The sequence below is a fragment of the Oribacterium sp. oral taxon 108 str. F0425 genome, from assembly GCF_000214455.1.
In the GTDB taxonomy this organism is placed as follows: Bacteria; Bacillota; Clostridia; order Lachnospirales; family Lachnospiraceae; genus Oribacterium; species Oribacterium asaccharolyticum.
In genome coordinates, this window is the sequence record NZ_AFIH01000001.1 from 105,001 (window position 1) to 161,845 (window position 56,845).

Below are 56,845 nucleotides of genomic sequence, written 5' to 3' on the forward strand. Positions count from 1 at the left end.
GGCAAAATGACCCCGTAACTTCGGGAGAAGGGGTGCCCAGGCAACTGGGCCGCAGAGAAAAGGCTCAAGCAACTGTTTAGCAAAAACACAGGTCTATGCGAAACCGTAAGGTAAAGTATATGGGCTGACGCCTGCCCGGTGCTGGAAGGTTAAGAGGAGAGGTTAGAGCAATCGAAGCTTTGAATTGAAGCCCCAGTAAACGGCGGCCGTAACTATAACGGTCCTAAGGTAGCGAAATTCCTTGTCGGGTAAGTTCCGACCCGCACGAAAGGCGTAATGATTTGAGCGCTGTCTCAACAATGCACCCGGTGAAATTGAAGTGCCAGTGAAGATGCTGGTTACCCGCGCCAGGACGGAAAGACCCCATGGAGCTTTACTCCAGCTTGATACTGGGATTCGGTAATGTATGCACAGGATAGGTGGGAGACTGAGAAGATAGTACTTCGGTATTATCAGAGTCGCTGTTGGGATACCACCCTTATGTTATTGGATTTCTAACCTTAGGCCGTAAGCCGGTCAAGGGACAATGTCAGGTGGGGAGTTTGACTGGGGCGGTCGCCTCCGAAAGTGTATCGGAGGCGCTCAAAGGTTCCCTCAGGATGGTTGGAAACCATCCAAAGAGTGTAAAGGCATAAGGGAGCCTGACTGCGAGGCTGACGGGCCAAGCAGAGTAGAAATACGGACTTAGTGATCCGGTGGTATGAAAGTGGGATTGCCATCGCTCAACGGATAAAAGCTACCCTGGGGATAACAGGCTGATCTCCCCCAAGAGTTCACATCGACGGGGAGGTTTGGCACCTCGATGTCGGCTCATCGCATCCTGGGGCTGAAGTCGGTCCCAAGGGTTGGGCTGTTCGCCCATTAAAGCGGTACGCGAGCTGGGTTCAGAACGTCGTGAGACAGTTCGGTCCCTATCCGGCGCGGGCGTAGGATATTTGAGAGGATCTGTCCTTAGTACGAGAGGACCGGGATGGACTGACCTCTGCTGAACCTGTTGGGAATCAATCCCATCGCAGGGTAGGCAAGTTGGGAATGGATAAACGCTGAAGGCATCTAAGCGTGAAGCCAACCTCAAGATGAGATATCCCATCGTTAAGAGTAAGACCCCTTGAAGAGAACGAGGTAGATAGGGCTGAGGTGTAAGTGCTGCAAAGCATTCAGCTGACAGCTACTAATAGGTCGAGGGCTTATCCAATGCGTCTGATTGATATGTTTTACTGCTAGAGTTATTTCTTTGATATGTTGTTTTTCTGAGGAAAGGAATTGTTGGAGAATTGTACTCCAGGGATTACTGAGTACACAGTTAACTATATGCTTCTACTAAAGAAGCAGGTACGAGATGGCCCGGTGGCTCAGTTGGTTAGAGCGCCGCCCTGTCACGGCGGAGGTCGACGGTTCGAATCCGTTCCGGGTCGTTAGCCTTTGGGCTTTTATATGGATGGATTCCCGAGTGGCCAAAGGGGGCAGACTGTAAATCTGTTGTCACTGACTTCGGTGGTTCGAATCCACCTCCATCCACTAAGACAGAAATGTCTTTATATGGGGTCTTAGCTCAGCTGGGAGAGCATCTGCCTTACAAGCAGAGGGTCACAGGTTCGAGCCCTGTAGGCCCCATTTCCATATTATCGCGGGATGGAGCAGTCTGGTAGCTCGTCGGGCTCATAACCCGAAGGTCGTTGGTTCAAATCCATCTCCCGCAATTCACTCCGGAGTTCACTCCGGATTTTTTGTGCTTAAAAATAGTAAAAATAAAGTTGTTATGAATAAAGAAGAATGTTGTATATAAAGAAGAAAGCCGCCTATCTTCTTGAAAATAGTCTATTTTCTTTTAGATGAATGCTGTATAATTTACTACGTTATGTTGTTTTTCATAAATTTAGGAGGGAAGAAGCTATGCGTGTAGGAATCTTAACGAGCGGAGGAGACTGTCAGGCTTTAAATGCTACCATGAGAAGCGTGGGAAAGTCTTTATATAATCTATTCGATGACATAGAGATTTATGGCTTCTTAGATGGGTATAAAGGTTTAATTTACGACGAGTATAAAAAGATGGAGAAATCGGATTTTTCAGGAATTCTGACTCAAGGAGGAACGATTCTTGGGACCAGCAGAACTCCTTTTAAGCTGATTCGGGAACCGGATGCAAATGGTTTAGATAAGGTCGAGGCCATGAAGCATACTTATAGAAAACACAGGCTGGATTGCCTGGTTGTTCTTGGAGGGAACGGATCCTTAAAGACGGCGAATCTTCTTAGTGAAGAGGGGTTAAATGTTGTAGGTTGCCCGAAGACCATTGACAATGATCTGTACGGAACGGATATGACATTCGGATTTTATTCCGCAGTTCAGGTTGCGACCAATGCGATTGACGGCATCCACACCACGGCAGCAAGTCACGGAAGAGTTTTTATCGTAGAAATTATGGGTCACAAGGTTGGACTTCTGACCTTATATGCAGGGCTGGCAGGCGGTGCGGATATTATTCTGGTTCCGGAAATTCCCTATACGATAGATGCCGTATGTAAGAAAATAGCAGAGAGACATGCAAGCGGATCCCGTTTTTCCATCATTGCTATCGCGGAAGGCGCTATTTCCAAAGAGGACTCCTGTCTTTCCAAAAAGGAGTTAAAGAAGAAGATTGCCGAGGAGCGGAAAAAGCATCCGTCTGTAGCCTATAAACTTGCAAAAGACATTGAAGAGAGAATCGGAGCTGAGGTTAGAGTTACGGTACCGGGGCACACACAGAGAGGCGGGCAGCCTGTACCGTATGATAGAGTTTTTGCAACAAGAATCGGTGCGGAAGCGGCCAGAATGATTAAGAAAGAGAAATTCGGTTATATGTTGGCCTTAAAGAATACGGAAATTGTGCCGGTTCCATTAGCCGATATTGCAGGAAAACTAAAGATGGTGGATCCGAACTCCGGAATTGTAAAAGAAGCCAGAATGATGGGCATTTCTTTTGGAGATGAAGAATAATCGGTATAGGTAGAGAGTGTCGCTTGTAAAGCGTGTTATACGTCGTTAAGTGAAACGGAGAAAGTAGGGCATCGTTTGGGATACACTGCGCTATATAGAAAATGGAGATCCAAGGACTTTGATGATATTGTCGGACAGGACGCTATCACAAGATCCTTTAAAAATCAGGTTAAAAGCGGAAAGGTAGGGCATGCCTACCTTTTTTGCGGTACCAGAGGAACAGGGAAGACTTCGCTGGCAAAAATTTTAGCGAGGGCTGTAAACTGCGAGAATCCGATAGACGGAAATCCCTGCAATCAATGTAAAAACTGTCGCGCCATTTTGTCCAATACCAGCATTAATGTCTATGAAATGGATGCGGCAAGTAATCGAAACATTGATGATGTTCGTTTGATTCGGGAACAAATTGAGTATCCGCCTGTAGACATGCGCTACAAGGTTTATATCATTGATGAGGTGCATATGTTTACCGAACAGGCAAACAATGCTTTTTTAAAGACTCTTGAAGAACCGCCTGAATACGTTATTTTTATTTTAGCCACTACCGAACCGAATGCACTTCCCATTACCATTTTATCTCGCTGCCAACGCTATGATTTTAAACGAATTGCAGTGGAGACCATTAAGCAGCGTTTAGCCATGATTTGCAAAGAAGAAGGAATCCGGATAGCGGAAGATGCATTGGAGTATATCGCCAGGATGGGTGACGGTTCTATGCGTGATAGCGTAAGCCTACTGGATCAGTGTGCAAGCTATGACTTTCAGGAGGAAATCTCTTATGAGGATGCCTTGAAGGTGCTTGGAGCAGTTGATACTACGGTTTTCTCGGCACTTGTTCGTGCACTCAGAGCTAAAAACATGCAGGCTGTGATGGAAAATATTGCCACAGTCTTAGAACAGGGAAAAGAATTGACACAGTACTGCTCAGATTTATTGCAGTATTTTCGCAATATGATGCTGGCCAAATCCGTACAAAACTTGCAGGGCTTGGTGGATCTCTCAGAAGAAAATAAGCTATTACTTCTGGAAGATGCCAAAGAAATGCCTATGGAGGAAATTTTACGGGGAATAAGACTTTTATCCGAACTTCTACAACAATTTCGTTATGCCAATCAAAAGAGAGTCTTACTGGAAACCTGCCTTATGAAGCTTGCTTTTCCGGAGACGGAAGAAAAAACGGATGCAATTGCACAAAGATTGGAAGAACTGGAAGAAAAGCTTGCCGGAGGCATACCGTTTGCACCCGGCGGAAAGCCGGAAGATGCAAATGTAAACAATCAGAGCCAATTCGGGAGTACGGAAGAGGCGAAAATTGTAAAGGTTCCCAAGGCACAATTTGAAGACTATCAGAAGCTGAAGGAAAAATGGATCTTGGTATGTAATTATTTTTCACAGCCTCTGAAAGGAATTCTTTGTAATGCTGCGATTTTTCCGGGAAAAGATCGGCACTCCATGATTCTTTCTTGCGAAAAAGATGCGGAAAGGAAAATTCTTTCGGAACGAATCAGCATTGTGGAAGGGGAGCTTAGAGAAAGAGAAAATATGGAATATCATTTTCATATCAGTGCAGGAGATAAGAGAGAAAGGATGACGCAATATATATCCGATGAGGAACTGGAAAAGATTTCCATGCCGATAGAAATCACGGAGGAGTAAGAAACTCTTAAATATTTGTACTGTAAGGTAAAAATAAGAAAAGTAATGGATTTATCTTGCGAGTTCATGATAAAATAAAAAAGATTATGTAATGAACAAAAAATGACTTTAGGGGGAACAAATGGCTAAGCATGGCGGATTTGCCGGCGGAATGCCCGGCATGAATATGAACAACTTAATGAAGCAATATCAGAAGATGCAGAAGAAGTTGGAGGAAACCCAGGAGGAGCTTGCAAAGAAAGAATATACGGGACAGGCCGGAGGCGGTGCAGTTCAGATTGTCATAAACGGGGAGAAGAAGGTACTCAGCGTAAAACTGGACAAGGACGCTGTTGACCCGGAGGATGTGGAGACCTTGGAAGAAATGATTGCCCTTGCTGTCAACCAGGCTTTACAAGAGATAGAGAAGGATTCCAGCCAGGAAATGGGTAAACTGACCGGCGGAATGGGATTAGGATTCTAATGGAATATTTTTCCAAAGATATGGACAATTTAGTACAGGAGTTGGGAAGACTTCCCGGAATAGGGCAGAAGTCCGCTCAACGACTTGCTTATCACATTATAAATGGGGACAAGGAACGGGCTTATGCTCTTTCCGAAAGCATCAAAAGAGCCAGAGACAGCATTCGATATTGTAAGAGCTGCTGTACACTGACAGATGAAGAGTATTGCCCCATTTGCGCAAGCTCAGAACGAAATCACGCTCAGATTATGGTAGTGGAAAATCCCAGGGATATGGGAGCCTATGAGAGAGTCGGAAAGTATAACGGCGTGTATCATGTTCTTCACGGTGCAATATCTCCTTTACTCGGAATCGGTCCTGATGATATTCGTCTGAAGGAGCTTATGCAGCGTTTGCAGGGGGATGTGGAGGAATTGATTATCGCTACCAACTCCTCTTTGGAGGGGGAAACAACAGCAAGCTATATTGTAAAGCTGGTTAAACCGATGGGAATTAAACTGACAAGAATTGCTTCAGGAGTTCCGGTTGGCGGCGATATAGAAAATATAGATGAAATAACACTCCTTAGGGCATTGGACGGAAGAGTCAGCTTGTAAAGGGACAAAGGGGAAATATGGATAAGTACGAGTTTAGCATTAAAGCGGAGCAAATTAAGAAAATGGTCGGTCAAGGAGACTATAAGACAGCTATGCAGATAGCCGATACCATTGACTGGAACAGAGTGCGGAATGCAAATTTGCTTTCTTCCATTGCGGAAATTTACGAGAAGAACGGGGAATATGAGGAAGCAAAGGATATCTTACTTCTGGCATTTGAAAGAGCTCCTGTGGGAAAGCGTTTTCTATATAAGCTTTCCGAGTTATCCTTAAGTTCCGGCTCTATTGAGGATGCGGTAGAGTTTTACAAGGAATTTTTGGATGTCAGCCCGGAAGATCCGAGAAAATTTCTTCTACAGTATATGATTTTAAAGGCAAAGGGAGCGATGGCTTCACAGCTGGTACGTCCCTTGGAGCAATTTACCGCGACAGAACTGGAAGAACAGTGGCTTTATGAACTTGCAAAGCTTTACGGGGAAGCAGGACGGGAAGAGGATTGTGTACGGACCTGTGACAAGATGATTCTCCTCTTTGGCATGGGAAAATATGTAGATAAGGCTATGGACTTAAAGCTTCATTATCGCCCGCTTAGAGAAGAAGAAACGGCTGTACCTTCCGGGGAAGAAGTTGTAGAAAATGCAGTCTCTTCCGTAGTGGAGGAGAAGCCGGAAATGAAGAAGGAAGAGCAGGATTCGACTCCTCAGAAGGAGGAAAGTCCGGAGGAATTCTTCGATACGGTGGAAAATGAGCCTCAGGAAGAGCCCTCAGAAGGAGAAGAAAAAGCCGAGAAAGAAGAGACGAAAGAGGAAGAGCCTGTCCAAAGAGAGGTGATTCCTACGGAAAAGCCTGAAACAGCAAGCTCTGCAGAGGAAGTGAAATTCACAAACTATCATATGATTATCGAAGCCAAGACTCTGGATGAGGCTTTCAAGATTGCCGTGGAAGAAATTAAGTATTTCCACAAAGAGTATCATCTGGACTTTAAGGTTGCCAAAATAGATGCAGATAAGCTGAATGAAAAAGGTTTTGCCGTTTTTGCGGATAAGTTAAAAGAACGGGATCTGATTATTGTCGGTGCCGGGAGATTGAAATATTCCGTTTTGGATGAGATTGAGCAACACATTTTACATCCGGAAGATGATTCTTCCGTAATTTTAGTTGATGAAGTCGATCACTTTGACCGTCTTGCGGAAGACAGACCTAAGTTCCTGACTTATTTTGATATTGTTTCCAACCATGAAGAGGAAGAAGAGAATCTCTTGGAGGATGTGGATTTGGACGGAGAGACGGAAGAGCAGTCTTCTGATGCCATGAAAAAAGATATATCTTCAGAGGACGAAGAGAGCTATCCGGTAGAAGCGGATGAAGAAGACGAGTATCTGGATGAGGAGGAGCAGGAGTATGTTCCGCATAAGCCTTCCATCTTTGAACGCCCCGCAAGACCGTATACGGAAGTTTTAGAAGAAGAGGCAAAAAAGGAAGGTAGCGAGGACGAAGAGACCCTGGACGGAGACGAAGAGTTTACGGAGCCGGAAGTAGAAGAAAGAAGACAGGAAGGACCGTCTTCGGCTTCTATGGATATAGAAGAATTTGCACAGTATGCCATCGATTATGCTAAAAGCATTGATTGCAGTATTACGGACAAGGGGATTACCGCACTCTATGAGCGGATTCAACTGATGGAGGAAGACGGCATTATTTTAAATAAAGAAAGTGCCAGAGATTTGATTGAAGAAACGGCGGATCAGGCGGAGAAACCAAGTATCGGAAAGAAAATCGGTTCTCTTTTCCGTCCGAAATACGATAAGGATGACAAACTCATTTTACGAGAAGAACATTTTATGGGGTAAATGATGGGAAGTAGTGAAATAGGGGTAGGAAGTATCCTACTCCTTTCCTTTATTATTTTTGCGGCTTTAGGCTATAGAAAGGGTGCGGTGAAAAAATTTTTTCCGTCCTTTCTCTTTTTCTGTCTCTTATTCTGGCCAAACTGCTTTATCCCTTTGCCATTAGGGCAGTTGTGGAAAATGAGTTGCTTAGGAGTATTTTTTCAGCAATATGGTCCTTCTTACTTCCTGCAAAAGACAAGATGCTTTCCGTTCCGAAGAGCCTTTCCGATTTTCTGCCCTCACAGCCGGAACCTACAAATCCGCCTCTTTTCGGAGGGATGTATGAGGCGGTTGGAAAGTGGCAGGATCAGCTTGCACAGTATATCATCACCTTCATAAACGGGATTCTGTTTTTCCTCCTTTTATATCTTCTTTTTCGTCTGCTCATGAAAGTACTGCAACAGGTCTTGGAATATCTCTTTAAGTTGCCGGGGCTAAATTTCGGAAATCGTATGCTCGGCCTTTGTCTAGGAGCTGTTGAATGGGTATTTTTTATTTGGATTATCTTGATTCTTTTTAGCTTTCTCCCGGAAAGTGCGGTCAGCTTATGGATTTTAGACGGCTTTTCAAGGGAAGGAAGCATTCCTTATTTGATCAAGGAGAACAATTGGATTGCACAGATTTTTCTGGGATAAAGAAGCGGGGCAGGAGCCCCGCTTCTTTATCCTTAACGAGTATTGTTCACGAAATGTGCGAGTATCCCGGTTAATAGGCGGAATAAGCAAGGTGTAAGACGTCTCATTTTTGTAAACTACAGACGTCAAATTTTTGTAAACTATTTTTTCTTGACAGAGTTCCTATAAAACTGTAATCTTAAAACTGTTGTATTTTTTAAATAAAATAAGTATTATACAGAATCAAAATGGAATTTTCTTGAGTCCGGCTTTGGGAAGTAGAGCAGGCAGCAGGAGGGAGAATGGCAGAAGAAATAAGAGAGAGCAGGGAAGAAGAGCTGGAAAGGATTCGACAGCTTGAAGCGTCTCCGGAATACCAAGAGAAGCTCCGGATTCTTCGGGAGAAGATGAAAATTAACATCCGATGGAAGATGTATAAAATTGCATTAGTCTTAGGAACAGTTATGCTTTTTGCCATGTTCAAATTTGTAGGCTTCGTTATTGCAGCTGTTTTGGGATTTATTTACGTCTATCCGGTATATAAGAGGAAGCAAGAACTCTTTCGTGAAAAGAAAGAGAACAACGAAGTCCTTTATGTGGAAAAGTTTTTATCTCCGATTGTAAAAGAGATTTTTCCTATGGGAGAAATGAAGGTCACGCCGGACTTTCTTCTGGATCCGGTAAAGAAGGTTTGCCCCTCTTCCACCAATTATCGAGGAAATACGGAGCTCTCATTGCACGACAGTAGCGAACTCTCCGTAATGAATCTTTATGCCTATCACGTCGTGGAAAGTACAGACAGCAAAGGAAGAACATCGAGAAAAGAAGTGACGGACTTCTACGGACAGGTTTTCCGAATGCAGTTCCCGAAATCTTTTGCAGGACATATCCGGGTTATTCCGACGGAGAGAACAGCCATTTTGAAGAGAGAAGTACAGGATTACCCGGGTAAGCAGAAAAATGAGCTGAAAATCGATACGGAGGACATCAGGCATAACGAACATTACAATATTTTCTGTACTGATGAGTTTATGGCGAGACGCTTTTTAAATCCGACTGTCTTAGACTGGTTTGATAAAAATATATCCGAAAGCCAAACGGCTATCTATATAGAAGATAGCACCATGTATATCTCCCGCTATACGGGATATCAGCTTTTCCCTGTTCCCGGAACGGTAGAAGCGATAGATCAGCTTTCCCTGGTGGAAGAGTATAAGAAACTTCGCGCGGAGATTGACTTGATAGAAAGCTTTACAGAGATATTTAAAGCATAATAAACTTTTGCTGCATGAGAAAAAACGGAAGAATTTAGTTTGAGAAAAAGAGTAAAGCTCATTTTCATAAAAGAAGAGAAAAGGAGGAGAAAATATGATTCTAATTCCGATTATTTTGGTGGTGATTTTTTTGTGGTTTATCGGAGAGAGCAATAAGTTAAACCGCTATGTTGTGCTGATAGAGGAGTCAAAAAAGACTGGCGATATCACTTTGGTGAAGCGGTATGATACGATTTCCGAGATGCTGAAGGTGGCAAAAGCCTATGCGAAGCATGAGGAAAAAGTGTTTACGGAGTTGGTAACGATGCGTACCGGAGGAACTGTGCAGGACACAAACCGCGTAATCGCAAATCAGAATGATGTTTTGTCGCAGATTCATGCCGTAGCGGAGAATTATCCGGATCTCCTTTCTTCGCAGCAGTTCCTGAATCTGCAGAAAGAGATTGCTTCGGAAAATGAGGATCTTGCAGCGGCTAAGCGTATTGTGAACAGCAATATCCGTGTCTTTAACCAGGCCGTCGTTTCCTTCCCGACGTCTATCGTTGCCGGAATAAAAGGAATGAGGAAGTTTGACTTCTTAGAGGAAGAGCTTCAGGGAAAGAGAGATCTAAATGATCTGAATTACGATATTTAAAAGAAGAGAGTTTGCGGGGATTGTTCTCTGCAATTAAGATACTCAGAATAATTATTTTGACAAAACAAACTGTTTTATTCCGGCCGAATTGTTTCGGCCGGTTTTTCTTATTCTTTTTTGGAATAGCAGGTATTTGCTATTGTAGCTTCACAGAGATTAGTGCTATAGTTTAGCGGTGCAAATGAGGTAAGATATGCTACGAATCAGCGTATTTTTTTCAAGAGAAAAATGGAGGCAAATTTATGTCTTATGTCAGTGAAGTATATCAGGAGCTGGAAAAGAAGCATCCCTATGAGGCAGAGTTTCTGGAGGCTGCAAAGAGAATCTTGGAGTCTCTTTCTCCCATTGTAGAAGCAAACGAAGAGGTATATCGTAAAAATGCTCTGCTGGAGCGTTTTGTGGAGCCGGAGAGGATTATCAGTTTCCGTGTGCCATGGACAGATGATCAGGGAAAAAATCATGTGAATATCGGCTATCGTGTGCAGTTTAATTCCGCAATCGGTCCTTATAAAGGAGGACTCCGTTTTCATCCGACGGTAAACCAGGCCATTTTAAAGTTCCTGGGCATGGAGCAGATTTTAAAGAACTCTCTGACCGGTCTTCCTATTGGCGGAGGTAAGGGCGGCGCCGATTTTGATCCGAAGGGCAAGTCGGATGCGGAAGTCATGCGTTTCTGCCAGAGTTTTATGACAGAACTCTATAAGTATATCGGAGCGGACGAAGACGTGCCTGCCGGAGATATCGGTGTAGGCGGAAGAGAAGTGGCCTTTATGTACGGTCAGTACAAGAGAATTACCAATCTCTATGAGGGGGTTCTTACCGGAAAGGGAAGAAGCTTTGGCGGATCTCTTGCTCGCCCGGAAGCAACAGGCTACGGCTTAATCTATATTGTGGAGGAGATGCTTAAGGCTGAAGGAAAAGAGCTTAAGGGTAAGGTACTTGCCGTTTCCGGTTCCGGAAATGTTGCGCAGTATGCGATTCAAAAAGCGGAGAGTCTTGGAGCGAAGGTAGTGACCTGCTCCGATTCCAGCGGCTATGTTTATGATCCGGAAGGCATTAAACTGGATGTACTTTTCGATATTAAGCAGGTAAAGAGAGGCAGAATCTCCGAATATGCGGAGCGTGTTCCGGGAGCAAGCTTCCATGCAGGAGAACGTCCTTGGGGTGTAAAATGTGACGTGGCTTTACCCTGTGCTACACAGAATGAGTTAAACGGGGAAGAAGCGAAGACTTTAATTGCGAATGGTTGCTTCTGTGTTGCGGAAGGCGCTAATATGCCTTCGGACGAGCATGCGGTAGATGTTTTCCTGGAGAAGAAAATTCTCTATATGCCGGGAAAGGCGGCGAATGCCGGCGGTGTTGCCGTGTCCGCTTTGGAAATGAGCCAGAACTCTCAGAGACTCTCTTGGAGTTTTGAGGAAGTGGATGAAAAGCTGAAAGGCATCATGCAGAACATCTATAAGAATGTTTCCGGAGCCGCAAAGAAATACGGTTATGAAGGAAACTTTGTAGTAGGAGCCAACGTTGCCGGCTTTGAAAAGGTTGCCGAGGCTATGCTTAGTCAGGGAATGGTATAGAGAGAAAAGGGAAGTTTAAACCTGATAGGGATGAAAAGAAAGCGGAAAACATGGAGCATCGCAGTTCGGATTTTCCATGATTCCGCTTTTCTTTTTTTATAAAAAAGCGACAGACAAGATGTATTCGAGTCCTCAATTATCCATTTTAGCGGAAGCAGGCAGGGGTCTTGTTTTCTTAAAATTCCGGGAATTGCCTTGCAATGCTATGGAAAGTATCGTAATATTCAGAGATACTATTCGGTGGAGGCCGAGATTGAAGGAGATACAATGCACAAGTTTCTGCGTTCCATAGGTTTTTCCGCGCTGCAAAATGATCGGGAGGCGGAGTTTTATCTGGATAGAGCCATTCATGAGAAGTATCGGACAGCTTTTATTTCCGACAATTCAGGGAGAGTGATAGAGCAATATCAGCTTCCGGTAGCTTCATCTATGGGAATTACGGTCGTTGGCCACAGAGATGGCGGAGAGTTTGTTCGGGACTACTATTTTCCGTATATGCAGTCTTATGAGGGAATAAACACGGAAGAGGCCGGGATAGAGAGACATACGGAAAAAGAGACCTATGCAGGGGTAATGGAAGATTTCAGCTCGGGGATTACGCTTATTTTTTATCTGTGTAATTCGCTGGAAGCCCGTCAGCTGAAAAGGATGGGAGTTCCCTTAAAGCCCAAGCAGGCTTTTCTGACCGGTATGGCCGTGGAAGGAAAGATTATCCTACCGATTGAAAAGCAGAATGAGGATGAGGATGTCTTTCAGAATAAAAAGCGGGAGCAAAAAAACTTTTTGATGCGGCAAAGGCCGGAGATGAGGACGCCATAGAGATTCTGACAGAAACGGATATCAACCTGATGTCGGAAATCAATCGGCGAATTGAGGAAGAGGATCTCTATAGCCTGGTGGAAAGCAGTTTTATGCCGACCGGGATAGAATGCGATCAGTATTCTATATTGGGAGAAATCATTTCTCTGAGAATGAAGAGCAATGTCTATACGCATGAAAATGTTTTAGACTTAAAACTGCAGTGTAACGATGCCATTTTCCATGTTTGCATGAACGAAAAAGACCTTCTCGGTGTTCCGGCTATCGGAAGACGCTTTAAGGGAACGATTTGGATGCAGGGGGAAATGGAGTTTTTAGACGATCATCAATAGACTATGAAAGAAAAGGAAGACGTACTGTCTCACATCAAAGACTTATGGCACATGGCGGAGGAGCGTGGCTACGCAACAACGAGTGCCTTTCTATCGGAGGAGGAGCGGGCAAAGTTCCTGCAAAGTATTAGGGGGGAGCGAGGCGCCTCCTATTTTCTTTTACCGGAAAATGGGGAAAGACAGCTCTTTGTTTTCTATCCGAGTTTTATGACGGAAGAAGAATGTAGAAGTTCTCTTTCCGGAGAAAATGCGCCCTTTTCTATCTTGGAAATTCGGGGAAAGCAGAAAAAATTCGCAGAGAAGCTCTCTCACAGAGATGTTCTCGGTGCAGTGATGAATCTGGGCATTAGCAGAGAGCAGGTCGGGGATATCCTGTTTCAGGAAGATGTCTCCTACCTTTTTCTCTTACGGAAAATGAAGGATTATGTAGCGGAAAACTTATCCACCATCCGACATACGGCAGTACAGTGTAAAGAAGTTGTCGAGATGGAGGGGATGGAGAGAAGAGAGGTCGAAGAGCGGATTTTCGTACCTTCTGAACGATTGGACGCCATAGTTTCCGCCGTTTTCCATCTTTCGAGAGGAAACGCGCAGGAGTACTTCCAAAAGGAACTCGTTTACCGGGACGGAATAACGGTAAAGGGCAGCAGCAGTCTAAAGGGCGGAGAGAAAATCTCCGTCCGCGGCCTTGGAAAGTTCCGCTATATCGGGGTGGAGAAGAACACGAAGAAGGGGCGGATTGTGGCGGTGATTTTGCGGTATATTTGATTATAAATTAAAACTAAAAAAGCTGCAGTCTCCTCTTTCGTAAAGGCGCTCTCGCTTGGGCTCCGTGACAGTCTATCAATTTCTTAAAATCACTGTTATCTCTTATCTCATTCCGATATACTGTAATTTTTCAACTGCGCTTCCAAGGCGGCCGGGACTTTTGCGGAAATTAGGATGCCGTCTTCTTCATAGGAGAGGGAGAGGAGTTTTCCCTCGCTTCGGATGCGGTTTTCATAGGCTGATGCGGTATAGGGGAGGAGGATGTTTACCTGCTTTAGACCTGCGGAGAGGACTTGCGAAATCTTTTCGACAAGCTCTTTAAGGCCCAGCTTTTCTTTTACGGAAATGTAGAGCTTTTCGCCTCGCAGTTTTGGAAGCTCTTCCAAGGGAAGAACTTTATCGCATTTATTCATCACATAGAGCATGGGAATATGCCCGGCTTCCAGCTTCTTTAGGGTATCCAGCGTGGCATCCATGTGTTTCTGATAATTTTCGTCACTGTAATCCACGACCTGTAAGATCAAATCCGCTTCCACTGCTTCTTCCAAGGTGGAGTGAAAGGCATCGAGGAGCTTGTCCGGAAGAGAACGGGTAAAGCCTACCGTATCGGCAAGCAGGAATTCTTCACCCTTCTCCTGTACAATTCTTCGAATGGTGGTATCGAGGGTGGCAAAAAGCATATCTTTTTCTTCTACGCCCTCTGCCTGATTTTCCTTACTGATAGTAAGAAGTGCATTCATAAGGCTCGACTTTCCGGCATTGGTATAGCCGACCAGGGCCACCCTTGGAATAGCGGACTTGTCTCTTTTCTGCCTCTTTACCTTTCGTACTTCCTCCTGCTTCTTTAATTCCCTACGGAGGATTGCCATTTCTTCCTGAATTTTCCGCTTATCCAGCTCAATCTGCTTTTCTCCCGAACCACGGTTAGAGAGGGAGCCGGAAGCGCCACCCTGGCGGGAGAGATTTTCCCGTAAGCCGACAAGGCGGGGGAGCATATATTGGAGCGTAGCATACTTTACCTGCATCTTCGCTTCTTTGGTTTTCGCTCTTTCCGAGAAGATTTGTAAAATAAGCTGTGTGCGGTCTAAAACCTCACAGGGAAGTGCTTTTGTTAGATTGTGAAGCTGAGACGGAGAAAGCGGATTTTGGAAAATAACGAGATTTGCCTCATGGAACAAAACAGCCTCACGTACCTCTTCCACCTTACCGCTTCCAATAAAGCTCGCACTGTCTTCTCTCGCAAGGCATTGACTAAGACTTGTTACGGGACGAATGCTTAAAGCTTCGCAAAGCCCGGCAAGTTCTTCCATATCGAGAGAAAAATCCTTATTGTCCGGAAACTGAACACCGACTAAGACGGCCTTTCTTTCTTCGATTTTATATTCTTCCATAAAACTCCTTTTTATCTTCCTCAGGGTAACCCCAGCCCTTAGCTCTTTTTACAAAGAAAAAGCTGAAGAGGAAGGGGAAGAGCAGGAGGAAAAGATAATGCATAAGAATCCTTAGGGCGGTATCTGCAAAAAATTCCTCCGGCATAATGTCAATCATGCGGCTCAGGGTAGGATCAAACTCCCAGTTTCCCTGTGAGAAGAAAATATGATGAAACTCTGTAAACGCGGTATTGAAATTTACTACGGCATAGAGGGAAAGGAGAAGCAGGACGGAAAGCAGTCCTATAGAAGTAAAGAGAAAGCCCTTTCCCAGAATATAAAAGGCTCTACCATGCTCCAAAATCAGAAGGAAAAAGAGAATGGCGAGGCAGGATAGAATAAACATGGTGCGTAGTGTAAGGCTTGTCGTAAACAGCACCCGAACATCCGCCATGTGGGAAGCCTCATCTTCTTGGTAAAACTCCGTGCTTTCTCCATTTACCGAAACGGGAATGAAAAGATTTTCCCGATCTCCCCGAAGATAACGCAGGGTTTCCCGCATCACATTTTCCAAATCGGAAAGAGGAATTTCCTCCCCCCTATATTCCTTAAGACTTTCTTCTACTTTGAATTTTTTAAATTCTTTTCTATAATAAGAGGAGTTGTTATAACAAGCTAACTCAAAAGCACTGACAAAAAGAATAAAGTAAAGCATCAGCGTGAAAAGCACAGCCAAAATAGGATAGCTAAAGCGCAGATATTTTTTCATAAAAACCTTTCCGAAAACTTTTTTTGCATCATAAATACTTCGATATTGTAGCATAAATAGGGCGGAAAGAATATCTGTGTCGGCAAAGAAAGGGAGTGCGCTTTATGAATTCAGAGCAGATCGAAAAGAAGAGACAGGGTGAAATCCGTTTGATTTCGGAGATGATTTCTCTATACTGCAAGAAGAAGCACGGTAGCTCCGGGGCACTTTGCGAAGAATGTCAGGCACTTTCGGACTATGCAAAGTCCCGAATCATGCGCTGCCCCTTTATGGAAAAAAAGAGTTTCTGCAGTTATTGCCCGGTGCACTGCTATTCGCCGGAAATGCGGGAGAAGATTCGGGAGGTCATGCGCGTAAGCGGACCGAGTATGCTGCTCCATCATCCGCTCTTATCGATTTCTCATGCGGTAGAGGGAATGAAAAATAAGAAAGCGGGAAAAAAGCCGGATGCTTAGGGGATAAAACTGAAATGATAGAAAAGGAAAGTGTAAATAGATAAAAGAAAAGGGAGAATTAATGATTAAAATGCGTTTGATTCGGCTCTTAGAGGGGGCCGGAAAGTATATCGTACAGCAGATAGTATGGCAATGGATTTCGCTCCTTGCACAGGTCGTGATTGTGTACAATATTGCCCATCTCTTAGAGAATGCTTGGCAGCAGAAATTAAGTACGGAGGGAATAGCCCTGACTATGGGGATTGTTCTGCTCGGACTGGGCTTTCGCTTTCTCTGCGACCGCCTGTATACAAAGGCGAGCTTTCATGCCAGTGCGGATGTGAAACGAATCCTCCGCAATAAGATTTATGAGAAAATGCTCTCTCTCGGGCCGTCATACCGAGAAAGCGTAAACAGTGCGGAAATCGTGCAAATGGCAGGAGAAGGCGTGGAACAGCTGGAAACCTATTTCGGAAGATACTTAAGTCAGTTCTTCTACTCCCTTTTGGCTCCGATTACTCTCTTCTTTATCCTCTCGCGCATCAGCGTTCAAACGGCACTGCTCCTCCTACTTGCTGTGCCTCTTATTCCTATTGTCATTATGCTTGTTATGATTGTAGCCAAAAAATTGCTCAGCAACTATTTTGCAATCTATTATGGACTGGGCGACAGCTTTTTGGAAAAGCTGCAGGGCATGACTACCTTGAAGATTTATCAGGCGGATCAGGCTGCGACGGAGGACATGGACAGGGAAGCGGAGCGTTTCCGGAAAATCACGATGAAGGTGCTTTCCATGCAGTTAAACAGTACCTCGGTGATGGATATTATCGCTTACGGCGGGGCGGCGGTCGGGATCATCTCGGCACTTGGTCAATTTTCCAAAGGGGCAATTTCTCTTTCCGGCGTTTTAATGATTACCCTCCTTGCGGCGGAATTCTTTCTCCCCATGCGACTGCTCGGAAGCTTCTTTCATATCGGTATGAACGGCATGAAGGCAAGTGACCGAATCTTTGCTTTTCTGGATCTTCCGGAAGCGGAAGACGGGAAAGCTGTGCTGGAAGAAAAAGAAATACGGATTTCCATGGAGAAACTTTGCTTTTCCTATGAGGAGAGTCGGGAAATCCTTCGTGATATCGAATTGGAAATTCCTGCCTGTTCCTTTGTGTCCCTCGTGGGTCTTTCCGGATCCGGAAAATCCACGATAGCCGGGATTCTTATGGGGAAAAATAAGGGCTACAAAGGCTCCGTAAAGTTAAACGGAAGAGAGCTTACGGAATTTTCGTCTCGGTCTATCCTCGATAAAATGACGATGATCGGGCATGACAGCTGGATCTTTAAGGGGACTGTGCGGGAGAATCTTCTCCTCGGAAATCCCTCCGCAACAGAGGAGGAAATGAGGGAGGCCTTAAAAAAGGTAAATCTCCTCTCTTTTGTGGAAACGCAGGGGGGACTTGCTATGCAGCTCCATTCGAACGGTACCAATATTTCCGGAGGGCAAAAGCAGAGACTTTCTCTTGCAAGAGCACTTCTCCACGATACTCCGGTCTATATTTTTGATGAAGCGACCTCGAATATTGATGCGGAAAGCGAAGAAATGATTATGGAGGTCATTCATGAGCTCGCAAAGAGTAGAACAATACTCCTGATTTCCCATAGACTCGCCAATGTTGTAGGGAGCGATTGTATCTTTATGTTGGAAAACAGTAGAGTGGCGGAAGCCGGAAAGCATGAGGAGCTCCTGAAAAAGGGAGGCAGCTACAGCCGTTTGTTTAGAGAGCAGAGTGAGCTGGAACGCTATTCGGAAAAACACAAAGAGAGTTCTGCAGGAAAACATACAGAAAGTTTTGTAGAAATACAAAGAGATACTTGTATGGAAGAACAGGGACATATGGAAGACTTGCAGGATCAAAGAGGAGAAAGGGAAGATATAAAGGAAGGAGGGGAAAAGCATGAATAAAAGAAGATCGGATTTGGCGATTATGCGGAAGCTTATCGTGCTTATAAAGCCTCTTGCGGGAGTGATGCTGACCGGCATTATCTTAGGTGTTTTGGGATTTTTATGTGCAATCTTCCTTACCATTCTCGGGGGATACGGAATCCTAAAGGGGATTTCGGAGCTTACTGCCCTGCATGGCCTTTTCGGGGCTAGCTTTTCTATGCCGGGGGACTTCTTCTCTTTTGCTACAGGCTCATGGCAGAAGCTTTTCACCGTGATTCTCCTCTTTGCCGCAGCGCGTGGAATCCTGCACTACGGCGAACAGTATTGTAACCACTACATTGCCTTTCGAATCTTAGCGATTATCCGTCACAAGGTATTTGCCATATTAAGAAAACTTTGCCCGGCAAAGCTGGAGGGAAAGGAAAAGGGGAATCTCATCTCCGTCATTACTTCGGACATCGAACTCTTAGAGGTCTTTTTTGCGCATACCGTTTCCCCGATTGCGATTGCGTTTTTGACTTCGCTGATTATGCTTCTCTTTATCGGAAAGCAGCATATTCTTGCGGGAACGATTGCCTTAGCAGCCTATCTTACCGTCGGCGTGCTGCTTCCCATATGGAATGGAAAGCGTAGCGCGGAAGCAGGCATGGCACTGAGAAGCGAGATGGGAGAGTTAAATAACTTTGTTTTGGACAGCCTCTACGGTCTGGATGAAATCCAGCAATACCATGTGGGAGAAAAGCAGGCTATGGAAATGGATGAAAGGTCGAAAAGACTCTCCGCTTTCCAAAGAAACTTAAGTTCCTTTGAGGGCTCACAGCGTGCGGTGACGAATCTTGCAATTCAGCTGTTTTCCTGGGGAATGTTTTTTACCATGCTTTTCCTCTATCAGAACCATGCCGTTCGTTTCTCCGCTCTGCTCCTTTCCACCCTTGCCATGATGAGTTCCTTTGGACCGGTAGTGGCGCTTTCGTCCCTTTCCAATACCTTAAACCAGACCTTGGCCTCCGGAGAGAGGGTGCTTTCCCTCTTAGAGGAAGAGCCTGCGGTAGAAGAGGTATCGAACGGAGAAGAGATTCCCTTTAACGGTGCAAACGTCGAAAAACTTACATTTTCTTATCAGGATGAAATCATTCTGAAGCAGGTTTCGGTTGACATTCCGAAGGGAAAGGTTCTCGGGATTCACGGTGTCAGCGGCTCCGGAAAATCCACTCTTTTAAAGCTGCTTATGCGTTTCTGGGATACGAAAGAGGGCGAGATTTTATTTTCCGGAAAAAATGTAAAGGAAATCAATACGGACTGTCTTCGTAAAATGACAAGCTATGTGACACAGGATACGATTCTTTTTCATGATACCATCGGGAAAAATATTGCGGTCGCAAAGCTTTCCGCTACGCAGGAGGAGATTGAAAATGCGGCGAAGAAAGCAAGTATTCATGATTTTATCATGAGCCTTCCAAAGGGATATGAAACAGAGGTAGGCGAGCTCGGAGATTCTCTTTCTGACGGAGAAAAGCAACGAATCGGTCTTGCAAGAGCCTTCCTCCACGATGCCGAGCTCTTGCTTCTCGATGAGCCTACCAGCAATCTGGATGTTTTAAATGAGGGCATTATTTTGCAGTCCTTAGAGAAAGAAAAAGAAGGAAAGACCGTAGTGCTGGTTTCTCACAGACAGTCCACCATGTCCCTCGCCGACCGGATTTATGAGATGGAGAAGGGACGAGTTTCTTAAGTTAGGAGAATAGTATGGGAAAAGAAACAAAAACCAATGCGTGCAGGATTCTCGACAGGGCGAAGATTTCCTACGAGGAAAGGGAGTACCCTGTAGACGAAAATGATCTTTCCGGTGTGCATGTTGCGGAAGTGCTCGGTGTTCCGCCGGAGAGTATGTATAAGACCTTGGTCCTAAAGGGCGATAAAACGGGTTACCTTGTGATTTTAATTCCGGTAGCCGAGGAGCTCGACCTGAAGAAGTGCGCGAAGCTTTCCGGAAATAAAAAGGTGGAAATGCTTCCCATGAAGGATTTACTAGGGATTACCGGTTATATCCGAGGAGGTTGTAGCCCGGTCGGAATGAAAAAGCAGTTTCCGACCTTTGTGCAGGAAGAAGCAAGGGAGCGGGAGAGCTTCATTATCTCCGCCGGAAGAAGAGGAGCACAGCTTGTCCTCTCTCCGACAGAATTAGTCAGCTTCCTTAGGGGAGAGTTTGCGGATTGTATTCAGAAATAGAGCGATTTAGAGTCTCATTTTCCAAGAAAAAATAAGCAAATGAGAAAATGCGGATTTTATGTATAACATTTTTTTGGAAAAATTTTATTTTCCATGCAATAAAATGCCCTCTTGCTGCATTGTATGCTTATGTTCTTTCGTTGACCCAAAATAAGTATGACACAGAAGATGTTTTGCAGGAAACCTATGTAAGCATTGCAGAAAACGCAAATTCCTACCGAGGTGGAAGAAAAGGTGGACGAGAAGTATTCCTTTTCCTTCGTGGAAAATCTGGAACACAGATTGCTTTTGGAATCCGCCATGCAGATTTTGGAGGAAGAGGAAAGACAAATTCTGTTTCTCCATGCCGTAGCTGGCTGGAAAAATCGAGAAATTTCGGCAAGCAACGGCGCTGTAAGAAAGGCTGATGCCGAAAGAGACGATTAAGAGAAATTGCAAAGATTATTGTATTCACGTAAATGGCTTGAGCGAATAGCGAAGAAAAAAGTATAGAAGAAAGTTCCTTTTCACTTCAAAAAAGAAATTAAGGGATAGGCATAAAAAATAGGCTATAAAAATCAAAGCTTTTTACACTGTGTAGGTCCGTTGCAGGGCACGCTCTCGCTAACCTCGCCCAGTAGGGGATACTAAGCGAAAAACAGCATTCCATTTGTTTTTCGCAAGTACCCACGGGCTCAGATTACCCTGCAACGGGCCTGCACAGCAAAATAGTACAGCTTTGTTTTTTCAGGCCTATTTTTTCTCTTTATGCCTTTAATGCAGCTTCCAGCACTCTCTTCACATTTTCCTTTGCTTCGTCATACGATTCCCCTTTGTGCGCTTCGTAAATTTTTTCTTCCTTTACGAACATCGCGGGAGTTGCCCAGTAATCGTATTGATTGGCAATCTCGGGGCGTAGTCCTTCATCGATTTCCTCAAATTCTACCTTGCCGTATTCAGGATTCTCCGAAATGAGTTCTTCTCTTGCCTTTCTTGCCTGTGCACAGTAGGGACAACCGTTAACATAGAAAAATTTTACTTTAGACATATTTATTCCTCCATATTCTAAAAATTCCGGGCTTTTCCGGGTGCAACAAAACAGTATTGCAGTCAGAGATAAAGCCTTTTTATTCACAAGGGGTACCTCCGCAAAGCGTGCGGTATCTCGAGTACATTCTAAGGCTTACAATACGGGAAGTCGGTCTGCATTGCAACGAAAAAATGCTTTAAACTTCTAAAATTTTTGTAATGCGATAAGATTAAACTTCGCTTTTCCCCAAATGGAGGAAATCCTTTTCCATTTCGTATCTTATATCTTCTTCCTGAACAGCCGAAGTTGTACAAGACAGGATAGAAAGGATAGGAAGGATACGAATATGAAGGAACAGAAAATAAGTAGGAAAAATTCCGGTAAAACAATGCAATTAAGTACCAGAATGTCTTTGACATTGGGGCTTTTTTCTACTTTTGTATTGGTGGTTTTCGGCTATACGATGATTCACCTGAGTAAGCAATATATCAGTAAGAGCATTGACGGAAACATGACGGATAAAGCGTACATGGCTTTCAATGATGTAGATAATATTATTGTGAAAGCGGATATTCTGGCAAAAAGCATTCGGGACGGAATCAGCTCGACGTATGAAGGGGCAGGTTCCGGAGAGAGTGAAGTGTGGAATATCGTAACAACGGACGGAACCGCAGTACGAACTGAACCGACGGAACTCGGCACCTTCCGTTCCAGAGTGCGGAATGTTCCTGTTTCAAAAAGTCAGTATGTTGTAGAGGGAAGTTTACTGAATTCTCTTTTTTCCGCAATCAACAGTAATGATGATGTATCCGGAGTGGGCGTTTACTTTGCACCGGACGGATTTATTAAGGGCGCAAGTGACTACTCTTTATACATTACCAAAGAGGGAGCGAAAGAAAGAAAGCTGGAGACAACGGATGCTTCTTATCAGGAAAGCGAGAATTATAAGACACTTCAAGAGACAAAGACAAAGGTAATCCGTACGATTCCCGAAAATGCGGATCAGCATATTTTTTCTGTGGAAGAACCGATTTTGGTAAAGGATGAATTTAAAGGATTCGTAAAGGTAGATATCACTTTGGACAGCTTTGAAATCCTTCATCAGGAGGATGAGCGTTTTCCTTCTTTAAGTGTAAGCCTCGCGGATAATAATGGAATCATGCTTTATTCCATGCAAAAAGAGAATATCGGGAAAGAATTTAAGGATACCGTTTCGGAAAAAAGCTATGAGGATATCAGTAAGGGGATGGAACGTGCCAGAACCTTTACTCTGATGACCGGTGGAGGAAAAGAGGGAAGAGTCAGAAGATTTTTAACGCCTATCGAAATAGGAGGAAATGACTGGTGGATTATGGTTGACCTGTCCGGCCAGGAATACGATAAAGCCAGAAATGAACTGATTGTGATTTCCACCATTTTAACTATTTTGGGTGTAATTCTTTTGGCAAGTGTTACCCATATCCTGATTAAGAGGGCTTTAAAGCCTTTGAAGAAAATTTCGGAAGCCGGGCTTTTGGTTTCACAGGGTAATTTCGATGTTTCCATTTCCTATCAGAAAAAAGACGAAATCGGAGATCTCTCCGAAAGTATGATTGAAATCATGGATCGAATCCGTTCCATTATTGCCGATCTGCAGGAGAAGCTGGCAGAGCTTGCCAAGGGAAATTATCGGGTGGATATGTCCGATGAAAAGTATTATCAGGGAGCATATTATCCTCTTTTAAATTCTCTTCGGGAAATCAGTAAAGACTTATCCAACACCATGAGAGGAATTGTGAATTCTGCAAATCAGGTATCTTTAGGTGCGGAGCAGGTAAGCAATGCCTCACAGACTTTGTCTCAGGGTGCTACGGAGCAGGCTTCTTCCATTGAGGAATTATCGGCCACCATGGACGACATTTCCGGAAAAATCAGTAATACGGCTAAGGTTTCCGAAGAAATGGCGAAGTTAAGCAATGAGAGTGAAAAGGCGGTTTTATTGAGCAATCAAAAGATGAGTGATATGTCCAAAGCAATGCAGGATATCACGGAGAAGTCCAATGAAATCAGTAAAATCATTAAAACGATTGATGATATCGCTTTCCAGACCAATATTCTTTCCTTAAATGCGGCAATTGAGGCGGCACGTGCCGGAGCGGCAGGAAAGGGATTTGCCGTTGTAGCGGATGAAGTCGGAAACCTGGCACAGAGATCGGCAAAAGCTGCGCAAAATACCAGTGATTTAATTGAAGAAACGATTGACGCGGTTAGCAAGGGAGCTAAAATTTCAGAAGAAACGGCAGCTTCTCTGGAGATTGTTTCCGCGCAAAGCAAAAAAATCAATACCATTATTACCGAAATCTCCGCTTCCTCTGAGGAACAGGCGAAGGGAGTAAAGCAAGTCAGCCTCGGCATCGAGCAGATTTCCTCTGTAGTACAGAGTAATTCTGCAACTGCGGAAGAGAGTGCGGCCTCTGCGGAAGAGCTTTACGGTCAGGCAAATCTTTTGAATGATTTGATGAGAAACTTTAAGTTACAGGACGTAAAGGTAGAAAAGGAAGTCAAGGAAGAGGAAGGCTCTGTTTCTGCGGAAGCTCCTGAAGAAATAGAGGAGATAAGAGTCGCTTCCAAAGAAGATCCGAAGCCGGTTTCCGCACTGAAGGATAAAAAGAAAGAAGTTAAGCCTGTATCGAGTGTAAAAGAAACCAAAGAAGAGGCCGTACCGGAAGCTCCTGTGAAGGAAGAGAAAAAACCGCTGCCGAAGCCGGTTGCTAAAAAGGCTCCAAAGAAGAAAGAAGAAAAGCAGGAGGACTTTGATTTGAATTCCGTGGAAGAAGGCATTGACTTAATGACGATTCCCGAGCCCAAAACGCCTCCCAAGACTTATGAAGACATGGAGAATCAGAACTGGACGGTGGATTCTTTCGGAAATGATAAGTATTAGAGGATAAAAACAATGTAGAGACAGTTACGAATTATTGTAGAGCTGTTCTTAAAGAGAAGGACTTCTGCCCGTTTAACAGAACGGGTGGAAGTTTTTTCTTTACAAAAAAAGTCATGGTATAATAAAGAACCGTACGAAATACAGTAGAGACTCCCTTTTTGAATAGAATAAGGAAGGATAGAAGGAGGAAAATATTATGCTATTTAATTTCACCGATATCATAGACCGCCACGGAAAGGATGCTACCGCGATTGACGGAATCGGGAAAATGCCCGCTGCTCCCGCGGCACCGAAAGAGGGATTTGATGCGATTCCAATGTGGGTAGCGGACATGAACTTTGCCGTTCCACCCTGTATACAGAGAGCGATGACAGACCGGATTATGCATCCCTGCTTCGGCTATTTTCAGCCGAGTGAGGCTTATTATGACGGCATTATAGAATGGCAAAAGACACAAAATGCCGTGGAGGGCCTAAAACCGGAAAATATTTCCTATGAGAATGGTGTCCTGGGCGGACTGCTTTCCGCGTTAAATATTTTTTGCTCCAGGGGAGACAAAGTCCTGGTACATTCGCCGACTTATATTGGATTTACAAAGAGCCTGATTAACAACGGTTATACGATTGTTTCCAGTCCTTTATATCGCGATGAAGAGGGAATCTGGAGAATCGATTTTTCAGATATGGAAAAGAAGCTGCGAGAGGAAAAAATTCATGCTTCCATTTTCTGCTCTCCGCATAATCCCTCCGGCAGAGTTTGGGAGAAGTGGGAACTGGAAAAGCTGATGGCGCTTTATGAGAAGTATGATGTACAGGTGGTTTCCGATGAAATTTGGTCGGACATCATCATGCCGGGTTATCGGCATATCCCGACACAATCCGTAAGTGATTACGCAAAGATGCACACAATTGCTTTATATGCACCGTCCAAGACCTTTAATCTTGCCGGTCTGGTCGGCGCTTATCACATTGGCTACAATAAGACTTTACAGGACAGGATGGAAAAGGAATCCTCTCTGAGCCATTATAATACGATGAATGTGCTGTCCATGCATGCGCTGGTCGGCGCTTATTCGGAAGAAGGCAGAGCATGGCTGAAGGAGCTTTTGGCTGTACTTTCCGAAAATAGGGATTATGCCTGCGACTTTATGGAAAAAAATTTACCGGATCTTTCCGTTATGAAAGCACAGGGAACCTACATGCTTTTTATTGACTGTGGAAAATATCTGGAAAAGAAGAATATTTCCTTAGAAGACTTGGAAAAAAGAATGTGGGACTGTGGTGTTGGCGTACAGGATGGAAAAATGTTCCACGGGCAGACCCATATCCGTATGAATCTGGCCCTTCCGAAGAGCAGAGTGGAGGAAGCATTTCGAAGATTAAAGGAATATGTCTTTGTGTAAGAAGCGAAGAAAAAAGATTGACAAGTAAAGAATATGTGATAATATATTCATGTGTTAATTTTAGATTGAAGAGGTAAGCCTTTTTTTATTGCAGTGTTCTGTCTTCATAAACAAAAAGACAGAACAGCAGGGAAAAAAGAGAAAAAGAGAAAAAGAGAAAAGGAGGACAGGTGGCAGGCAAAGTACAAAAATAAAAGATTGGAAGGGCAGCGAGCAGGAAGGCACTCTTAAGCTGCAAGAGGCGGAGGTACCGAGAGCTGCTTTAACGGATACGATTTCAGAGGACATCCTCTGTGACCTTGCGGAGCTCTTCAAAGTCTTTGGAGATTCTTCCAGGATTAAGATTCTGTATGACCTTTTTTCCGGGGAGAAAAATGTTACGGAAATTTGTCGGGATTTGGAAATGAACCAGTCCGCAGTATCGCATCAGTTGAAAATTCTTCGTACGGCAAAACTCGTACAGGGAAGAAGAGAGGGAAAAAGCATAGTTTACGCTCTCGCGGATGAGCATGTGAAGATGATTATTGCGATGGGAATAGAACACACTGAGGAATAAAGGAGAGAGAATATGAAAAAGAAATTTGAATGTGAAATCGATTGTGCGAATTGTGCGGCAAAGATGCAGGATGCGATTAATAAGATTGAAGGAGTGCAGTCTGTAAAGGTAAACTTTATGATGCAGAAATTTACTTTAGAGGCGGAGGATGCACGCTTTGAGGAGATTTTAACGGAGGCAATCCGAATCGGGAAGACGATAGAGCCGGATTTCAAGGTTCTTGGAGTGTAGTCCTTGTATGGGAAGGGGTATTTACGAAGTTGCCGGATTGAGAGCTGTATTGTAAGGGATAAGAGGAGAGAAGATGTCGGAGAAGTTGAAAAAAGAAAGAAGCCGTGTCGGTATAGCGTTGGCTTTATTTTTAGGACTCATGATTATAGAGAAAATGAAGTTGATTTCCATTCTGAACGAGCATCCTATTTACTTCCTTCCGCTCTATCTTTTGCCTTATTTTATCAGTGGTTATGATGTGGTACGGGAATGTATTCTGGGGATTAAAAATCGTCGTCCCTTTGATGAAGCCCTGCTGATGACTATTGCGACAGTCGGAGCCTTTTTTGCCGGAGAATTTGCGGAAGCGGTTGCAGTCATGGTTTTTTATCAGGTCGGGGAGCTTTTCCAAAGCTATGCCGTGGGACAAAGCCGTGCCTCCATTAAAGAGCTGATGAACATTGTTCCGGAATACGCCAATGTAGAGAGAGCGGACGGCAGTGTGGAAACCATCGATCCGGACGAGGTGGAAATCGGAGATATTCTTCTCATTAAAGCAGGAGAAAAGGTACCGGTAGACGGGATTGTGCGGAGTGGAGAAAGCATGATTAACACTGCGGCGCTTACCGGGGAGTCCGTACCGCGCTCCGTTTTTCCCGGAGAAAATATTATTTCCGGCTGTATTAACGGTGAAGGTCTTCTTCGAGTAGAAGCCACCAAATGCTTTGAAGATTCCACGGTATCGAAGATTTTGGAACTTGTGGAGGAGGCTTCGGAAAAGAAGTCGAAGACGGAAAACTTTATTACCCGTTTTGCACGGTTTTACACTCCTATTGTGGTATTTTCCGCGTTGGCCCTGGCCATCCTTCCAACGCTCATCCAGTTTTTCGGCGTTACGACAGGGGCTCTTCCCAAAGAAATCTGGCAGGCTCATCCCCCTATTATTTGGTTGTACCGTGCCTGTACCTTCCTCGTTGTTTCTTGCCCCTGCGCTCTGGTCATTTCGGTTCCGCTCTCCTTTTTCGGTGGAATCGGTGCAGCGTCCCGGGAAGGAATTTTGGTAAAGGGTTCTAATTATTTAGAGCTTATTTCCCAACTTTCCGTTTTGGTGACGGATAAGACGGGGACCCTGACTAAAGGGAACTTTGCGGTGGAAAAGTTATGTCCGGCGGAAGGCGTTTCCGAAGAAGAGCTTCTTTTTGCAGCAGCATCAGCAGAAAACGGTTCAACGCATCCTATTGCGAAGTCCATTTTGTTAGCTTATCAGGAGGGGGATTTCGTAAGACGAGAACTTCTTATTCCGAAAGAGACGGAAAACCGGAGCGGTAAGGGACTTATTGCGAAGGTGGAGGACAGTCAGATTTTGGTAGGAAGCGGAAGACTTATGGAGGAGTTCCGGATTTCTTACTCCGAAGAAGAAGCGGAAAGTGCCACCGTCTGTCATGTGGCAAGAGACGGTGCATATCTTGGAAAGATTACGATTGCCGATGAGATAAAAGAAAGTAGCCGGGAAGCTATTTTGAAAATGAAGATGGAGGGTGTCAAGGAAGTCGTGATGCTGACCGGAGACAGCAAACCTGTTGCAGAAGAAGTAGGAAGAGCTCTGGGAGTGGACCGGGTTTACAGTGAACTTCTGCCTGCCGGAAAGGTGGAAAAGGTAGAGGAACTTTTGAAAAGCCTCGAGAAAAATGGAAAACAGGAGGGATATCTGGCGTTTGTGGGAGATGGGATTAACGATGCGCCGGTACTTTCCCGATCCGACGTGGGGATTGCCATGGGAGGCATGGGTTCCGATGCTGCAATTGAGGCGGCGGATATTGTCATTATGGATGATGACCTGGTAAAGATTCCGAGAGTCATTTCCATCGGAAGAAGAACTGTTCGAATTGCGACGGAAAATATCGTCTTCGCTCTCGGTATTAAGATTCTGGTGTTGCTTCTCAGTGCCTTTGGCCTTGCCAATATGTGGGCTGCGGTTTTTGCGGATGTAGGAGTAACCGTAATCTGTATCGTGAATGCTATGCGTTTGTTAAAAAGATAATCGGAAAAGGGTCGGAATTATACTTACGACAAAGATAATTTAGCAAGACTACGCTGAATTTTAAATCATTGGATAGCGAGGTTTCAAAAGAGGAAGTAAGGCGAAGAGATGGAAAAGAAACTGGATTTTTTCTATATTGGAGACTCCTACGGGGGAAACCAGGATTGGTGCTTGGATCATATGATGCAGCTGGGAGGTTGTGCAGCTATCACAGCCTGCGACAGTACTCTTTATTTTGCCTTGCATCATGGGAAAACATCCTTGTATAAAGGGGATTTGGAGAAGCCGGATCAGGATGAATATCTTTACTTTACAGAAGAAATGAAGGAATATCTCCATCCACGCTGGTGCGGCATTGATAAACCGGAGATTTATGTCGAGGGATTTACCCGTTTTTTGGAGGATAAGGGGGAAAAAGTCACAATGACCATTCTTCCCGGTACGGCGGACGAAGGAGAGGCGGAAGAGCGTATCAAGGAGCAGATTGAAAAAGATCTGCCGGTCCCCATTTTGATTTTAAACCATGAAAATCCCGCAATGGAAGATTATGTTTGGCATTGGTTTTTGCTAATCGGATATCGTTATGACGAAGAAAATGCGCTAGCGGAAGAAGGTCGTTTTCAGGTGCAAACACTAACCTACTCCGAAGCAAAGTGGGTGGATTTCCGAAGTCTTTGGAATACGGGAAGAGAGGCGAAAGGAGGCATCATCCTTTACTCGCTATGACAGAAAAGAAAAAATTCGGCCTGCAGAAAGTCCGCAAGCCGAATTTTTTCATTCTTTTTCATTCTTTTACAACATCAATTGGTCGCTTAAACTGATGAATTTCTTCATTTCTTCCGTCATCCATTTGTCCTTGTGATAGAAGAGCTGACGATACATGGTCAAATGAAAATCCTTCACTTCCAGTTGTCTGAGGCTTCCCTCTTCGAGATCTTTCTGCACCGCATAATAGGGTAAGAAAGAAATCGCCTTGTTCTCCTTTATCAATTCTATGATGACGTCCGTATTTCTGGTTTCAAAGAATGGACGAATCGATAAATGCTGCGATGCCAATTCCTGTTCCAATGCGAAACGATAATTGGAATCTCGTTCTGTTAAAAAGAAGGGCAGATTTAAAAGCTCCGGAAGAAGATATTCTTTTTTCTCCGGTAAATCCACATCTTTTGCCGCAACAAAAATTACCGATTCCGGTTCTTCCAGGGTTTTTTCCCAGTTTTGTCCATACACCTTCTGGTCGATATAGTATGCCAAGTCTATCTGGTTGTGATCCAACATGTCATTTAATTCTTTTGGCGTGCCGGATCTGATTTCCAAGGAGATAGAGGGATAGTGGCGATAGAAGTAGGTAATGACCTGCGGTAATTTAAAGTTCAATAAGGACTCCAGAGTACCGATGCGCAATTTGTGATCGCGCACTATGGTAGTGCCTAAAATCGTGTGTACATCATCTACCTTCCTCAATATTTCATTGGCATAAAGAAGGAACTTTTTTCCGGGTGGGGTCAACTCTACGTGTCTGCCAACCCGGTCGAAAAAACGGGTATTAAACTCGAGTTCCAACTGACGAATCTGGATGGTTACTGCAGCCTGGGTATACCCCAAAGCCTCCGCCGCCTTCGAGAAGCTTTGCAACTCAACGATTTTAATAAAAGAATGCAGCTGTCTAATTTCCATGATGTCATACCTCCACGCATTGTCCTTTCATTATATACTTCCATTTTGGCTTTTTGTTAAAATAGAAGTATAAAATTTATTTTCGATTAGTGCAAATTACTTATAAATGCATAGTTTAAGAATTTTTGTATAGTATCCAAATGTATTTTATCACAAATCTTAACAATATAAAAGTAACGCTTTTATGAACTCTTTGCCAATTTTCCTAATTCTTGACCAATACAGACTGCTAAAAAAGATTTTTAAAAGAGGCTTTTCCCTTTTTAGTCTTTGACAGAGAAAATCCAAGAGAGTATGATAGGGAACGGCAAATTTTCAAGAAAGAGAGGGAAAATATTTTCGGCCGATTTAAAAGAAGAAGGGAGACGCGGTGAAAGAGCAAATGAAGACAATGAAGAAGTTCGGTGAAGAGGCTATTTTTGATGCAAGGTCCTTAGGAGGATGGCGATTCTTTGTTTTGGGATTCCAGCACCTCTTTGCTATGTTCGGTGCTACGGTATTGGTGCCCTTACTGACGGGATTATCCATTTCCAGTACTTTACTTTTTGCAGGGCTGGGAACCCTCCTGTTTCACTTTATTTCGAAAAAGAAGGTACCGGCATTTTTAGGCTCCTCGTTCGCGTTTTTGGCAGGCTATATGAGCATTGCTCCAAACAAGGAACCGGAACTCCTTTTATATGCGTGTTTCGGTGTTGCCCTGGCAGGCCTTATGTACCTCGTTCTGGCCTTTGCCTTCCGTATTTTTGGCGCAGGAAAGGTTATGCGCTTTTTCCCTCCGGTAGTGACAGGACCGATTATCATAGCTATCGGCTTAAATCTTTCTAAATCTGCAGTGGAAAACTGCTCGAGTAACTGGGGCTTGGCTTTGACCGCCATTGTTGTTGTCATCTTCTGTAATATTTTCGGAAAAGGGATGGTGAAAATCATTCCGATTCTCCTGGGAGTTGTTGTATCCTATCTCTTTGCTGCGGTTCTCGGATACATTAATTTTGAACCGGTGGCGTCGGCATCCTGGTTCGGTTTTCCGGTACAGTATGAGCGGACGGTATTTTCCTTATTTACAAGCGGAAATCTGGATCCTGCATTACTTTTCAGTAGTTGCTTAACCATTATCCCCATCTCCTTTGCGACGATGATGGAGCATATCGGAGATATCTCTGCGATTTCCTCAACAGTCGGAATCAACTACATGAAGGATCCGGGGCTGCACCGTACTCTTACCGGAGACGGTTTGGCAACCACTATGGCCTCCCTTTTCGGTGCACCTGCCAATACAACTTATGGTGAAAATACCGGTGTTTTAAGCCTGACCAAGGTTTATGATCCCAGAGTTATTCGTTTGGCTGCCGTTTTCGCTGTCTTTTTAAGCTTCTGCCCGAAATTCTCCGCAGTGATAGAGGTTATGCCGAGTGCGATTATCGGTGGAATTTCTCTGGTGCTTTACGGTATGATTTCCGCAGTCGGTGTAAGAAATGTGGTAGAGACCAAGGTGGATTTTTCTAAGAGTAGAAACATTATTGTTGCGGCAATGATTTTGGTACTTTCGATAGGAATCAATTATTCCAGCGCAGGAGCTTTGGTATTCCACGTATTCGGTGTGCAGATTGCCTTCTCCGGTCTGGCAACCGGTTCTTTAGTGGGAATTCTCCTGAATGCGATTCTTCCGGATAAGGATTACAAGTTTGAAGAAGATGAGCCGAACGATACCGGTGTGGATTTACAAATTTCACAAGGAAAGAGTTTACTTTGGGAGCTTGCAGAAAAGGCAAGAGAAGAAGAGGAAAAAAAGCAGTAAGGTATCCTATCGCACGTAGCGAACCTTACTCATATGGAATAAAAGGGAGTCCCCTACATAGGCTTTCATGCCTATGTAGGGGACTTTTTGTAACTTTTTCCGATTTTTCTTTTTATTTTTTCCGAAGGAGCAGTTCCCCCATCTCTCGTCCGACCTTGCCGCCTGATGTAAGCGCATCGGAGAGGCTCTTCCCTTCAATTATCTTCACCCTATCTTCGGGAATACCGGCGTCGTGCAAGGAAAAAGCCTTGCTGTTTGAAAAAGCAAGAATCAGATAGTTACAGCAGTAGAGTTCTTCCTTTTGACTCATTGTATTTTTCACAGAGAGCGTAAAGAAAGGACGGAAGCCCTTTTCGCCGTCCGCTGTTTCATTCTGAATAAGTGGTGCAGGCGAGACCTGCGACCTCTCGTTTAGGGAAACGGAGATCAGTTCCCTATGAAAGGCCGACTTTACTTCATATATTTCCATGAGTCTTAGGAACTGTGTTAGAAGCGATTTTCCCGAAAAAGATTTTCCGGAAAGAGAAAGAGGCTCCGAGTCCGTTAAGAGGGAGCCGCCCGCCTCGGCATTTTTCTCCAGTAGGAGGGTATTCGTTATCCCGAGGTCTGCCATAGCGGAAATGGCGGCGAGCCCGGAGGCTCCACCGCCAACAACGATACAATCATATTTTTCAAGCTGTTCGTATTCTTGCATGCTATGCATTTCCTTTAGTTGTTTGCGTCACCCATCATGAACTCGACAACTTTCTTCATGTCTTCCGGCTCATGCACAATCAGTTCCAATTCTTTGATATAGGCCTTATCGAGCATTTGAGACATCATCAGCATCTGAGACAGCTTGGACTTCAAATTGATGCGATCTCCCTCCGGAGAAACCAGCTCTACTCTCCCCTTTAAGCCGTTTAAGAGAGAAAATAAACCTTCTACGTTATTGACATTTTCAATTTTCATGGTATTGATATTCCCTTTCTTCAAAAATTATGGCAGAATGAAATAAATTTTGCCACTGAACAAGAACACTACTCTTATCTATAGAAGCGTTCGAATTGCTTCAACAATAGTACAAAGGTGCGGAAAAAGCAAGATAAGTTTATATAGATGACGGCAAGAGAAAAGGCAGCGAAAAAAGGAAAGGAAGTGGATAAGGAAATGGATATGGAAATGGACAAAGAAGAGTTGGAAGAGCTGGAAGCTTTGCTAAGAAAGAAAAAAGAGAAGGAGTCGGAAGAGGAATGGAAGAAACCGTCTCTTCAGGAGAGTTTTCCGAAGCTTGTGCTCGCGAGCGGATCTCCGAGAAGAATAGAGCTCTTGAAGCTATTGGGCTTTAGTCCTACGGTTTATCCGAGCGGTGCGGACGAGAGCAGCACGGAGAAAGATCCGGCTCTTCTCACACAGCGCCTGGCCTTTTTGAAAGCGGAGGAAGTGCAGAGACATTTTGACGGTGAAACTTTGCTTATCGCTGCGGACACCGTGGTTTTTGACGGGGAAAAAATCCTCGGAAAACCGAAGACGGAGGAAGACGCCTATGCTATGCTTTCCGGCCTGTCGGGGAAGGTAAATTGGGTCTATACAGGGGTTTGCATTTTATACGGAGAGAAAAAAATGGGATTTTGCGAAAAAACGACGGTGTATCTTTCCAAGATGTCCGATCGGGAAATACGGGAGTATATTGCTTCGGGAGACCCTATGGACAAAGCCGGCGCATATGGTGTGCAAGGCCCGTTCGCCCGCTTTGTAAAGGGGATAGAGGGAGATTTTTGTAATGCAATAGGCTTGCCGATTGCCAGACTTTATCAAGCTTTGAAAAGATTCAGGGAGGAACTGTAAGGATTCGGATTTTATGCAGGAGTAGAAAGTAGAGAAGAACCGCGACGATGCGGATTTTATATTGAAGTAAAGACTTAGAGAAAAACCGCAATCATTCGGATTTTCATAGGAGAAGAAATGGACGAGAAAAAGAAAAGAAGTAAATTTTCATCAAAACTGGGCTTTGTGCTTTCTGCAGCGGGTTCTGCCGTCGGACTTGGAAACATCTGGCGTTTTCCTTACCTTGCGGCGCGTTACGGCGGAGGGATTTTTCTTCTGATTTATCTTATTTTGGTACTCACTTTCGGCTACACCATGATTATAGCGGAGAGTGCAATCGGAAGAATGACCAGAAAAAGTCCGGTTGGTGCTTACGCGCACTTTGGGAAGGACTGGATGTTTCGCTTCGGCGGCTGGATTAATGCGATTATTCCGATTCTGATTGTCCCCTACTATTCCGTTATCGGCGGCTGGGTTTTGAAGTATCTTTTTGCTTATTTGCAAGGAGAAGAGACTGCCGTTGCAACAAGTGAATACTTTGGCGGTTTTATCGGGAATGGGGTGCAGGCGGAATTTTGGTTTATCCTTTTTACCTTTATGGTGATGCTGATTATCTTTATGGGAGTGGAAAACGGAATCGAAAAGGTTTCCACTTTCATGATGCCCGTCCTGGTTTTACTTGCCGTTGTTTTGTCCATTTACGCTGTTACAAGACCCGGGGCTTTTTCCGGTGTGAAGTACTTTCTCATTCCGAATGTAAAGAATTTTTCCTGGATGACCGTGGTGGCAGCCATGGGACAGATGTTTTATTCCCTTTCCATTGCAATGGGCATTCTGGTAACTTTCGGCTCCTATATGAAATCCGATCATTCCATCGAAGAATCTACAGGAAATGTGGAAATTTTTGATACGGCAATAGCGATTCTTGCCGGTCTTATGATTATCCCTGCTGTATTTGCCTTTTCCGGCGGAGACCCGAAGGTCTTAAAAGCGGGACCGTCTCTCATGTTTATTACCATGCCGAAAATCTTTGCCAGCATGGGATTTGGAAGGATTGTAGGATTTCTTTTCTTCATCTTGGTTTTCTTTGCGGCGCTCACTTCCGCCATTGCCTTGGCGGAAAGTGCGGTTTCCACCTTCCAGGATGAGTTAAAATGGAGCAGAAAGCGCGCAACTCTGGTCTTGGCTATCATCATGGTTTCGCTTGGTACTTTAAGCGCATTAGGCTATGGTCCGCTTTCCGGAATTACGCTGATTAAGGGCATGCAGTTTCTGGATTTCTTTGACTTCTTAACCAATTCCGTAATGATGCCGATTGCCGCAATGGCAACCTGCCTCTTGGTTGTTCGTGTTATTACCGTAAAGGGGATAGCGGAAGAAGTGGAAAAAAATGGAGCCCCCTTTAAGAGGAAAGCCGTTTTTAACTTTATGATTAAGTACCTTTGCCCTTTCTTTGTCGCAATTATCTTGTTCAGTTCCGTGGCAAGTGTGCTGGGATGGATTAAGTTTTAAAAGAAAAAGACAAATTTTTAAATTCAAGCAATGAGTCGAGAGAAAATTGGCAAAGATAAGGAGGAAAGAACATGGAATTGGGCTTGAAAGGAAAAGTAGCAGTAATAACCGGAGGCAGTAAAGGAATCGGATATGCTACGGCTAAGGAGTTTTTGAAAGAGGGCGCAAGTGTAGCAATTTGCGCGAGGAATCAAAAGGAGATAGAGGAAGCGGCGGAAACGCTCGGAAAGTTTGGCCCGGTTTACGCGGAAACAGTGGATGTTTCCAAAGGAGACGAAATTTACGGCTTTGCACAGCATGTTTTTGAACACTTCGGAAGACTAGATGTCTGGGTAAATAATGTAGGTACGACAGGCTATAAGAAGGCGGATGAGTATGACGAGGAGGAAATCAATCTTATGGTGGATACCTGTTTTAAGTCTGTAGTCTATGGTTGTCAGGCTGCGTTCCGCTACATGAAAAACACCGGTGGAGCCATTGTGAATGTCAGCTCCCTTGCAGCGCGTTGTTCCTCTGCAGGACGAAGCACCTTATATGGCCCGTTAAAGTCTGCAATTAACAATTTGACAAATACCTTTGCCGGAGAATATTGTGCGAATCATATTCGCGTGTGTTGTATTATGCCCGGCTTTACGGCAACTCCCTTGGCAAAGGCGGCTATTTCGGAAGAGGAGTTACAGAAAAATGCCATGGGAACCCTGCTTAGACGGATGGCTGAACCGGAAGAAATTGCAAAGCCGATAGTATTTTTAGCATCCGATGCCGCAAGTTATATGACCGCAACTACCATAGAGGTGTCAGGCGGCAGGAGCATGACATTGAATCCAAGCTTTGCCTATGAACGTTTGAAAGAGGACGCAGAATAAGCGAGATACTACACATTTCGTCAGCTTACTTGTTTAAGAAGCAAGAGGTAGATAGAAAAGGACTGCAGAAATATCATTTTTGCAGTCCTTTTTTTAGCAGTATCAGTACGAATTGATTGTCTCAATCTCCGGCATATTATTCCACTTCCCCCGTGATATACATGGTCATTCTGGCCGTACAAAGGAGCTTCTCTTCCTTGTCTCGAACGGTGACATCCTGCACAACGGTTGTTCTTCCCTTGTGCAGGGAGTTGCACTCAATATAAAGCGTGCCGACGCCTGCCGGGCGGACATAATTGATATTTCCGGAGAGGGTGACATTGGTCACGCCGTAGGCGTAGGCAGTCATGCCGGAAACCATATCACAGAGCGTGTAAAGCGCGCCTCCATGCACTGCCCCATAGTGGTTCAGCATCTTTTCCGTGATTTCTATTTTGAAAAGACTGTGACCCGGCTCGATTTCTAAAAGCTCTATTCGGTCGAATCCGGAGAGGTCCTGCATGTGCGCACGAATTCCTTCCATTATTTTCTCATTCATCATTTTGGACATCATTTTCCCTTATCCTTTGCCCTTCCCTTTTCCCCTTATAAATGCTATATTGTCGGAGGATAATATAGCGTATTTTTATGAGGAAATATAGAGGTAAAACATGATTGCTGCAAGTAATGTAACCTACAGAGTGGGGAAAAAGGCCCTCTTTGAGGATGTAAACATCAAATTCACGGAAGGAAACTGCTACGGGGTAATCGGCGCGAACGGTGCCGGAAAGTCTACCCTCTTAAAGATTCTTTCCGGTGCTCTGGAGCCCACCTCCGGAGAGATTATCCTGACTCCCGGACAGCGCTTGTCCGTTCTCGAGCAGGATCAGTTTAAATATGATAATTATTCCGTTTTGGACACGGTAATCATGGGCAATAAGCGCCTCTATGAAGTGATGAAGGAAAAGGATGCCCTCTATGCGAAGCCGGATTTTTCCGATGAAGACGGCATTCGTGCAGCAGAGCTGGAAGGCGAGTTTGCGCAGATGGACGGGTGGAATGCGGAAGCGGATGCGGAGACCATGCTAAACGGTCTGGGAATCGAAACGGAGCTGCACCATAAGATGATGAATGAGCTGAAAGGATCCGAGAAGGTGAAGGTGCTTCTTGCGAAGGCCCTTTTCGGAAATCCGGATATCCTTCTTCTCGACGAGCCGACAAACCACTTGGATTTGGTTTCCATTGAGTGGCTCGAGGACTTCCTGATTAACTTTGAAAATACCGTCATCGTAGTCAGCCATGACCGTTATTTCCTGAATAAGGTTTGCACCAATATTGCCGATATTGACTACGGAAAAATCACCCTCTTTGCCGGAAACTACGACTTCTGGTTTGAGTCTTCTCAGCTGATTGTCCGTCAGCAGAAGGAAGCCAACCGAAAGAAGGAAGAGAAGATCAAGGAATTGCAGGAATTTATCCAGCGTTTCTCTGCGAATGCCTCCAAGTCAAAGCAGGCGACTTCCAGAAAGCGTGCCTTGGAGAAGATTGAGCTCGATGACATTAAGCCGTCTTCCAGACAGTACCCCTATATCCAGTTTAAGCCAAACCGGGAAATTGGAAATGATGTTCTGGAAGTCAATAACCTGACAAAGACCATTAACGGCGTAAAGGTTTTGGACAATATCAGCTTTATCTTAAATCGTACCGATAAAGTGGCTCTTGTAGGCCCGAACGAGCTTGCAAAGACAGTACTGATGCAGATTCTTGCAGGGGAAATGGAGCCGGATTCCGGAGACTATAAGTGGGGCTTAACCACCAGCCAGTCCTATTTCCCGAAGGACAATACCAAGGAATTTGATTCCGAGGACACCATTGTAGAGTGGCTTACCCAGTACTCCCCGGACAAGGATACCCAGTTCGTAAGAGGATATTTGGGAAGAATGCTCTTTAAGGGAGATGACGGTGTAAAGAAGGTCAACGTCCTTTCCGGAGGAGAGAAGGTTCGCTGTATGCTTTCCAAGATGATGATTTCCGGATCCAATGTCCTGATTTTGGACGAGCCTACCGACCACTTGGATATGGAAGCGATTTCTGCTTTAAACGACGGCTTAAAGAACTTCCCGGGAGTCATCATCTTTGCTTCCCGTGACCATCAGGTTGTGGAAACCACCGCAAATCGTATCATGGAAATCATTGACGGAAAGCTGATTGATAAGCTTACGACCTATGATGAATACCTGGCATCCGATGAGGATATCAAGAAGAGATTTACCTATACCGTATCCGAGGATGATGCAGGAGATAACTAAGGAAAAAACAAAGATAGAGATGAAGGAAGCTTTAGAAAAAAAGAATACAAATCGTGAACTGGAGTTTACAATCTTCTGTATTGAAAGCCTGGCGGAGGCTCTGCATCAAGATGGTGCAACAGTGTATCAAGCGCTTAGCAGAGAAAAAAATCTTATCCAAAACTACATTATTCCCGAATATGAAGTGCTCCATACACAGGGAAAGGATTATATTGTAGAAGAACTTTTGAGGGTGATGAAGGACTGGGGGATTTCACTATGATTCTTTATCATGGTTCTTATATTGCTATCTCAAAACCTGATTTTCTGCACTCCAGACCTTATGTGGATTTTGGAAAAGGGTTTTATACAACGCCGTTCAGAGAGCAGCTATGATCTCGTCCTGGGGGGGATTGCAAACGATAAGGTATTTAATACAGTAGAACTTTATTTGGACCATTTAATTGATGAGGAAGAGGCAATAAAGAGGCTCCGCTTTGAAAAGCCTAATTTACAGTATTGTTTTCGAACAGAAAAGGCGCTTTCAGCTCTGCATTTTGATAGGAGTGAAGAGGTATGACGGCTCATCCTATTTTATTACAAAAAAAGTACGCCCGCATTATAGCAGGCTTTGCAGAGAAAGAAAAAATGTCTTTAGAAAATGCCTTGGATTTTTTTATAAATCTGAGCTGTATCAACTTATAAGCCAAGGCATTTCCGATATGCATTGTCGAAGTGATTTATATCTGATTGATGAGTTAGTAGAAGAATATAAAATTAGTAAAAAGAGCGAACAGGCGAATTAAGCCTATTGCTCTTCTTTCCAATGTAATCGGTGCAGCGCCCCTTCCTTTTTCAGGCTCTTAAAATCCTGTTGACGTAAGGCTTCATAGAGGATAATGGCCACGGAGTTTGAGAGATTTAAGGAACGGGCTTCCTCGAGCATGGGAATGCGGATACACTGCTCTTCATTTTCTACCAGAATTTCCTCCGGAATACCGGCGGATTCCTTTCCGAACATAATGTAGTCATTTTCGGAAAAGGAGACTTCGGTATAGGTTCTTTTTGCCTTAGTAGTCGCGTACCAGATTTTTGGGGTGGAAATGGAATTTTGCTCCTCCGCAATATCTTTCAGGAAATCCTCGTAGCTTAAATGTTCCTTAAGCTGCAAATGCTCCCAATAGTCCATGCCGGCTTTTTTGATGTTTTTGCTGTTCAAAATAAAGCCGTAGGGCTTAATCAGGTGGAGCCTTGTGTTCGTAGCCACGCAGGTGCGCCCAATGGCTCCGGTATTAAAGGGGATTTCCGGTTCGTGCAGTACAATGTTCATATTCTTTATCCATTCTTTGCTTCTTTTCGTTTGGCCAGCTTCTCTCTGGCTTTTTTTGCGATTTCTTCTATAGACAGATGTCCGATGGCCTGGTATTTTACGGTGTCATATTCGTTTCCGCTCTGCTTCGCCTTTATCGAGTCGCTTCTGCACCAGTAGGGGCAGTGTGCACGAGAGTCGGTATCTTGCAGTCTTGTGAGATCATCCTCATCAAAGTTGGCCATACAGCCCGCTTCATCTTCGTCCTCATCATAGGCATAATTTCTACAATCGTTGCAGTCCTCAAAATCATTCATTTTTACTTCCCCTTTCCGTCTGCTGTCTTCTCTTTCTTTCGTTCCGCGGGGCTTCTCCAGGTTTCGGGGTCTCCCTTTACCGAGGGGCAGAGGTCATTTAAATAACAAAGCTCGCACTTCGGCTTCTGAGAAGTGCAAAGAGTACGACCCAGAGCAATGATATGCGTATTCCAGCGAATCCAGAATTCCTCCGGAAGCACTTCCATGAGCTGAAATTCCGTCTTTGTCGGATCGGAAGAATCGGCAAGACCGAGACGATTGGAAATGCGTTTCACATGAGTGTCCACAACGATAGAGGGAATATGGAAAATATTTCCTAAAATAAGGTTTCCCGTCTTCCTTCCGACACCGGGGAGGGCCGTAAGAGAATCGATATCTTTCGGAACCTCTCCTCCGTACTCTTCCACTAAGGCAGCGGCGCAGGCCTTGATGTTTTTTGCTTTGTTATGGTAAAAGCCTGTGGAATGAATGTCTTCTTCCAGTTCCTTTAAATCACAGGAAGCGAAGTCCTCCAGACTTTTATATTTCTGAAAGAGTTTTTCCGTGACCATATTGACTCTGGCATCGGTACACTGCGCCGATAAAATGGTGGCGAAGAGCAGCTGCCAGGCATTTTTCGCCTGCAAAAAAATCATGGGGTGATCGCCGTAGTGTGCATCGAGCCTTTCCATAATCTCCCGAACGCGGGCTTCTCTTTTCTTTTTACTTTCTTTTGCAATAAACATAGGGTGTGATTCCTCGAAGGTATACTATTTAGCAATAAATAATCCTTGCTCTTTCCGACTGTTTAACAGGAAAAATTTAACGCCGGAGCATTTCCCTTTACAAATCCAGAGAAATATTCCTTCCGGTGGCCTGATATTGATAATAGCGCACACCTGCAGCGTCCAGCATTCTCTTGGAGGCCCGAACAGACGGGGTATCGGCATATTTATCTTCTCTATATACAAGGGTTTTGATTCCGGACTGGATAATGGCCTTTGCACATTCATTACAGGGGAAAAGATTCACATAAATTTTTGCACCGTCCAAAGATCCGCCGCGGTAATTTAAAATAGCGTTCAGCTCCGCGTGGGTAACATAAACGTATTTTGCATTATAGGGATCGTGCTCCGCCCGGATTTTCGTCCAAGGGAAAATATCATCGGAACAGCCTTTCGGAAAACCGTTGTATCCCATGGAAAGAATCTTGTTATCTGCGGAAACAATGCAGGCACCAACCTGGGTGGAAGGATCTTTGGAACGAAGAGCGGACAGCTCCGCTATCCCCATAAAATATTCATCCCAAGAAATATAGTCGGATCTTTTTTCACTTTCACTCATCCCGATTCCTCACTTTCTTCTCTTTTTTATTTTTAGGATAATGCGTATCGGTCAAAAAGGAATTGTTCATGATTCTACCATTTTTAGACTTCGTTTTACAGACTAAACGGGGAATATATTTTTTATTCTTCTCTTGCATTTTAAATAAATCGTTGTATTCTATAGTTGTAGTTCTTCAGGGCGGGGTGTGATTCCCCACTGGCGGTAAAGTCCGCGACCTGCATTTGCAGCTGAATCGGTGCGATTCCGATACCAACAGTATAGTCTGGATGAAAGAGGAGCGAGTTAGACGGATGTTTCAGCCCTGCACTTTTGGTGTAGGGCTTTTTTGTTCATAACGAGTATCGTGCATAAAGCGTGCAATATCTTGTTCATAACGAGTATCGTGCACAAAGTGTGCGATATCTCGTTTAAGAGGGATACGCGGCCTTCCGACAAAAAACGTTCAGTCAATCGCTTTCTACGAATGAAGAGGTTTGTTTTTTAGAAAGTAGAGGATGAAAATGAGTAAGATTGGCAAGACGGAACTTAGCGGAACAATGAGCGGAGGAAGCATGAACAGAGAAAGAATCGGCAATTTAGCGATTACAGGAATCTTGGGGGCGATAGCCTATATTTTAATGTGGCTGGAATTTCCCATTCCTATCATGCCTCCTTTTATTAAGTTTGATTTTTCGGATTTTCCGGCACTGCTTGCCGCATTTTCCATGGGGCCGATTGCAGGCATTATGGTGGAACTGATTAAAAATGTTTTGCACTCCTTCAGCTCCGGATCCTTCGGTGTGGGAGAATTGTCCAATTTTATTTTGGGAGCAAGTTTTACCGCAGTTGCAGGCTTCGTTTATCAGAAAAATAAAACCAAGAAAGCCGCTGTGCTCGGTGCAGTTCTCGGGGCTTTAGTGATGGCTTTAGTGTCTTATCCTTCCAACTTATTTGTAGTATATCCTTTTTACTATAATTTCATGCCGAAGGAGACGGTTCTTTCCCTTTATCAAGTCATTCTTCCCTCGGTGCAGAGCATGGAGCAGGCATTGCTTATCTTCAATTTACCGTTTACCTTTGTGAAGGGCCTAATTGATGTTCTCCTTTGCCTTCTCTTATACAAGGGTCTCTCTCCCGTCTTGCATCAGTTTAGAAGATAGTATTCCGATTTTTAAGCAAATATGTCGGAATAATTTATAAGATTTCCTTGGTAAAATCTTATTTGCGGGGTAGAATAGAAAAAGTACGAATTTTTAGGCAAATACAGATTTTACGGATGGGAAAGGGAAGATGACAGAAAAAGAGTTCATGGAAGAAGACTATCGGAAGAGGATGGAAGAACATCACCGAAAGATGGAAATAAGAAGAGAAAAAAGAAGGCAACAAAGGAATTTCCATATTTTTCTCGGTATTTTGATACCCGCTCTTCTTATTCTTACCTTCGTGGGACTTCGTTTTGCCCTGCCTTATATGGAAGAGCATAATCTTCTATCTTTCGGAAAGAAAACGGGACCGTCCTGGGAGAAAGAAGTAGAACCCCTTTCCTCCGGGAGCGATATTACGATTAATCAAGGCCCGGAAGAAAGTACAGAGGAACCGTTATCGGAAAAGGAAGAAGCCTTACAGGCAGCGGAGCTGTGTGCAAAGCAGTATGATTACGATAAGGCAATAGAAACCTTGCAGGCCTTGGATAGTACTGGGGACAGTTCCATTTCGGATAAAATAGCGGAGTATGAGGCGGAAAAAGAGAAGCTTGTACCGGCGGATATGGACCAAATCACTCATATTTTCTTCCACATCCTGATTACCGATACGGATCGGGCCTTAAAGGACACCCGCCAGGGAAGGCAGTATAATTCTGTCATGACCACTATTCCGGAGTTTAAAGAAATCATTAAAGAAATGTATGAGCGCGGCTATGTGATGGTGCACATGCACGACATAGCGGAGATGCAGGAGCAAGCTGACGGAACCAAGAAAATGGTGAAGAAGCAGATTCTGCTTCCGGAGGGAAAGAAGCCCTTTGTGATGTCGGAAGACGATGTAAATTACTATATCTATATGCAGGGCTCCGGCTTTGCAGACAAAATGGTTCTGGACGAGGACGGAAAGCCCAAGCTGCAGTATACGGATAAGGATGGAAATGTTTCCGTAGGAGATTATGATATTGTGCCGATTTTGGATGAATTTGTGGAAGAACATCCGGATTTTGCATATCACGGGCACAAAGCGATTCTTGCCTTTACCGGGTATAACGGGGTGCTCGGTTACCGTACGGATGAGACCTTTGATCCGAATTCCTCCGCACTGGATCCGAAGAACAAGGCCAATCCGAATATTGAAGAAGACAAAGCAACCGTTAAGAAAATCACACAGGTGTTGAAAGATGACGGCTATGAATTTGCTTCTCATTCCTGGGGGCACATTAACTTTACGAATCGCAGTTTGGAAGATATCAAACGAGATACGGACCGTTGGAAAAGAAATGTAGAGCCGCTTTTGCCGGATTCCTGTGACATTTTATTGTATCCGTTCGGCGCGGATATCGGAGATTGGCATCCGTATAAAAAAGGGGGAGAGAATGGAAAATACGACCTTCTGGAGGAGGCCGGTTTCCGCTACTTCTGCAATGTGGATTCTACTCAGATTTGGATGCAATACGGAGACCAATTCTTAAGACAGGGAAGAAGAAATATTGATGGCTATCGCTTATATGAATCATATAGCGGAAAAGCGGATCGAGTATCCGATTTATTTGATGTGAAGAAGGTTTTTGACACGAGGAGACCGACCCCGATTTCCTGGGAAGATTAATACTCTTCAGTGTAAAGAGATGTTACTTAGAGAAGAAAATGGAGAAATAGGGAGGCAATGGGAATGATTTATTTGGACAATGCGGCAACAACCGCCTTATCCGAGAAGGCAGGAAAAGCCATGGAGCCCTACTTTTCGGATCTTTACGGAAATCCTTCTTCCAGTTATCGTTTCGGACAAGAAGCGAAGAGAGCAATAGAGGCCGGCCGACAAGCCCTGGCCTCTTTTCTTCATGTCTCTCCGCGAGAAATCTATTTTACCGGAGGGGGGACGGAAAGCGACAACTGGGCGCTCTTATCCCTATTGGGATGGGGAGAGAAAAGTCCTAAGCATTTGCTTACCAGCACAATCGAACATCCTGCAATCCTTCGGACTGCCTCTTTCTTGGAAAGTCTGGGGGTGAACGTCAGCCGGATTCCGGTAGATGCCAAAGGTTTTCTTAATTTGGAAGCTTTGGAGAACGCATTGAAGCAGTCTGAGAACACAACTTGTCTTGTCTCCGTCATGGCTGCCAATAACGAAATCGGTACTTTGCAGAATCTGCAGGAAATCGGCTCTCTTGCCCATCGGTATAGCGCTCTTTTCCATACCGATGCAGTGCAGGCCTTCGGGCAGATTCCGATTGCTGTTGAAGAAATGGGGATTGATTTGCTTTCCGCAAGCAGTCATAAAATTCACGGTCCGAAGGGAGTCGGCCTTCTTTATATCCGAAAAGACCTAAAGCTTCCCGCTTTATTGCATGGTGGCGCACAGGAGAGGGGACTTCGTGCCGGAACGGAAAATGTTCCCGGAATAGTCGGTTTCGCCGCGGCGGCAAGGGAAGCCTTTTCCACAATGGAGGAAAGAGGAAGAAAGAAACTTGCCTTACGGAATTTATTTTTCAAAAGACTTCTGGAAGAAGTCCCCGGGGTAGAAATCAGCGGGGTGAATCCTCTGGAAAAAAGAGAAGCGGATTTTCCGGCAGAAAATACATATTCTTCCCTTCTACAGGAGCGTCTCCCCGGAAATGTTCATGTCTGCATTCCCGGGATAGAGGGACAAAGCCTTTTGATGCTCCTTGACCAAAAGGGAATTTGTGCAAGCAGCGGTTCAGCCTGTGCCAGCGGTTCTTTAGATCCGAGTCATGTACTCCTGGCTATCGGAAAAAGTCATGAAGTGGCATTCTCCGGCCTTCGTTTGAGCCTGGAAGAAAGCCTCACCGAGGAAGAACTGGAGTATACGGTGGAGGCAATCAAAGAAGCGGTGGAAAAATCCCGTTAAAAAGTGAAAGGAAGATTTCTCGTAAAACCGTCATCGTTATAAAGTGTGTAATCTTTCGGATCGGCATCATAGCAAAGGAATTTCAGGCTTGCATAGTCCAGTTCCGCAGTGGTTTTTGCCGGCTTGATGAGGGGAAGAACATGCCCTTTTCGGAGGAAAAGAATCGTCTCGAAAAGTCTGCATTCTACATAGTGCGTCCCGGCAGGCAATATTTCTTCCGTGTAATCATTCCATGCTTTGAAACGAATCATTTTCATACTTTCCGGAAGATATACGGCTCTTCCGTTATGGTTCTGCTCTACTACGGGAGCGAGCATAATGCTTTCTCCAACTGCAACCTGGTCTTCCACTTCATAGGCTCTGGAGTCTTTTGACCATATAAAGGAAAGAGGACGGAAATACATTTCATTCTTTACTGCGGCCTTCATGAATTCACTGTAGATATAGGGAATCAGGGCGTAGCGCAGTTCAATGATTTTCCGGAAGGACTCCAAGTTTTGGAACTGATACAGCTCCTGCAGTCTTGTTCCAGCACAGGCATGGTTCCGGTAAAGAGGGGTAAGGATAGCCAAACTCAACCATCTTGCCATCAGGTCTTCCGTACAGTCTGCGCCAAAGCCGCCTATGTCCGATCCGGAATAGAGAAATCCGCACATATTTAAAGCAGGCATCTGTTGCAGAGAGAGAAGAAGATGGGACCACCAGGATTTGTTGTCTCCGGTCCATACTCCGCCGTAGCGGTGCATGCCGATGTAGCTGGAACGGGAGAAGAGCAGAATGCGCTTATTGGGCTCCATTTTCCGTAGCGCCTCTCCTGCAGCTTTTGTCATATAAAACCCGAAAAGGTTATGCACCTTATCGTGTCTTATGGTTTGCCCTTCATGCTCATGATAGAAACGTCTGTAATCGGCAGGGTTGTTTCCCAGAGTGGAGACCAGATTTGTGAATGCAAAATAGGATTGAATATCCAGGTTTTCATTTTTGTACTTTTCTATTTCTTCAAAGACTTCCTTTAAACGATCTTCCGTGTAGAAAATTGCGGGTTCGTTCATATCATTCCAGAAGCCGTCAATTCCCTGCTCTAAGAGAAATTGATATTTGTGCCCGAACCAGTTTTGGACTTCGGGTTTAAAAAAGTCGGGAAAATGAACTCGTCCCGGCCACACAGCGGCAACCAGTCGTTCTCCATTTTCTTTTTTTACAAAATAATCCTTTTCACAACCCTCTTCATAGGTTTCGTAGCCTTCTTCCATTTTTACACCGGCATCAATGATGGGCACCAGATGGACATGGCTTTTCCGCATTTCTTCCACAAAGTCGGAAAAATGGGGGAAGCTTTCGGTATTTACGGTAAAATCCTTATAGCGCTCCATATAATCAATATCAAGGTAGATGGAATCGAGAGGAACAGAGGCATCTTGATAGCGCGTAAAAACCGCGCGAATGTCTTCTTCGCTTTTGTAACCCCATCGACTCTGCCCGAAACCGAAGGCCCATTTAGGAGGAATATAGCTTTGCCCTGTAATAGCTCTGAACTGTCGGACAATTTCATCGGCAGAATCTGCAGTGAAGCGATAAATATCCGCATTTCCGGATTCGGAACAAATGATGAGTCGGTTGAGCTCCGTGTAGCCGATATCAAAACGAACGGTTCCCGGATCATCTATGAAAATCCCTTCCACTTCTTCCTCTTCGGGCGAAGCCAGGAGGATAAAGTTCTGTGAAGCGTAAAGGGAACGTTTATCCTCGTCATGATTAGGGTCATCCGTATTATTACTGATGTAAATCCATCCCCTTTTGTTCATCCCCCGAACTGTTTCACCCAAGCCGAATACCCGCATAGACTCCGACAGCGTTTTACTTAAACTGCCGTTTGACGGAGAAATATCCCACCCCGGGAAATCCTTTACGGGAGTTATGTCCATCGTAGGCTTATCCAGCACTGCTCCGGTATGAATCGGATGACCGAATCTGTAATGTTGAATCATATCTTTCCTCTCCTGTTTTTTCTATAAAAATCCTATATCGAGCACAAAACCTATATTGAGCACAAAACCTATATCGTGCATAAAACCTATATCATGCACAAATCTTCCGGTATCTTATCGTTTCCCGGTTTATGAAACATATCGATTATTTCATGTAAATCATATCCCAGTACTGAAGAGCGGGAACGGTAAATGTAATATATTTTCCATTTTTGTCCGTACCTTTTTCATGACTTAAAGAAAGGCTTTCACAATCTGAAAAATCCGGAGAGGCAAGGTATACAGAGGAAATCTCCCGCTCGGTATAAAACTTTACTTTCAGATCCTTCTGTATTTCCGGCTCTTTTTTCTTTCCCTTTTCATCCACCCACCGATTATCATTGTTTCGAAGATTAATCAGATGGAGAATTTGATATTCCGAGTCTTCTTTGGGATAAGTCCAGATGGTAAAACTTTTTCCATCGGCACTGGTAGGGGTATCGTTTATTTCCACTTTATTTTCTATCGGATATTGTCCGTCTCGGAGAAGATTTTCATAAGCGACGGAAAAATCATACATTCTTACAATCGATTTTTGAAGTGTATCACTCATCAGAATTTTGTCATCCGGGTAATAGGCGGTATGCAGCATGTGGTTTCCATTCCCCAGTTCGAGACGCCCTCCGCCGGAAGCAAAACTGACGGAATCCATAAGGAGAACCGCTGCATCATTCATGAATTCTTCTTTGCTGTCCACATTGATATAGGCCTTTACGGTGAGAGATTTGCCGACGCCGTCAAAGGAATAGGCTTTGCTGTCTTCCCGGCTTCGCTCCACCTCTCGAAGGATTGCGTGGTAAGTATTGAAAAGTTCTCCGTCACGAGCTGCATCCCAGGGCCAGAATTCGGCATAAAGCACATCGGTATGACTGGTATTCGCCTGTTCGTTTCCCTGTGCTCCAACCGGGTTGAAGGAGAGGTATTTCTTTCCCAAGGCTTTTTTTGCGTTGTTCAGAAAGCTGCGGTAAGTATCTTTGACAAGGTAAATCGCTGTACCGTCTTCCGTATAACCCAAGGGCTCCCCGTCGGCACCCGTCATTTCTCCGAACTCTCCTATGGTATCGCCGTGCCATCCGTCAAAACCAAGTGCATCAAGAGCTCTGTTTTCCTCTGCAAAGATATAATTTTGCCATTCGGGATGCAGAGGATTCACAAAATAAAGATGCCCGTCTCCGGAGGGAGAGTCTCCCATAGTGAAGAGGAAGGGCCCCTTTCCCTTAGGATTCCCTTCTTTGAAGAAAAGCTGCCATTGGCAGGGCGGGGTAGGGTTTCCGTTTGCATCTTTAAAGAAACTGTCGGTACCGGCATAAATCATATTGTAAGCCATACTTACCATATTTTTTTCTTTTGCGGCTGCAATATAGCGGCTAAGTGTCTCATGACTGATTTTCCTTCCGGCCCAGTCTGTCCAGTCGGAGAGATTTTCGGCAGTCATTCCTTCCGGGAGCGGTTCGTGATGAAGGTGATGCCAGTCATAGTATTCAATCGCATTGATGTGGTAACGATTCATCTGCTGGATGAGCTCTTCCGAATGAATGGAAGATTCATAATCGCAGAGATAGCCGTAACGCGGAAATTTAACCCAGGAGGAGGAAACGTCAATGGCGGTTGTATCTGTGGCAAGTTCCTTCCCTTCTTCATCCTTTACAATCACTTTTACAAGATATCCGGTATAGTCCTTCTGCGGTGTAACAAAACTGATTTTAGGATTGATAAATTCATTTTTTTGCAGAACCGTTTCTTCTTTGGAAACCGGGACTTCGTTATGAAATAAAAGGGTTTCTAATTGCAGTATTTCGCCGTTATACCCTGTAATCTCCAAAGAACAAGGCAATGTAACGGTATCTCCGGGGGAATACCTGGCTTTATCGCTTCCATTAAGGTGAAAGCGGAGAGAAGTAGTATTTTCTGCTTGCATTTTATTTACCTCCTTGCATCCGGTCAGCATAAGACCTGTTAAAAAAACGAATATCATAAAAAACAGGATATTTTTTTCATTTCTGAAGCCTCTTCATTTCTTTTCGGTATTGATCCCGATATTCTTTCGGAGTCATTCCGTTTACCTTCAGGAATAAATCCGTAAAGGCCCGCAATTTGGGAAAACCGCTTCTTTCCGCAATTTCTGTAATGGAAAGGCCGGTGGACTTTAAGAGGAAGACAGCATGACTTAAGCGAATAGAGGACAAATAATATTTGAAATTTCGCCCCGTTTCGCGATAAAAAAGCTTTGAAAAATAGGTGGCGGTAAAACCGAAGTGGGACGCCACATCCTTCAGCTGAATATTTTCCCGGTAGTGGACGTTGACATAGTCCGTGTATTGCGATCCGCTCTTTGCGAAAAGCGCTTCTTCGGTATCGGCATTTTCCTTTTCCGCTTCTTTCTCCGAGAGGAGGAGTGTAAAGATGGATAAAACACAGCTGTTCATTCCGATAATTCTGTTTGAAGCGGTGGAAAGGGAATAGAGATACAGCTTGTACAAGAGTTGCCAGATTTCGGCCTTATGCGGGGCATAATCTTTTTCGGTAAAAAGCAGAACTTGCTTTATATCCTGCTTTTCAAAATACATGCGGATATATTCCTCGGGAATTAAAACGGCAAATCCAAGGTAATCCTCACTTACTTCGAAAGAAGTATGAACGACATTGGGATTGATTAAAACAAATTCCTCCGACTCTATGTAACTGACTTTATTTTCTATATGATTTTCCAGCCTTCCGTTTATGCAGACATTAAATTCGTAACTGCTATGCCAGTGAGGAAGCGGGTGACTGGTTGGGCTTTTCTTTTCTTCTTCAATGAGTTGTGAATGAAAGACCTTACAAAAGCAGTTGATTTCCGGAATGACCTGTTCGTATTCAATTAATCCCATTTCTCATTTCTCCGAAAATAGAACTTCAATAAATATAAGCGATATGATAGCACTATAGGTCGATATGCACAAGGAAAAAGGAGTATAAAACTAAAAAATATAAAAAACGCACAAACAAGACAAAAAAAAGGCATTGCTTAAGATAAGGAGAAAAAGCAAAATAAAAATAAAAAAGTATTCATTTATAAAAAGGAGGAGAAATGAAAAAGAAAGTTTTAGCAAGTATTATGGCAACGCTTGTTGCGACGACTGCACTCTTTGGCTGTGGAAGCACTTCTACCGATTCGGGAAAGAGTGAGACATCTTCTCTTCAGGAAAAAGCGGATGGAGAGGAGCAGAAAGCATCAGAAGAGGGGATTGCCTACAATGGAGAAGAAGCAACCGTGACCTATTGGCATACGCACTCGGATGCGGAAGAAGAAGTTTTAACGGAACAGATTATTCCCGAATTTGAAAAGCGTTATCCCAAAATCCATATTGATGCGGTCAGAATGCCCTATGACGGCTTGATGCAGCAAATCATTACCGGTATCTCCGGCAATACCGGACCGGATTTAATGAGAATGGATATTATCTGGGTGCCGGAACTCGCCAAGATGGGAGCACTGGAACCGGTAGACGATTTGGAGGGCTTTAAGGAGATGAAGGATAAGCTCTTTGAAGGACCGCTGAAGACCAATTATTATAACGGGAAGTATTACGGTCTTCCGTTAAATACCAACTGCCTTTCCGGTACCTGGAGTAAAGCAGTGATGGAGCAGTTGGGCTTAAAGGATTTTCCGAAGACTTATGACGAGGTTGTGGCTCTTAAGGATAAGCTGAACAAAGACCAGTATCTGATTGCCTGTGAAGGTCCGAACCCGTGGTCCATGGCGCCGCTGTTTAATTCTCTGGGCGGTGTGTATACCAATGAAGATTATACGAAAGCTTCCGGCTATTTAGACGGGGAAGCAAGTATCAAAGCGATGGAAACCATTGTGAAATGGTACGACGAGGGAATTATTGGACCCTGTATGAACGGAGGGAAGCCGGATGCGGCAAACGGACTGTATGACGGACAGTATCTCTTCTCTTATCAGGGACCATGGTTCTATGCGAATGACGATGAAGAGCAGATTGCAAAGGTTCAGGGAGGACTTCTTCCGGCAGGCAGTGCAGGTTCTCTTACGGTAAATGGCGGGGAAGACCTGGTTATTTTTAACGGCAGCAAAGTCAAGGATGCTGCATGGGTATTTGCGCAGTTCTTGATGAGTGATTACGCACAAACCGCACAAGCTGTAGGCGGAGGACATCTGGTTCCGACGGTTAAATCGGTTGCGGAAAGCGAAGAAGTAAAAAACACACCGTATATGGACATTTATTTGAAGCAGTTGGAAGGTGCCGTACCCAGAACGCCGACACCGGTTTGGGAAAAGATGTCCGACAAGTTGACAGTTGCTTTTACCAGTTGCTTATTGCATGAGGATGAGCCGGCGTCCGCTTTAAAGAAGGCGGCAACGGAAATTGATGCACTTCTTCAGGATGCGGATAAATAATTGAACTTAGTGAAATAGCGGGGAATTTTCGAACAAAGCTTTTGCTTGTAACGAGAGATTGGTCTAAAGTGCCGGATACCTCGTTTTCAGAAAAATCTCCGCTATTTTTGTTTCATAACGAGTATCGTGTACAAAGTGTGCGATATCTCGTTTAAAAGTTCTTAGACAGGAGAAGTAGGGAAATGGGAGAACAGTCATTTTCAAGACGATTTAAAAAAGGGATCAGAGAGTGGATTTCGGTTATTCCGTTTTTATTGATTGGAACCGTGCTTTTTATTTTGTTTGTCCTCTACCCGCAAATCAAAAATATCTATATATCCTTCACCAATTACAGCATTATGCCCGGAGCAAAAAACGAGTTTGTGGGTTTGGCCAATTACAGGAAAATCTTTACAGATATCCATGTAAAAGGGTCCGATGCCTACTTTTTCTGGATGGCATTTCGAAACAATATCCTTGCCATCCTGATTACCGTACCCGGACAGCTAATTTTAGGACTCTTGGTTGCGGTCTTCATCCATAATCTGCGCTTTGGGAAAAATATCTACAAAATTTTACTTTATATCGCTGTTATTTGTGACTGGGTTGTTTTCTGTAATATTGTAGATTATATCTTTCAGCCCGATAACGGGAGCCTTGTCAATTATATTTTGACGAGCATCGGGATTCTGAAGCAGCCGGTTTCCTGGCTGAAAAATACCTGGACGGCAAATTTTGTCATTTGGTTCTGTTCCATTTGGAAGGGATTCGGTTGGGTTATGATTATCTACACGGCCGGTCTCCAGGGAATTCCTATGGACCGTTATGAGGCTGCCAAGGTGGATGGTGCGAACAATGTACAGATGTTTTGGTATATTACGGTTCCCGGTTTGAAAGCCACCACTTTTTATTTGCTGATTAATCTGATTAACGGTGCGATGAACATTTTTATCCAGGTATTTCTGCTAACAAAGGGAGATCCGATAGGCACAACCGATGTGGTTATGGACTATGTGTATCGACGTGCGTTTAATTACTTTGAATTCGGTTATGCCGCATCCTGTGGCTTAGTGATGGGAGGCGTTGTTTTCATCCTGTCCATGTTTTTAAAGAAGTATCTGCGCTACGGTCAGGATGAGTAAGGAGGATAAAAATGAAAAAGAAACAGACAATGGAACAGCTCTTGGTTCATATCCTTCTGATTTTGATCTGTGCAATCAGCTTACTGCCATTCTTATCCATGGTATCCACATCCTTTATGAAGGTTAAGGGCGTACTTCCCAATGAACCGATTATTCTTCCGAAGCTTCCGCTTTATACTAAAAATTATGTGAAGGTCTGGTTCTCCGGTCATTTTCAAACATACTTTTTAAACACGGTGATTGTCACGGCCGGAGGCGTATTCATTAATCTGTTTGTTTCGGTAACCATGGCCTATTCCTTTGCCAAGTTTAAATTTCCGGGAAAGGAATTTTTGTTCAATATCCTGTTATTAACCATGATGATCCCTGCTCAGCTGGCGATGATTTCTCAATACACGGTGCTGAACGGTCTGCACCTCATCGATGATTATAAGGGAATATGGTTACTTTGGGGCGGAACCTGCGCGGCCGGCAGTACCTTTTTTTACAGAGGATTTTTTGAAGCCATACCGAGAGAACTGGAAGAGTCCATGTATCTTGACGGTGCATCAAGGCTGCAAACTTTACTGCATTGCATTATCCCCCTAAGTAAGCCGGCTATTGCAACCCAGGTTGTCTTTGCGCTAAACGGTTATTGGTCCAATCTCTTTGATATTCTTACCTTTACAAAATCCATGAATAAGAGGACCTTATCGGTGGCTTTGCAACTCTTTAGAGGGCAACACACGACGGAGTTTGGACGCCTGTTTGCGGCAAGCACCATCGTGATTCTACCCAATATACTGCTGTTTATCCTTTTCCAAAAACAGTTTATTAAGCAGGGCCTGACCGAGGGCGCAGTGAAAGAATAGAAAAGAAAGAATAGAAAAGAAAGAATGGATAATGGAAGGATGAGAACAGACCATGAAGTGGGAAAGTAGAGAAATAGAGATGGACATAGAAAAAGAGAATAGCTATGGAATCGGGGCTGTCTATTTGGGAAAGGCTGTGAAGGGATTTTCTGAGCGGGAAAATGCAGCAGACCGGGAGAAGGCCGTACACTTTGAGACTTTTTACAGTGCAGGCGGAAGAGCGACTCTTTCCAAGACGGAAGCCGAGATGCTGTGGGACAAAAGCAATCTTTACGTGAAAGTAACTTGCTATGAAAATAGCCCGAGAGTTCTACGGCTTAAGGATGGAAATACTCGAGAATCGGAATGGATGAAGAGGAAAGATAAAGTAGAGCTTGTCCTTTCCGGAAAGCGGTTCGGGCAGAGGGACTATGCCGTTTTTACGGCAGACTCGGATGGAAGGCAGGATGCTCATACAGAAAAGGGAATGACTTATCACGGTGGGGATCAGGCTATTTTAAATGATGATTTTCAGGAAAAAAATGAGGCTGAAATAGGCAAAATTCCGGATTCCGCCTATCAGCTTGGGCTTGAGGTTAGAGAAGATTCCTGGACAGCTTCCTTTGCAATCCCCTGGACGCTATTCGGTGGGATACCGGATGAGAAGGATTGCTTCCGTTTTCAAATCTACAGAAAGAAAAATCAGACCAATGAGCTTTTGGCTTTAACGCCCTTGGATTTGAATTCCAATTATGAGAATAAATTTGACTATGACCCGGAAACATTCCTGGAGTGTTATTTTGGAGAGAAGGCGAGTGTAGAGTACGTCAAGTGTGCCTGCATTATCCTTCCCAGCGGAATTATGCACTGGCAGAGGCCGGCAGTGTTGCAATGGCCAAGTTCCCTTAGCAGGAAGAAGATTTTGGATTTGCAAAAAACGGAGGAAGAAACGACAGAGGAGAATCTTGCGGACCGTATCGTTACGGTACAGTGTTGGCAGGATGTTCTGATTTTGGAGGGGCTGGACTTTTTCCCCAATGCTCGTTGTGAAAATGCCTTCGATAAAGTTGATCCTTGGGTACAAAGAAGGCTGTGCAACGAAGCCCTACGGAAAAAGGAGATTCAGGAGGCATGCAAAGCGCTGGATAAGTTGATTTCTTACCTTCGAACCTTGACCTCCTGGTGGTATGCGGACGGCACGCTGGGGAATGCGGATGAAGGGAATTGGAAGTCTTTTTCTTCATTAGAGAGTGTTGAAGCGGGAGAAGATAGGGTTACCCTTTCCTTTCTTATGGAGGGAGAGCTGAAAAAAGCTTACCTTATTCCACAGAAAAAAGCGGTACGGTTTTATCTTGAAAAAAAGGGCGATTTTGAGGGAGTGCCGGTACCTTTTAAATTGGAAAGGGAGAAAGATTGCTTTCGAATCAGCGGTTCTTCCGGTGAAGTGACTATTGTACCGGGGAAGAAATGGGAAATTTCCATTGAGGATAAGTTTTTATTAAATCAAGAAAATCTTCGACTATATAGAACTAAGGGGAGAATGGCCTTCGACCTTCGACAAAGCATGCATCCCGAAGAAATGCTCTACGGCTTTGGAGAGCGTTTTGACGCGGTGAACCAGAGCGGAAAGATACTGAGTCTCTGGCATAGAGATGCCTTTGAAGGATGTGGCTGCTCTATTGGAAATCAGTCTTACAAGAATATTCCTTTGCTCCATTCTACAGCCGGATACTCCCTTTTTATGAACAGCTTTTATCGCATTCGAGTGGACAGCGGAAGAGAATATCATGGCTTAAGAGTTTCTACCATGGGAGAGAAAACGGACTTCACGATATTTACCGGAAGCCCTGCAGAAAATATGAATGCCTATACGGAGCTTACCGGGAAGCCGCTCCTTCCGCCGGAATGGGTTTTTGAGCCCTGGGCAGGCGGCGGAGTAGGCAGATGGGGAGATGGCCCCACGCATGATGTGGTAAAGGAAATGGAAGGGGTTATTAACCGCTTCCAAAATCTGGATATCCCTCATTCCGGCTTGTATGCGGAAGGCGCAGGATGGAAGTTTGGAGACCACTATAATAAGGAAGAGTTATATCAGATTGCTGACTTTGCTCATCAGCGGGGAATCCGTGTATTTTCGTGGCAGTTTTCTCATATCGGAGAGGAGGAAGCTGCTGCGTATTTACCGAACTGTCCGAGGGAAGAGCTGCCGATTACCAGGACGCCCTTCTATACAGGAAGTAAAAAACTCCCGTCGGAAATTGATTTCTCTCACCCGCGTGCTATGGAGCTTTTGGAAGCGGAGTGGAAAGACAGGATGGATGCGGGCTTTGACGGAACAATGGTGGACTTCGGAGAAATCACACCGGATGAAGCAGTATTTTATGACGGCCGTAAGGGCGATGAAATGCATAATGCCTATGCAACGGCGTATACGGAAGCCTATCGAAAGCTGTTTTTGAAGTATCGAGGAGAAGATCATGTTCTTTTCTCCCGGTCTGCTGCAGCGGGAACCCAAAGCTATGCCTGTCAATTTGGCGGAGATCAGTTATCCGGATTCAGAGGCCTTACTTATTCTATTCATGGAGGACTGAGCGCCGGAGCCTCCGGTCTTCCATTCTGGGGTGTGGACGCGGGCGGATATGACGGACTTTGTGATGAGGAAAGCTACATTCGATGGACTGAATTTGCTACATTTTGCCCGATTATGCGCTATCACGGAACACAGCCTAGAGAGCCTTGGGTTTATAGCGACTATACGGTAAGGCTTTATAAACATTACGCTTGGCTGAGAGAGAATCTTTTACCTTATAGTGTTCAGACGGCTCAGCTAGCACACCGCGATGGAATGCCCATGATGCAATCGCTTCCTATGGCTTTCCCCGGGGATAAGAAAGCGATAGCCGTTGAGGATGAATATATGTATGGGAAATCCCTTTTGGTGGCACCTGTCCATGAGGAAAAAGAGGAACGGGAGATTTATTTTCCAAAAGGAAAATGGATCAACTTCTTTGATTTTCGAGAGATTGTGCAGGGGGGAAAGAGTAATGTAAAAAA

At 44.4% G+C, this 56,845-nt stretch carries 50 protein-coding genes, 4 tRNA genes, 1 rRNA gene, 2 pseudogenes and 1 riboswitch (2 of these 58 running past the window's edge); of the genes and pseudogenes, 43 read left to right on the forward strand and 14 right to left on the reverse strand.

From position 1 onward, the window contains the following. The 16 genes and pseudogenes from HMPREF9124_RS00500 to HMPREF9124_RS00575 form a co-directional block, all read left to right on the forward strand. A 23S ribosomal RNA gene (locus HMPREF9124_RS00500) occupies positions 1 to 1,196 on the forward strand (it extends 1,685 nt beyond the left edge of the window). Positions 1,197 to 1,341: 145 nt separating this feature from the next. Next, positions 1,342 to 1,415, forward strand: a tRNA-Asp gene (locus HMPREF9124_RS00505). Between the two features lie 21 nt (positions 1,416 to 1,436). Then, a tRNA-Tyr gene (locus HMPREF9124_RS00510) sits at positions 1,437 to 1,518 on the forward strand. 23 nt (positions 1,519 to 1,541) lie between these two features. Continuing rightward, a tRNA-Val gene (locus HMPREF9124_RS00515) sits at positions 1,542 to 1,614 on the forward strand. A 12-nt stretch (positions 1,615 to 1,626) separates the two neighbouring features. Next, a tRNA-Met gene (locus HMPREF9124_RS00520) sits at positions 1,627 to 1,700 on the forward strand. A 193-nt stretch (positions 1,701 to 1,893) separates the two neighbouring features. After that, on the forward strand, positions 1,894 to 2,976 hold the full coding sequence (locus tag HMPREF9124_RS00525; RefSeq protein WP_009429177.1) for a 6-phosphofructokinase: 1,083 nt from the start codon (positions 1,894 to 1,896) through the stop codon (positions 2,974 to 2,976). A 75-nt stretch (positions 2,977 to 3,051) separates the two neighbouring features. After that, positions 3,052 to 4,632, forward strand: coding sequence for a DNA polymerase III subunit gamma/tau (dnaX, locus tag HMPREF9124_RS00530; protein ID WP_009428793.1), 1,581 nt, complete (start codon positions 3,052 to 3,054; stop codon positions 4,630 to 4,632). 121 nt (positions 4,633 to 4,753) lie between these two features. Continuing rightward, positions 4,754 to 5,095, forward strand: a complete 342-nt coding sequence (locus tag HMPREF9124_RS00535; RefSeq protein WP_009428276.1) for a YbaB/EbfC family nucleoid-associated protein — start codon at positions 4,754 to 4,756, stop codon at positions 5,093 to 5,095. After that, entirely contained in the window at positions 5,095 to 5,691 is a 597-nt protein-coding gene (gene recR / locus HMPREF9124_RS00540; RefSeq protein ID WP_009429864.1) for a recombination mediator RecR, read from the forward strand. Before HMPREF9124_RS00535 ends, recR begins: the two co-directional genes overlap by 1 nt. Positions 5,692 to 5,708: 17 nt before the next feature. Beyond that, the gene (locus tag HMPREF9124_RS00545; protein ID WP_009429373.1) at positions 5,709 to 7,541 is read left to right on the forward strand and encodes a tetratricopeptide repeat protein; all 1,833 of its coding nucleotides are present in this window, start codon (positions 5,709 to 5,711) and stop codon (positions 7,539 to 7,541) included. A 182-nt stretch (positions 7,542 to 7,723) separates the two neighbouring features. After that, positions 7,724 to 8,215, forward strand: coding sequence for a CvpA family protein (locus tag HMPREF9124_RS00550; protein WP_009429053.1), 492 nt, complete (start codon positions 7,724 to 7,726; stop codon positions 8,213 to 8,215). 281 nt (positions 8,216 to 8,496) lie between these two features. Further along, positions 8,497 to 9,468 (forward strand): DUF3137 domain-containing protein, encoded by a 972-nt coding sequence (locus HMPREF9124_RS00555; protein WP_009428646.1) that lies wholly within the window; start codon positions 8,497 to 8,499, stop codon positions 9,466 to 9,468. 94 nt (positions 9,469 to 9,562) lie between these two features. Next, entirely contained in the window at positions 9,563 to 10,102 is a 540-nt protein-coding gene (locus tag HMPREF9124_RS00560; RefSeq protein WP_009427649.1) for a LemA family protein, read from the forward strand. Between the two features lie 242 nt (positions 10,103 to 10,344). Continuing rightward, on the forward strand, positions 10,345 to 11,679 hold the full coding sequence (gene gdhA, locus HMPREF9124_RS00565; RefSeq protein WP_009428672.1) for an NADP-specific glutamate dehydrogenase: 1,335 nt from the start codon (positions 10,345 to 10,347) through the stop codon (positions 11,677 to 11,679). A 267-nt stretch (positions 11,680 to 11,946) separates the two neighbouring features. Continuing rightward, positions 11,947 to 12,830 (forward strand): annotated as a pseudogene (locus HMPREF9124_RS00570) (DUF3881 family protein). Between the two features lie 3 nt (positions 12,831 to 12,833). Beyond that, positions 12,834 to 13,598 carry a YlmH family RNA-binding protein gene (locus HMPREF9124_RS00575; protein WP_009428380.1) on the forward strand — a complete coding sequence of 255 codons (765 nt, stop codon included), beginning with the start codon at positions 12,834 to 12,836 and terminating at the stop codon, positions 13,596 to 13,598. Positions 13,599 to 13,705: 107 nt separating this feature from the next. Here the strand turns inward: HMPREF9124_RS00575 and hflX are convergent, their stop codons facing one another. Continuing rightward, positions 13,706 to 14,989: a GTPase HflX gene (gene hflX / locus HMPREF9124_RS00580; RefSeq protein ID WP_009428005.1), complete on the reverse strand. Its 1,284-nt coding sequence runs from the start codon at positions 14,987 to 14,989 to the stop codon at positions 13,706 to 13,708. Then, positions 14,976 to 15,737 (reverse strand): TIGR01906 family membrane protein, encoded by a 762-nt coding sequence (locus HMPREF9124_RS00585; protein ID WP_242821530.1) that lies wholly within the window; start codon positions 15,735 to 15,737, stop codon positions 14,976 to 14,978. The genes hflX and HMPREF9124_RS00585 overlap by 14 nt, the downstream gene beginning before the upstream one ends. Before the next feature lie 104 nt (positions 15,738 to 15,841). On the opposite strand from HMPREF9124_RS00585, the gene HMPREF9124_RS00590 reads away from it, so the two are divergent. The 5 genes from HMPREF9124_RS00590 (at position 15,842) to HMPREF9124_RS00610 (ending at position 20,765) form a co-directional block, all read left to right on the forward strand. Next, positions 15,842 to 16,192: a nitrous oxide-stimulated promoter family protein gene (locus HMPREF9124_RS00590; protein WP_009429089.1), complete on the forward strand. Its 351-nt coding sequence runs from the start codon at positions 15,842 to 15,844 to the stop codon at positions 16,190 to 16,192. A gap of 61 nt (positions 16,193 to 16,253) precedes the next feature. Then, the gene (locus HMPREF9124_RS00595; RefSeq protein WP_009428114.1) at positions 16,254 to 18,128 is read left to right on the forward strand and encodes an ABC transporter ATP-binding protein/permease; all 1,875 of its coding nucleotides are present in this window, start codon (positions 16,254 to 16,256) and stop codon (positions 18,126 to 18,128) included. After that, on the forward strand, positions 18,121 to 19,842 hold the full coding sequence (locus HMPREF9124_RS00600) for an amino acid ABC transporter ATP-binding/permease protein (protein WP_009427754.1): 1,722 nt from the start codon (positions 18,121 to 18,123) through the stop codon (positions 19,840 to 19,842). The genes HMPREF9124_RS00595 and HMPREF9124_RS00600 overlap by 8 nt, the downstream gene beginning before the upstream one ends. Before the next feature lie 14 nt (positions 19,843 to 19,856). After that, positions 19,857 to 20,339, forward strand: coding sequence for a Cys-tRNA(Pro) deacylase (gene ybaK / locus HMPREF9124_RS00605; protein ID WP_009429209.1), 483 nt, complete (start codon positions 19,857 to 19,859; stop codon positions 20,337 to 20,339). A gap of 195 nt (positions 20,340 to 20,534) precedes the next feature. After that, entirely contained in the window at positions 20,535 to 20,765 is a 231-nt protein-coding gene (locus HMPREF9124_RS00610) for a sigma-70 family RNA polymerase sigma factor (protein ID WP_009429607.1), read from the forward strand. A gap of 319 nt (positions 20,766 to 21,084) precedes the next feature. On the opposite strand, the gene HMPREF9124_RS00615 is transcribed toward HMPREF9124_RS00610, so the two are convergent. Then, positions 21,085 to 21,366 (reverse strand): hypothetical protein, encoded by a 282-nt coding sequence (locus tag HMPREF9124_RS00615; protein ID WP_009427733.1) that lies wholly within the window; start codon positions 21,364 to 21,366, stop codon positions 21,085 to 21,087. A 328-nt stretch (positions 21,367 to 21,694) separates the two neighbouring features. Between HMPREF9124_RS00615 and HMPREF9124_RS00620 the strand changes: the two genes are divergently transcribed. From HMPREF9124_RS00620 to HMPREF9124_RS00645, 6 genes are all read left to right on the forward strand, one after another. Continuing rightward, complete coding sequence (locus HMPREF9124_RS00620; protein ID WP_009429862.1) at positions 21,695 to 24,271, forward strand: methyl-accepting chemotaxis protein; 2,577 nt, start codon at positions 21,695 to 21,697, stop codon at positions 24,269 to 24,271. A 196-nt stretch (positions 24,272 to 24,467) separates the two neighbouring features. Then, positions 24,468 to 25,673 carry a MalY/PatB family protein gene (locus HMPREF9124_RS00625; RefSeq protein ID WP_009427994.1) on the forward strand — a complete coding sequence of 402 codons (1,206 nt, stop codon included), beginning with the start codon at positions 24,468 to 24,470 and terminating at the stop codon, positions 25,671 to 25,673. A 232-nt stretch (positions 25,674 to 25,905) separates the two neighbouring features. Continuing rightward, on the forward strand, positions 25,906 to 26,229 hold the full coding sequence (locus tag HMPREF9124_RS12780) for an ArsR/SmtB family transcription factor (RefSeq protein ID WP_334307615.1): 324 nt from the start codon (positions 25,906 to 25,908) through the stop codon (positions 26,227 to 26,229). A 12-nt stretch (positions 26,230 to 26,241) separates the two neighbouring features. Beyond that, complete coding sequence (locus HMPREF9124_RS00635) at positions 26,242 to 26,460, forward strand: cation transporter (RefSeq protein WP_009428324.1); 219 nt, start codon at positions 26,242 to 26,244, stop codon at positions 26,458 to 26,460. 73 nt (positions 26,461 to 26,533) lie between these two features. Beyond that, positions 26,534 to 28,480 (forward strand): heavy metal translocating P-type ATPase, encoded by a 1,947-nt coding sequence (locus tag HMPREF9124_RS00640; protein WP_009428824.1) that lies wholly within the window; start codon positions 26,534 to 26,536, stop codon positions 28,478 to 28,480. 108 nt (positions 28,481 to 28,588) lie between these two features. Continuing rightward, positions 28,589 to 29,206 (forward strand): hypothetical protein, encoded by a 618-nt coding sequence (locus HMPREF9124_RS00645; RefSeq protein WP_009429365.1) that lies wholly within the window; start codon positions 28,589 to 28,591, stop codon positions 29,204 to 29,206. A gap of 66 nt (positions 29,207 to 29,272) precedes the next feature. Here HMPREF9124_RS00645 and HMPREF9124_RS00650 read toward each other — a convergent pair whose 3' ends face one another. After that, entirely contained in the window at positions 29,273 to 30,157 is an 885-nt protein-coding gene (locus HMPREF9124_RS00650; protein ID WP_009427803.1) for a LysR family transcriptional regulator, read from the reverse strand. Between the two features lie 382 nt (positions 30,158 to 30,539). On the opposite strand from HMPREF9124_RS00650, the gene HMPREF9124_RS00655 reads away from it, so the two are divergent. Continuing rightward, positions 30,540 to 31,952, forward strand: a complete 1,413-nt coding sequence (locus HMPREF9124_RS00655; protein WP_175282436.1) for a uracil-xanthine permease family protein — start codon at positions 30,540 to 30,542, stop codon at positions 31,950 to 31,952. 112 nt (positions 31,953 to 32,064) lie between these two features. Here the strand turns inward: HMPREF9124_RS00655 and HMPREF9124_RS00660 are convergent, their stop codons facing one another. Both HMPREF9124_RS00660 and HMPREF9124_RS00665 read right to left on the reverse strand, forming a co-directional pair. Beyond that, positions 32,065 to 32,646, reverse strand: coding sequence for an NAD(P)-binding protein (locus HMPREF9124_RS00660; RefSeq protein WP_009429745.1), 582 nt, complete (start codon positions 32,644 to 32,646; stop codon positions 32,065 to 32,067). 14 nt (positions 32,647 to 32,660) lie between these two features. Then, the gene (locus HMPREF9124_RS00665) at positions 32,661 to 32,903 is read right to left on the reverse strand and encodes a hypothetical protein (RefSeq protein WP_009428166.1); all 243 of its coding nucleotides are present in this window, start codon (positions 32,901 to 32,903) and stop codon (positions 32,661 to 32,663) included. Between the two features lie 147 nt (positions 32,904 to 33,050). Between HMPREF9124_RS00665 and HMPREF9124_RS00670 the strand changes: the two genes are divergently transcribed. From HMPREF9124_RS00670 to HMPREF9124_RS00680, 3 genes are all read left to right on the forward strand, one after another. After that, on the forward strand, positions 33,051 to 33,779 hold the full coding sequence (locus HMPREF9124_RS00670; RefSeq protein ID WP_009428723.1) for a Maf family protein: 729 nt from the start codon (positions 33,051 to 33,053) through the stop codon (positions 33,777 to 33,779). 117 nt (positions 33,780 to 33,896) lie between these two features. Beyond that, positions 33,897 to 35,270, forward strand: a complete 1,374-nt coding sequence (locus HMPREF9124_RS00675) for a sodium-dependent transporter (protein ID WP_009428971.1) — start codon at positions 33,897 to 33,899, stop codon at positions 35,268 to 35,270. Positions 35,271 to 35,341: 71 nt separating this feature from the next. Then, the gene (locus tag HMPREF9124_RS00680) at positions 35,342 to 36,136 is read left to right on the forward strand and encodes an SDR family NAD(P)-dependent oxidoreductase (RefSeq protein WP_009428916.1); all 795 of its coding nucleotides are present in this window, start codon (positions 35,342 to 35,344) and stop codon (positions 36,134 to 36,136) included. A gap of 136 nt (positions 36,137 to 36,272) precedes the next feature. Here HMPREF9124_RS00680 and HMPREF9124_RS00685 read toward each other — a convergent pair whose 3' ends face one another. Then, complete coding sequence (locus tag HMPREF9124_RS00685; RefSeq protein ID WP_009537763.1) at positions 36,273 to 36,689, reverse strand: PaaI family thioesterase; 417 nt, start codon at positions 36,687 to 36,689, stop codon at positions 36,273 to 36,275. 97 nt (positions 36,690 to 36,786) lie between these two features. Here HMPREF9124_RS00685 and HMPREF9124_RS00690 point away from each other — a divergent pair, with 97 nt between their 5' ends. The 5 genes and pseudogenes from HMPREF9124_RS00690 to HMPREF9124_RS12790 all read left to right on the forward strand — a co-directional run bounded on the left by HMPREF9124_RS00690 (position 36,787) and on the right by HMPREF9124_RS12790 (position 39,209). Continuing rightward, complete coding sequence (locus tag HMPREF9124_RS00690; protein ID WP_009429692.1) at positions 36,787 to 38,424, forward strand: ABC-F family ATP-binding cassette domain-containing protein; 1,638 nt, start codon at positions 36,787 to 36,789, stop codon at positions 38,422 to 38,424. Positions 38,425 to 38,443: 19 nt separating this feature from the next. Continuing rightward, the gene (locus tag HMPREF9124_RS00695; RefSeq protein ID WP_009427717.1) at positions 38,444 to 38,686 is read left to right on the forward strand and encodes a DUF3791 domain-containing protein; all 243 of its coding nucleotides are present in this window, start codon (positions 38,444 to 38,446) and stop codon (positions 38,684 to 38,686) included. Beyond that, positions 38,683 to 38,799, forward strand: coding sequence for a DUF3990 domain-containing protein (locus HMPREF9124_RS12785; protein ID WP_009428346.1), 117 nt, complete (start codon positions 38,683 to 38,685; stop codon positions 38,797 to 38,799). The genes HMPREF9124_RS00695 and HMPREF9124_RS12785 overlap by 4 nt, the downstream gene beginning before the upstream one ends. After that, on the forward strand, positions 38,756 to 38,983 hold the full coding sequence (locus tag HMPREF9124_RS00700) for a DUF3990 domain-containing protein (protein WP_330367674.1): 228 nt from the start codon (positions 38,756 to 38,758) through the stop codon (positions 38,981 to 38,983). The genes HMPREF9124_RS12785 and HMPREF9124_RS00700 overlap by 44 nt, the downstream gene beginning before the upstream one ends. Further along, a pseudogene (locus HMPREF9124_RS12790) lies at positions 38,980 to 39,209 on the forward strand (DUF3791 domain-containing protein). The gene HMPREF9124_RS00700 and the pseudogene HMPREF9124_RS12790 overlap by 4 nt, the downstream one beginning before the upstream one ends. Positions 39,210 to 39,211: 2 nt before the next feature. On the opposite strand, the gene HMPREF9124_RS00710 reads toward HMPREF9124_RS12790, so the two are convergent. From HMPREF9124_RS00710 to HMPREF9124_RS00725, 4 genes are all read right to left on the reverse strand, one after another. Beyond that, positions 39,212 to 39,733 (reverse strand): tRNA (cytidine(34)-2'-O)-methyltransferase, encoded by a 522-nt coding sequence (locus HMPREF9124_RS00710; RefSeq protein ID WP_009428110.1) that lies wholly within the window; start codon positions 39,731 to 39,733, stop codon positions 39,212 to 39,214. Positions 39,734 to 39,738: 5 nt separating this feature from the next. Next, positions 39,739 to 40,029 (reverse strand): DUF6472 family protein, encoded by a 291-nt coding sequence (locus tag HMPREF9124_RS00715; RefSeq protein WP_009428266.1) that lies wholly within the window; start codon positions 40,027 to 40,029, stop codon positions 39,739 to 39,741. Positions 40,030 to 40,031: 2 nt separating this feature from the next. Then, a complete protein-coding gene (gene nth / locus HMPREF9124_RS00720) occupies positions 40,032 to 40,754 on the reverse strand; it encodes an endonuclease III (protein WP_009429161.1) in 723 nt (240 codons plus the stop codon). Positions 40,755 to 40,851: 97 nt separating this feature from the next. Then, a complete protein-coding gene (locus HMPREF9124_RS00725) occupies positions 40,852 to 41,352 on the reverse strand; it encodes a deoxycytidylate deaminase (RefSeq protein WP_009429910.1) in 501 nt (166 codons plus the stop codon). A 167-nt stretch (positions 41,353 to 41,519) separates the two neighbouring features. Then, positions 41,520 to 41,637: riboswitch (FMN riboswitch) on the forward strand. A 218-nt stretch (positions 41,638 to 41,855) separates the two neighbouring features. Between HMPREF9124_RS00725 and HMPREF9124_RS00730 the strand changes: the two genes are divergently transcribed. The 3 genes from HMPREF9124_RS00730 to HMPREF9124_RS00740 all read left to right on the forward strand — a co-directional run bounded on the left by HMPREF9124_RS00730 (position 41,856) and on the right by HMPREF9124_RS00740 (position 45,408). Beyond that, positions 41,856 to 42,494, forward strand: coding sequence for an ECF transporter S component (locus tag HMPREF9124_RS00730; RefSeq protein WP_009428742.1), 639 nt, complete (start codon positions 41,856 to 41,858; stop codon positions 42,492 to 42,494). Positions 42,495 to 42,624: 130 nt separating this feature from the next. Continuing rightward, positions 42,625 to 44,148 (forward strand): polysaccharide deacetylase family protein, encoded by a 1,524-nt coding sequence (locus HMPREF9124_RS00735; protein WP_009429541.1) that lies wholly within the window; start codon positions 42,625 to 42,627, stop codon positions 44,146 to 44,148. 63 nt (positions 44,149 to 44,211) lie between these two features. Continuing rightward, on the forward strand, positions 44,212 to 45,408 hold the full coding sequence (locus tag HMPREF9124_RS00740) for a cysteine desulfurase family protein (protein WP_009429162.1): 1,197 nt from the start codon (positions 44,212 to 44,214) through the stop codon (positions 45,406 to 45,408). On the opposite strand, the gene HMPREF9124_RS00745 is transcribed toward HMPREF9124_RS00740, so the two are convergent. The 3 genes from HMPREF9124_RS00745 to HMPREF9124_RS00755 all read right to left on the reverse strand — a co-directional run bounded on the left by HMPREF9124_RS00745 (position 45,405) and on the right by HMPREF9124_RS00755 (position 50,305). Continuing rightward, the gene (locus HMPREF9124_RS00745) at positions 45,405 to 47,396 is read right to left on the reverse strand and encodes a glycoside hydrolase family 31 protein (RefSeq protein WP_009427698.1); all 1,992 of its coding nucleotides are present in this window, start codon (positions 47,394 to 47,396) and stop codon (positions 45,405 to 45,407) included. The genes HMPREF9124_RS00740 and HMPREF9124_RS00745 overlap by 4 nt on opposite strands. A gap of 145 nt (positions 47,397 to 47,541) precedes the next feature. After that, positions 47,542 to 49,353: a glycoside hydrolase family 66 protein gene (locus HMPREF9124_RS00750; RefSeq protein WP_009428750.1), complete on the reverse strand. Its 1,812-nt coding sequence runs from the start codon at positions 49,351 to 49,353 to the stop codon at positions 47,542 to 47,544. A 76-nt stretch (positions 49,354 to 49,429) separates the two neighbouring features. Beyond that, positions 49,430 to 50,305: an AraC family transcriptional regulator gene (locus HMPREF9124_RS00755; protein ID WP_009428511.1), complete on the reverse strand. Its 876-nt coding sequence runs from the start codon at positions 50,303 to 50,305 to the stop codon at positions 49,430 to 49,432. Positions 50,306 to 50,505: 200 nt separating this feature from the next. Between HMPREF9124_RS00755 and HMPREF9124_RS00760 the strand changes: the two genes are divergently transcribed. The 4 genes from HMPREF9124_RS00760 to HMPREF9124_RS00775 all read left to right on the forward strand — a co-directional run. Further along, positions 50,506 to 51,840, forward strand: coding sequence for an extracellular solute-binding protein (locus HMPREF9124_RS00760; RefSeq protein ID WP_009428829.1), 1,335 nt, complete (start codon positions 50,506 to 50,508; stop codon positions 51,838 to 51,840). A 182-nt stretch (positions 51,841 to 52,022) separates the two neighbouring features. After that, complete coding sequence (locus HMPREF9124_RS00765; protein WP_009428468.1) at positions 52,023 to 52,961, forward strand: carbohydrate ABC transporter permease; 939 nt, start codon at positions 52,023 to 52,025, stop codon at positions 52,959 to 52,961. An 11-nt stretch (positions 52,962 to 52,972) separates the two neighbouring features. Further along, entirely contained in the window at positions 52,973 to 53,812 is an 840-nt protein-coding gene (locus HMPREF9124_RS00770; protein ID WP_009428211.1) for a carbohydrate ABC transporter permease, read from the forward strand. Positions 53,813 to 53,864: 52 nt separating this feature from the next. Then, positions 53,865 to 56,845 carry the 5' portion of a TIM-barrel domain-containing protein gene (locus tag HMPREF9124_RS00775; protein ID WP_009428103.1) on the forward strand. It continues 442 nt past the right edge of the window, so 2,981 of the gene's 3,423 nt are visible here — the first part of the coding sequence; it begins with the start codon at positions 53,865 to 53,867; its stop codon lies beyond the right edge, outside the window.

What these genes read in the sequence shown, in the direction of transcription:
- HMPREF9124_RS12785 (WP_009428346.1), top strand. Translation starts at nt 38,683, where the DNA reads ATGATTCTTTATCATGGTTCTTATATTGCTATCTCAAAACCTGATTTT.
- HMPREF9124_RS00655 (WP_175282436.1), top strand. Translation starts at nt 30,540, where the DNA reads ATGAAGACAATGAAGAAGTTCGGTGAAGAGGCTATTTTTGATGCAAGG.
- HMPREF9124_RS00575 (WP_009428380.1), top strand. Translation starts at nt 12,834, where the DNA reads ATGAAAGAAAAGGAAGACGTACTGTCTCACATCAAAGACTTATGGCAC.
- ybaK (WP_009429209.1), top strand. Translation starts at nt 19,857, where the DNA reads ATGGGAAAAGAAACAAAAACCAATGCGTGCAGGATTCTCGACAGGGCG.
- HMPREF9124_RS00765 (WP_009428468.1), top strand. Translation starts at nt 52,023, where the DNA reads ATGGGAGAACAGTCATTTTCAAGACGATTTAAAAAAGGGATCAGAGAG.
- HMPREF9124_RS00660 (WP_009429745.1), bottom strand. Translation starts at nt 32,646, where the DNA reads ATGCAAGAATACGAACAGCTTGAAAAATATGATTGTATCGTTGTTGGC.
- recR (WP_009429864.1), top strand. Translation starts at nt 5,095, where the DNA reads ATGGAATATTTTTCCAAAGATATGGACAATTTAGTACAGGAGTTGGGA.
- HMPREF9124_RS00770 (WP_009428211.1), top strand. Translation starts at nt 52,973, where the DNA reads ATGAAAAAGAAACAGACAATGGAACAGCTCTTGGTTCATATCCTTCTG.
- HMPREF9124_RS00675 (WP_009428971.1), top strand. Translation starts at nt 33,897, where the DNA reads ATGGACGAGAAAAAGAAAAGAAGTAAATTTTCATCAAAACTGGGCTTT.
- HMPREF9124_RS00730 (WP_009428742.1), top strand. Translation starts at nt 41,856, where the DNA reads ATGAGTAAGATTGGCAAGACGGAACTTAGCGGAACAATGAGCGGAGGA.
- HMPREF9124_RS00525 (WP_009429177.1), top strand. Translation starts at nt 1,894, where the DNA reads ATGCGTGTAGGAATCTTAACGAGCGGAGGAGACTGTCAGGCTTTAAAT.
- HMPREF9124_RS00615 (WP_009427733.1), bottom strand. Translation starts at nt 21,366, where the DNA reads ATGTCTAAAGTAAAATTTTTCTATGTTAACGGTTGTCCCTACTGTGCA.
- HMPREF9124_RS00715 (WP_009428266.1), bottom strand. Translation starts at nt 40,029, where the DNA reads ATGAATGATTTTGAGGACTGCAACGATTGTAGAAATTATGCCTATGAT.
- HMPREF9124_RS00640 (WP_009428824.1), top strand. Translation starts at nt 26,534, where the DNA reads ATGTCGGAGAAGTTGAAAAAAGAAAGAAGCCGTGTCGGTATAGCGTTG.
- HMPREF9124_RS00665 (WP_009428166.1), bottom strand. Translation starts at nt 32,903, where the DNA reads ATGAAAATTGAAAATGTCAATAACGTAGAAGGTTTATTTTCTCTCTTA.
- HMPREF9124_RS00685 (WP_009537763.1), bottom strand. Translation starts at nt 36,689, where the DNA reads ATGATGTCCAAAATGATGAATGAGAAAATAATGGAAGGAATTCGTGCG.
- HMPREF9124_RS00595 (WP_009428114.1), top strand. Translation starts at nt 16,254, where the DNA reads ATGATTAAAATGCGTTTGATTCGGCTCTTAGAGGGGGCCGGAAAGTAT.
- HMPREF9124_RS00555 (WP_009428646.1), top strand. Translation starts at nt 8,497, where the DNA reads ATGGCAGAAGAAATAAGAGAGAGCAGGGAAGAAGAGCTGGAAAGGATT.
- HMPREF9124_RS00710 (WP_009428110.1), bottom strand. Translation starts at nt 39,733, where the DNA reads ATGAACATTGTACTGCACGAACCGGAAATCCCCTTTAATACCGGAGCC.
- HMPREF9124_RS00645 (WP_009429365.1), top strand. Translation starts at nt 28,589, where the DNA reads ATGGAAAAGAAACTGGATTTTTTCTATATTGGAGACTCCTACGGGGGA.
- HMPREF9124_RS00755 (WP_009428511.1), bottom strand. Translation starts at nt 50,305, where the DNA reads ATGGGATTAATTGAATACGAACAGGTCATTCCGGAAATCAACTGCTTT.
- HMPREF9124_RS00735 (WP_009429541.1), top strand. Translation starts at nt 42,625, where the DNA reads ATGACAGAAAAAGAGTTCATGGAAGAAGACTATCGGAAGAGGATGGAA.
- HMPREF9124_RS00670 (WP_009428723.1), top strand. Translation starts at nt 33,051, where the DNA reads ATGACGGCAAGAGAAAAGGCAGCGAAAAAAGGAAAGGAAGTGGATAAG.
- HMPREF9124_RS00760 (WP_009428829.1), top strand. Translation starts at nt 50,506, where the DNA reads ATGAAAAAGAAAGTTTTAGCAAGTATTATGGCAACGCTTGTTGCGACG.
- HMPREF9124_RS00750 (WP_009428750.1), bottom strand. Translation starts at nt 49,353, where the DNA reads ATGCAAGCAGAAAATACTACTTCTCTCCGCTTTCACCTTAATGGAAGC.
- HMPREF9124_RS00600 (WP_009427754.1), top strand. Translation starts at nt 18,121, where the DNA reads ATGAATAAAAGAAGATCGGATTTGGCGATTATGCGGAAGCTTATCGTG.
- HMPREF9124_RS00590 (WP_009429089.1), top strand. Translation starts at nt 15,842, where the DNA reads ATGAATTCAGAGCAGATCGAAAAGAAGAGACAGGGTGAAATCCGTTTG.
- HMPREF9124_RS00560 (WP_009427649.1), top strand. Translation starts at nt 9,563, where the DNA reads ATGATTCTAATTCCGATTATTTTGGTGGTGATTTTTTTGTGGTTTATC.
- HMPREF9124_RS00635 (WP_009428324.1), top strand. Translation starts at nt 26,242, where the DNA reads ATGAAAAAGAAATTTGAATGTGAAATCGATTGTGCGAATTGTGCGGCA.
- HMPREF9124_RS00725 (WP_009429910.1), bottom strand. Translation starts at nt 41,352, where the DNA reads ATGAGTGAAAGTGAAAAAAGATCCGACTATATTTCTTGGGATGAATAT.
- HMPREF9124_RS00585 (WP_242821530.1), bottom strand. Translation starts at nt 15,737, where the DNA reads ATGAAAAAATATCTGCGCTTTAGCTATCCTATTTTGGCTGTGCTTTTC.
- HMPREF9124_RS00745 (WP_009427698.1), bottom strand. Translation starts at nt 47,396, where the DNA reads ATGATTCAACATTACAGATTCGGTCATCCGATTCATACCGGAGCAGTG.
- HMPREF9124_RS00690 (WP_009429692.1), top strand. Translation starts at nt 36,787, where the DNA reads ATGATTGCTGCAAGTAATGTAACCTACAGAGTGGGGAAAAAGGCCCTC.
- HMPREF9124_RS00545 (WP_009429373.1), top strand. Translation starts at nt 5,709, where the DNA reads ATGGATAAGTACGAGTTTAGCATTAAAGCGGAGCAAATTAAGAAAATG.
- HMPREF9124_RS00620 (WP_009429862.1), top strand. Translation starts at nt 21,695, where the DNA reads ATGAAGGAACAGAAAATAAGTAGGAAAAATTCCGGTAAAACAATGCAA.
- HMPREF9124_RS00625 (WP_009427994.1), top strand. Translation starts at nt 24,468, where the DNA reads ATGCTATTTAATTTCACCGATATCATAGACCGCCACGGAAAGGATGCT.
- HMPREF9124_RS00650 (WP_009427803.1), bottom strand. Translation starts at nt 30,157, where the DNA reads ATGGAAATTAGACAGCTGCATTCTTTTATTAAAATCGTTGAGTTGCAA.
- hflX (WP_009428005.1), bottom strand. Translation starts at nt 14,989, where the DNA reads ATGGAAGAATATAAAATCGAAGAAAGAAAGGCCGTCTTAGTCGGTGTT.
- HMPREF9124_RS00740 (WP_009429162.1), top strand. Translation starts at nt 44,212, where the DNA reads ATGATTTATTTGGACAATGCGGCAACAACCGCCTTATCCGAGAAGGCA.
- gdhA (WP_009428672.1), top strand. Translation starts at nt 10,345, where the DNA reads ATGTCTTATGTCAGTGAAGTATATCAGGAGCTGGAAAAGAAGCATCCC.
- HMPREF9124_RS00680 (WP_009428916.1), top strand. Translation starts at nt 35,342, where the DNA reads ATGGAATTGGGCTTGAAAGGAAAAGTAGCAGTAATAACCGGAGGCAGT.
- HMPREF9124_RS00695 (WP_009427717.1), top strand. Translation starts at nt 38,444, where the DNA reads ATGAAGGAAGCTTTAGAAAAAAAGAATACAAATCGTGAACTGGAGTTT.
- HMPREF9124_RS00535 (WP_009428276.1), top strand. Translation starts at nt 4,754, where the DNA reads ATGGCTAAGCATGGCGGATTTGCCGGCGGAATGCCCGGCATGAATATG.
- nth (WP_009429161.1), bottom strand. Translation starts at nt 40,754, where the DNA reads ATGTTTATTGCAAAAGAAAGTAAAAAGAAAAGAGAAGCCCGCGTTCGG.